A 55,287-nucleotide genomic window follows, 5' to 3' on the forward strand; every position below is an offset into this window, starting at 1 on the left:
TCCGGCTGCGCGGTCATGACGCGGCCCGGGGCGCGGCTGCCCGCTCGCGGAAGGCGCGGACGCGCTCGCGGTGGTCGGCGCCGGCATTGGTCAGCGCCTCGTAGGCGAGACCGGTATCCATCATGCTGTGGGCGAGCTGCTTCAGGGCGATGTTGACGGTGACCTTGGTCCAGCGGATCGCCTTGGTCGCGCCGCCGGCCAGCCGGTCGGCGAAGGCGTCGACCGCCGCGTCCAGCTCGGCGGCCGGTACCGCGCGATTGATCAGGCCGATGTCGCTCGCGCGCTGGGCGCCGATCCGGTCGCCGGTGAACAGCAGTTCCTTGGCCCGGGCGAAGCCGATGAGCTGCGGCCAGATGACGGCGCCGCCGTCGCCGGCGACCATGCCCACCGAGACGTGGGGGTCGGCGAGATAGGCGGTCTCGGCGGCAATGCCGATGTCACAGAACAGGGCGAGCGTCGCGCCCAGTCCGACGGCCGGGCCGTTGATGCGGGCGATCGTCGGCTTCTCGCAGTCGAGCAGCGAGAAGACGATACGCTTGGCCTCGGCGACGGTCGTCTCGAAGTTTTCCGGCCGGTCGATGGCGTCCTGCATCCAGTCGATGTCGCCGCCGGCGCAGAAGGCCCGACCGGCGCCGGTCAGGACGACGATATCGGAATCCGGGTCGTTGCCGGCGTCGGCGAAGACCCGTGCGAGCTCCTCGTGCATCACCGCGTCCACCGCGTTGAGCGCGGCCGGGCGGTCGAGCGTCAGGGTGAGCACCCGGCCGCGCCGCGTGATCTTGATGGTGCGATAGTCGGCCTGCCTCATGGCGCGCTGCTCCCTTGAATCGATTGGATCGCCTGCCGGCGAAGGTCCGCTTTCAGGACCTTGCCCATCGGGCCGCGCGGCAGCGTGTCGGTGAAGGTGAAACGTCGGGGGATCTTGTAGTCGGCAAGCTTGTCGCGGCAGAACGCCTGCAACGCGGCGGCGTCGACGGGCTGGCCGGGCCGGGCGACGACGAAGGCGTGGATGTCTTCGCCGAGCTTGGCATGCGGCACCGCGACCACCGCGGCCTCGACCACCGCGGGATGCGCGAACAGCGCCTCCTCGACCTCCAGCGAGCCGATATTGTGGCCGCCGCGGATGATCATGTCCTTCTTGCGGTCGACATGGAACAGGAAGCCGTCGGCGTCGAGATAGCCGATGTCGCCGGTCATCAGCCAGCCGTCGCGCAAGGTCTTGGCGGTGAGCTCGGGCTCGTCGAAATATTCGCGCATCACGCTCGGTGCGCGGATGGCGATCTCGCCGGCCGCGCCGGTGGGCAGGGGCGCGCCGTCCTCGCCGACGATCCGCACCTCGGTGAGCGGCCAAGGCCGGCCGACCGAGGCGATGCGCGCCGGCCCGTGATCGCCCCGCATCACCGTTCCAGCCGGTCCGCTCTCGGTCATGCCATAGGTCTGGCGCAGCTCGACATGCGGGAACACCTGGGCGAGCCGCCTGATCACCTCGACCGACATCGAGGCGCCGCCATAGTCGAACAGCCTGACCGCGGAGAGGTCGTGCCGCGCCGGGTCGAACGCGTCCAGGAGAAAGATGTAGAAGGCCGGCGCGCCGATATATTTGGTGGCCCGCTCGCGCTGCATCCGCGCGATGATCTCCGGCAGGTCGAAAGCCGGGTCGAGCACGGCATGCGCACCGGCCCACCACGATGGCAGCAGCAGGCAATGCAGGCCTGCCGTGGTGAAGAACGGGAAGAAGCTCTGGTAGACGTCGTCGTCGCCGAGGCTCATCGCCTCGGCGAAGCCATAGGCCGAAGCGACGCTGCGGGCATGGGTCATGACCGCGCCCTTCGGGTGCGCCGTCGTGCCCGATGTGAACAGGATTTCCGAGACGGCGTCGGGTGACACGGCGCATGGGAAGGCGCCAGGATCGCTCGCGGCGTCGAAGACGTCCTGCCAGCGCACCGGCGCGGTGCCGGGCGCGCCGCCGATGACGATCACCTGGCGGAGACCGGCAAGGCGCGGGCGGAGCGTTTCGACGAGCGGCCAGAACCCGTCCATGACGACGAGGCCGGAGCAGCGTGCCTTGTTCAGCACGTAGACGATTTCGTCGGCGGCGAAGCGGGTATTGACCGGCACCATCACGGCGCCGAGCCCGTGCAGGGCGAGCATGGTGACCGCGGCCTCGATGCCCGCCTCGTTGTTGACCATCAGCCCGACATGGTCGCCGGCGGCGATTCCCTGCCCGGCGAGCCCGGCGGCGAGCCGCCGCGCCCGGCTCAGCAGCTCGCCATAGCCCAGGCGCTGCTCGCTGCCGTCCGCGGCGCGCGCCGTCAGGGCCGGCGCGTGCGGGCGCCGGGCGGCCTGAGCCGCCACGAGGTCGATGATCGAACGGCCGGCCACGGCCGCCGGCAGCGCAAGCGCGGCCATGACGGATGTCCTCCTCGCGGGCCCGTGTCGCCTCGTCGGATCGAGGCGGCGATCGGCCGGAGCCGGTCGCCGCGCGGGCTTTCGTTCAAAATCCGATTTTCGATTCGATAGTCATTTTTCTTGACCTGTCCAGCGGGAATTTCTATTCCGGTCACAAGCGGCGATCGGATCAGCCGCGCCGGAAGGGGAGACCGCACATGCGTTTCTGGGCATTGGCGGCGGCCTTGGCTGCTGCCCTCTTCACGACCTCGGGCCAGGCGCAGGAGGCGCAACGACCAGTGAAGATCGGCGTTCTGACCGATCTGAGCGGCATCCTGTCATCGGCGCTGGGACCTGGTTCGGTCGATGCCGCGCGCATGGCCATCGAGGATTTCGGCGGCACCATGTTCGGCCGGCCGATCGAGCTCGTGTCCGGCGACCATCAGAACAAGCCCGATATCGGCGCGAGCCTCGCGCGCCGCTGGTTCGACGAGAATGGCGTCGACACGATTGTCGACATCGGCAATTCGGCGGTGGCGCTGGCGGTGCGCGACCTCGTGCAGAGCAAGGGGCGGATCGCGCTCTATGTCGGCGCCTCGAGTGCCGACCTGACCGGTTCCGCCTGTTCGCCCAACACGGCCCAGTGGAGCCATGACAGTTATCTCTTCGCCAACGCGCTGCCGGCCGAGCTGATGCGCCAGGGCAAGAAGAAGTGGTTCCTGATCGTCCAGGACTGGGCCTTCGGCCATGCCCTGCAGCGCGACGTGACCAAGGTGGTGACCGATGGCGGCGGCCAGGTGGTCGATGCCGTCAGGCATCCGCCGGGCACGCTCGATTTTTCCTCCATGCTGCTGCGCGCCCAGTCGTCGGGGGCCGATGTCATCGCCTTCCTGAGCGCCGGCCAGGACCTTTCCAATATGATCAAGCAGTCGAGCGAGTTCGGTCTTGCCGGCTCGGCGCAACAGCTGGTCGCGCCTGCCTTCCTTCTGTCGGAGGCCCACGGGCTCGGCACCCAGGTGGCGCAAGGCATCGTCTTCTCGACCGTCTGGTATTGGAACCTCAACCCCGAGGCGCGCGCCTGGTCTATGCGCTTCTTCGCCCGCAACAGGTTCATGCCGACGGAAGCCCATGCCGGCACCTACAGCGCGGTCGCCCACTATCTCAAGGCGGTCCGCGATGTCGGCTCGAGCCGCCATGACCTCGTCATGGCCCGCATGCGCGCGCTGCCGGTCAACGACTTCTACACGGTGAATGCGCGGCTGCGCCCCGACGGCCGGCTGATGCGTCCGGCCTATCTGGCGCAGATGAAGTCGCCGGCCCAATCGCGCGAGCCCTGGGACTATTATACGATCCTGTCGGAGGTGCCGCCGGAACGGGCGTTCCGGCCGGAGGGCACCGGCGGCTGCAATCTGGCCACCCGCTGAACCGGCTGCCGCGGCGCCCGGCAATGTTGAAGGTCCGGCCGAATCGGGACAAGTGTCCGGTCTCCGGGCCGGAGAAGACCACGACATGGCTGACACCAACGATCCGCTCGATATCAAGGCCGGGGCCGGGCGGGCCCGGCCGGCACGCAAGCCCAAGCTGACGCGGGCGGAGAAGTCGCAGCGCACGCACCAGGCGATCTGCGATGCGGCCGCCGAGATCATCGGCGAATATGGCTATGCCGAAGCCTCGATCGCCCGGATCATGGAGCGGGCCGGTCTCGGCCACGGCACGTTCTACGCCTATTTCGAGAGCCGGGCGGCGCTGTTCGATCAGCTCCTGCCGATGAAGGGCCGCGAGCTGCTCGACCTCGTGCATGAGCGCGTCAAGGGCGCGTCGAGCTTCGTCGACATGGAGACGCGGGGCTTTCTCGTCTTTCTCGAATATGCCGAGGCCCATCCCTGGTTCTTCCGGCTGCTGCACGAGGCGGAGGTCGCCGCTCCCGCCGGCTACCGGCAGCATATCGACAACATCCTGGTCAGGTTCCGCCGCGCGCTGCGGCGCAGCTGGGACGCCGGCGAACTGCCGGGCTACGAGCTGCACGAGCTCGATACGCTGGCCTATCTGCTGATCTCGGCGCGCGACTACGTCTATTCCCAGCACGTCGCCCGCAGCGCCGACCGCTCCTCGGCCCTCCAGGAGGCGGTCGCGACCTATCGCAAGTTCGTCTCCTTCGGCCTGCGCGGTGCCGCCGTGCCGCCGCCATCGTCGGCGCGCTGAAGGTCCACGCGGCGTCCGGCGGCTACCGCTGCGCGGAGACGAGCAGCATCATTGGGCGCTCGAGTTCCTCCTCGAGGCTTGGCTGGGCCGCGATCTGTTCGGCGCTCGGCGCGAATTCGCCGACGCGGCGCAGCGCGAACCCGGTCTCGATCAGCGTGTTGAGCGTGGTGGCGATGGTCCGATGGTATTTGACCACGCCCTTGGCGAACCAGTCGGTGCGCCTTTCGCCCTCGATCGCGTAGCGGTTCACCGGCCAGGTCTTGCGGCCGTCCTCGTCCGCGGTCCAGTGCGGATGGCTCGCCGCCATGTAGATCGGGTGCTCGATGCTGAAGATGAAGGCTCCTCCCGGCACGAGCGCCTGATGGACGGTGCGCGCGAGGCGGCCGAAATCGGCGAGGTAGTGGAAGGCGAGCGAACTGTAGGCGAGATCGAAGGCGCCGGCTGCAAGCTCCAGCGTGTCGAGATCGGCGATCGCGTAGCGGATCGCCGCGTCGGTCGTCTCCGCACGGGCCCGCGCGATCATCGCTTGCGAGAGATCGAGGCCGAGCACGGCCGCCGCGCCGGCGCTCCGCGCCCAGCGCGCGAACCAGCCGAAACCGCAGCCGAGATCGACGACCCGCTTGCCGGCGAGCTCCGGCAGCATGGCGCGGAGCGCCGGCCATTCAGGCGCGGCGGCAAGGCCTTCCACCTGCCGCGGCAGCTGGCTGTAGCCGGCGAAGAAGTCGGGATTGTCGTAGATGTTCTGGGCCATGTCGGTCGCACCGGTGCATGAGCTGTCTGGGACGCGTCTCACGCGGCGTCCTGCCGCGTTTCATAGCGGATCGGAACCGCCATTGTCTTCTTGGACGACGAGGCCGGCGCGGAGCGTGTCGCCGTGTCACGATCATGGGTCAGGACTTGCGGCTGCCGGCGGGCGGGATCTCCTCGACGCCTTCAGCCATGCAGTACCAGGGCGGCCGTCGCGATGCCCAGAACAGCTTCGCCGGCGCGCCAAGGTCCGCCTCCGCAAGGCAGCCGGCGGAGACCACGACATGGTCGGGCAAGGCCTCCGCCGCCATGTAGACCAGCGTGCCGCAGGTCGGGCAGAACGTCTGCTCCACCCAGCGACCGGCGTCGCTGCCGCGCCGCCAGGCGCGCCGTTCGCCCGTCATGGCGGTGATCGCGTCCTTGCGGAATTTGGCGCGATAGGAAAAGGCCGTGCCGGTCGCCCGCTGGCATTCGTGGCAGGCGCAGGCATAGACGCTGACCGGTTCGCCTGCGAGCGTCAGGTTCAGGCTGCCGCAGGCGCAGCTTGCAAGTCTGGGCATGGTCTTGAACTCCTGGCCGGACGGACGCTCGGCCGACCGTCCGATGGGGCGGGCCGTCTGATAGGGCCGCCGGGCCGCCGGTGTAAATGACGCACCTTGAGGTAAGTGGCCGAGGCCCCCGGCTCAGGCCGCAAGCCGGAACGCGCCGCCGGCGAGCGCGGCGAGGACTGCGGCGAGCGCATCCTCGCGGCTTTCCGTTCCGGTCGCGACGACATGCCGTTCGAGCCCATCGAGCGCGGAGAACTGCCGGTAGAGCGCGGTGATCGGTCCCGGCGCCGTCAGCGTGTCGCCGCCGCGCGCCTGGCAGCGTCTGATGGCGATGTCGAGCGGCGGGCGCAGCACGACATAGTGGACCGGCACGGCAAGCGTTCGGAACGGCGCGAGGAACCAGGGGCCGATAATGCCGTCGAGCACGACGAAATAGCCGCCGCGGGCATAGGTTGCGGCGGCACCGGCCAGCGCCTCGATCACCACGGCATTCTGCCGGTGCGCGGCAGCCTCGTAGGGTGCGATCGCACCGGCCTTGATCACATGCCAGAAGTCGTCGGCGTGAAGATGCACCTTGGGCGCGCCGGGCAAGGCCGCGAGCCTTCCCGCGGTGGTGGTTTTCCCGGAGCCGGGCGGCCCCGTCAGGATCAGCACTTCGCCCGAATGATCGATCATCGCCTGGTCCTAGCCGATGCCGGCGCCGCGACCAAGGCCGGTCGTCAGGACCGGGCCTGACGGCGCAGGGCCTGAGGCGGCATGCCGAAATTGCGCAGGAAGGCCCGGCGCATGCGGCCGGCATCGCCGAAGCCGGTGGTCTCAGCGATCCGCTCGAGCGGTGCGTGGCCGGTCTCGACGGCGAGCCGGGCGGTTTCGAGCCTGAGGCGCTCCACCGCCTTGGCCGGAGTCGTGCCGGTTTCGGAGAGGAAGGCGCGGGCGAAATGGCGCGGGCTCATGGCGGCCCGATCGGCGAGGCGCTCGACGGTCAGCCGCCCGGCAAGCGCGCCGCGCATCCAGACGATCAGCTCCGCGAACCGGCCGGTCCGCCCGCCGAGCTCGACCAGCGCCGAGAACTGCGACTGGCCGCCGGGACGGCGATGATGCACGACGAGCTGCTGCGCCGTGCGCCTGGCGATGTCGGCGCCGAGATCGTCTTCGATCAGCGCCAGCGCAAGGTCGATGCCGGCCGAAATACCCGCCGAGGTCCACACCGCGCCGTCTTGGATGAAGATGCGTTCGGCGTCGAGCCTCACCTTCGGATAGCGCCGGCCGAAATCCTCGCTGCTGGCCCAATGGGTCGTGGCGCGGCGGCCGTCGAGCAGGCCTGCTTCGGCGAGCAGGAAGGCGCCGGAGCAGACGCTTGCGACGCGCCGCGCCCGCGCCCGCTTCAGCCAGGCGACGATTGCGCGGGCGGCCTCCGGTGCGCGAACGATTTCGCCGCCCGACACGACGATCGTGTCGAAGGCCTCCGCGCCGAGCGACGCGGCATCGAGGGTCGGGCCCGCCGAGCTGGCAACCGCGCCGCCGCCGGGGGCGAGCAGCCTGATCGCATAGCTCCCCGGGCGGAGCCGTTCGGCAATCTCGAAGGCGGCCGTCGGCCCGGCGGCGTCGAGCAGCTGGAAGCCCGGATGGACCACGACGGCGATCGTGCGGAGCATGGCAGGTTCTGCCTGATTTAAGTCATTTCAGACAGGGAACCAAAGGACTAGCTTCGCCGTCAAGCCGATGGGAGGTGACAGGATCCGATGACCGCCACGTTGCGTTTGGTTCTCCGGGGCGGCTTCGCAGCCGCGGCATTGCTCGTGGCCGCCGGTGCTGCCTGGCTCTGGTCGCTGCCGTCCGCGCCCGGTTCCACTGACGCGCCGCCGGTCGGCGCTGCCGAGCAGGCGGCAACGCTCGCCGCCCTCAAGCCGCCCAAGCGGACGCGGCCGCTCGTTGCCATCGTCGGGATCAACGATGCCACCGAGACCACCGACTACCTGATGCCCTACGGCATTCTCCGCCGTGCCGACGTGGCTGATGTCAGCCTGCTCGCGACCGGCGCCGGTCCGGTGAGGCTCTATCCCGCGCTTACCGTCGAGCCCGACGCGACGATCGCCGATTTCGACCGCCGGCACCCGGATGGCGCCGACTATGTCGTGGTGCCGGCGATGAGCCGCGACGACGATCCCGCGGTGCTGCAATGGCTCAGGAGCCAGGCGGACAAGGGCGCGATCATTCTCGGCATTTGTGTCGGTGCCAAGGTCGTGGCGGCGGCCGGCCTTCTGGACGGCCGGCGGGGCACGACGCATTGGTATTCGGTCGGCGAGCTGCGCCAGCGCCATCCGGCCATGCGCTACGTCGCCGATCGCCGGCTGGTGGTCGATGGCAAGATCGCGACGACGACCGGGATTACCGCATCCATGCCGATGATGCTGACCCTGATCGAGGCCATTGCCGGCCGCGACCGGGCCGAGGCGACAGCCCGCGATCTCGGCCTTGCCGCCTGGGACGCCCGTCACGCGAGCGGCGCCTTCGCCTTCACGCGGCCCTTCGCGGTGACGGCTATCGCCAACACTCTGGCCTTCTGGCGCTGGGAGCGGCTTCGGCTCGACCTTGCGCCGGACATGGACGAGGTGACGCTGGCCCTGGTCGCCGATGCCTGGTCGCGCACCTACCGGTCCCGGGCGCTGACCGCCGCCCCTTCGGCCGGGCCGGTCACCAGCCGCAGCGGCGCGCGCCTGGTGCCGGACCAGGTGGCTGCGCCACATGACGGCACACCGGACGTCTCGGACCTCGTCCGGCACGCGCCGGCCACGGCGCTGGACCTGACGCTTGCGGCTATCGAAGCACGCTATGGCGCGTCCACCGCCAGTTTCGTGGCGACGCAGCTCGAATATCCGCCCCGGGCAGCGGCACCGTGACCTTGCCCGGCGCGACGACACGCCGGTCATCCGGCGTGTCGTCGTTCCGCCGATCACGAAGCGTCAGCGGCTGCGCGACCTCTGTTCGGCCGCCTCCCGTTCGCGACGCTCCGCAGCTTCGCGTTCCCGCTGTTGCGCGGCCTCGCGTTCGCGCTGCTGTTGGGCCTCGCGTTCGCGCTTTTCGGCGGCCTCACGTTCGCGCTGCTGCTGGGCTTCACGCTCGCGCTGCTGGGCGGCCTCGCGCTCGCGCTGCTGCTGGGCTTCGCGCTCCCGCTTTTCAGCGGCCTCGCGCTCGCGCTGCTGCTGGGCCTCGCGTTCGCGCTTTTCGGCGGCCTCACGTTCGCGCTGCTGCTGGGCTTCACGCTCGCGCTGCTGGGCGGCCTCGCGCTCGCGCTGCTGCTGGGCTTCGCGTTCCCGCTTTTCGGCGGCCTCACGTTCGCGCTGCTGCTGGGCCTCGCGCTCCCGCTTTTCGGCAGCCTCGCGTTCGCGCTGTTGCTGGGCTTCACGCTCGCGCTGCTGGGCGGCCTCGCGTTCGCGCTGCTGTTGGGCCTCGCGTTCCCGCTTTTCGGCGGCCTCACGTTCGCGCTGTTGCTGGGCTTCACGCTCGCGCTGCTGGGCGGCCTCGCGCTCGCGCTGCTGCTGGGCCTCGCGCTCCCGCTTTTCGGCGGCCTCACGTTCGCGCTGTTGCTGGGCTTCACGCTCGCGCTGCTGCGCGGCCTCGCGCTCGCGCTGCTGCTGGGCTTCGCGTTCCCGCTTTTCGGCGGCCTCACGTTCGCGCTGCTGCTGGGCCTCGCGCTCCCGCTTTTCGGCAGCCTCACGTTCGCGCTGCTGCTGGGCCTCGCGCTCCCGCTTTTCGGCAGCCTCGCGTTCGCGCTGTTGTTGGGCTTCACGCTCGCGCTGCTGGGCGGCCTCGCGCTCGCGCTGCTGCTGGGCCTCGCGCTCGCGCTGCTGGGCGGCCTCACGCTCGCGCTGCTGCTGGGCCTCGCGTTCCCGCTTTTCGGCGGCCTCGCGTTCGCGCTGTTGCTGGGCTTCGCGCTCGCGCTGCTGGGCGGCCTCGCGCTCGCGTTGCTGCTGGGCCTCGCGCTCCCGCTTTTCGGCAGCCTCGCGTTCGCGCTGTTGCTGGGCTTCGCGCTCGCGCTTTTCGGCAGCCTCGCGCTCGCGCTGCTGCTGGGTTTCACGTTCCCGCTGTTGAGCGGCCTCGCGTTCGCGCTGCTGCTGGGCTTCGCGCTCGCGCTGCTGGGCGGCCTCGCGTTCGCGCTGTTGCTGGGCCTCGCGTTCCCGCTTTTCGGCAGCCTCGCGCTCGCGCTGCTGCTGGGCTTCACGCTCGCGCTGCTGCTCAGCCGCTTCGCGCCGCTGCCGCTCGGCAATCTCTCGCTCGCGATTCTGCCGTTCTGCCTCGCGCGCGCGTTGCTCGGCGGCCTGCCGGGTCTGGCGTTCGGCAACCTCGCGGTCGTGGGTCCGCTGGGCTTCCTCGCGCGCGCGTTGCTCGGCGGCCTGCCGGGTCTGGCGTTCGGCAACCTCGCGGTCGTGGGTCCGCTGGGCTTCCTCGCGAGCGCGCTGCTCGGCGGCCTGCCGGGTCTGGCGTTCGGCAACCTCGCGGTCGTGGGTCCGCTGGGCTTCCTCGCGAGCGCGCTGCTCGGCGGCCTGCCGGGCCTGGCGTTCGGCAACCTCGCGGTCGTGGGTCCGCTGGGCTTCCTCGCGCGCGCGCTGCTCGGCGGCCTGCTGCCGTTCGCGTTCGGCCGTCTCGCGCAGGTGGTCGCGCTGTGCCTCCTCGCGCGCCTGCCGGTCCGCGGCCTCGCGAGCCCGTTGCCGCGCCGCCTCGCGATCGCGCTCCTGCTGCAATGCGTCGCGGCTGCGCTGTTCCGCGGCCTCGCGCTCGCGCCGCGCTTCGGCTTCACGCGCCCGCTCGGCGGCCTCGCGTGCGCGTTCTGCGGCCTCGCGCTTGTTCCGTTCCACCACCTCGCGCGCCCGCTGCTCGATCGCGTCCCGAGCCTGCTGCAGCTCGAGGATGCGGGCCCTGTCCTCAAGGCTGAGCTGCGGGTTGGTGTACCACTCGTCGCGGGAAGGCTGCTGATGGCGTTCGTTCTGCCGCTGCAACAGGCGCCACGCCAGATCGAGTTGCGCCTGCGGGCCATGGGTTGTCGCAAGGCCCCATTGCCGTTCGATCCGCTCAAGCTGGCGGCGCCGGGCCTCATAGTGGCGCAGCCGTGCGGCCCGATCGCTCGCGTCGACCTGCTCGCGCGCCTCGCGTTCCTCGGCCTCGGCGCGGCGCTCCTCCTCTTCCGCCTCACGCCGGTTCGCGTCGGCGGAGCGCTCGATTTCCGCGATTTCGGCCCGCCGCCGCTCCTCTGCCTCGATGTTCATGGTGCGCTGGCGCGCCTGCTGGTCGCGCAGCCGTGCCGGTGTCGTTTCGCGGCGATTGAGCCGGCTGGCCACACAGCCCGGCCGGCGCTGGTTGGCGCGCGGCTCGCCCGGCCGGCGTGGCTCGACCCGGCACCGCTCGGCCCTGGCGCGTGCCCGTGCGGCTTGCCGGTTTTCGGCCTGCGCGGCTTGACCGGGCCGTGCGGCTCGTCGGGCCGGTGTGGTCTGTGCCGATGGCGGGGACGATGGCGCCAGCTGGAGAGGCGGCGGGGCGGCCTGGCTTTGTGCGGCGGCGCCGGGCGGTGAGCCCTGTTCGGTCTGCTGCGCTTGGCCCGGGCTCAAACCGCACAGGAAACCATATATTACAATAGCGCTCTGAAGAATTCGGCGCCCGATCATCTTGAGTCTCCCAGTCGCGCCTGCGTTTCGGCGGCCATCAACTCTTCGTTAGGCGAGGTGAATGGTGCTTGAACCAAAGGTGACCGAAACCGGGCGGCAATATCGCCGCCCGATGTCGCGGGCTTCGCTGAATGATGGCGGCCGCAGGCGCACGGCGCACTGTCAGGTGCCGGTCGCTACGACACCGTCCAAGAGCCGGCAAATGGATGGCGCGGAGCGGCTCTGGTCGGGCCGTGGCCGGATCTCGCCGCCGGCCGCTTGCGTCCAATATCAGAGTTCTGATATTATGTTCGAAGTCTGATATTATGAGCGGAGGATCCGGCCTTGAGCTTGCGCATTCTCGTTGCTGGCGCCGCCGGTGCCGTCGGGCGGCGCCTGACGCCGCTTCTGCTGCGGGCCGGACACCATGTGGCCGGCACGACCCGGTCGCCGATGCGGGCCGAGGCCCTGCGCGCCGAAGGCGTCAAGCCCCTGGTGGTGGACGTGTTCGACGCGGCGGCGCTTGCCGAGGCCGTCCTGTCGGTCCGCCCCGAGGTGGTCATTCACCAGCTCACCGACCTGCCCGCCGGCCTCGATCCGGCGCGCATGGCCGAGGCGCTCGTCGCCAATGCCCGCATCCGCGAGATCGGGACCCGTCACCTGGTCGCCGCCGCGCAGGCGGTGGGCAGCCGGCGGCTGATCGCCCAGAGCATCGCATGGGTCTACGCCCCCGGCCCGCCGCCGCTGACCGAAGCCGCGCCGCTCGATCTCGGCCGCGACGGCGCGGGCGCCGTCAGCATCCGCGGCGTCGCGGCGCTCGAGGAGGCGGTGCTGAACGCGGCCCCCATGGACGGCGTCGTGCTGCGCTACGGCCGCTTCTACGGGCCGGGCACCGGCGTCGACACGCCGCCCGCGGCGCTGCCTCTGCATGTCGACGCGGCCGCCTACGCCGCGTTCCTCGCCGTCGAGCGCGGAGCGCCCGGCATCTACAACGCGGTCGAGCCGAACGACGAGGTCTCGACGGCCAAGGCGGTCGGCGATCTCGGCTGGAATTCCGCGTTTCGTTTGTCTCTCTAGACAGCGGGAGTGTCACCATGACCACTTGGGATATCGGGCCGCAGCGGCGGACCGGGCGCGCCCTTGCCGTGTTGGTCACCGCCGCCGCCGCGCTGGTGCTGGCGCTGGCCGCGGTCGGGATCTGGAGCGGCGCCGCGCCGGAGCCGCATGGCGGCCACGCGGTCCACGCCAGCGCCGACGCCGTGCCGGCGGGAGCCGCGGTGAGCCGTCCGGCGACCAATGTCACGCCGCTCTCCTGCGAGAAGCTGCCCAATGTGCCGGGCAAGTCGATCACCACCGCGCTCGTCCAGTTTCCGCCGAACGCCCATTCGCCGCGTCACCGCCATCCCGGCTCGGTCATGGCCTTCGTGATCAAGGGCATCGTGCGCTCGCAGCTCGAAGGCGGCCCGGTCGGCACGTTCGGCGCCGGCCAGACCTGGTTCGAGCCGCCGGGCGCGATCCATCTCTTCGCCGAGAACGCGAGCGCGACGGAGCCGGCCGAGATCCTCGCGATCTTCGTCGCCGACGACGATTGCGGACCGCTGGTCATTCGCGACTGAGCATCGGCCGGCGCTGTCTCCTGTGGCATTGCCTTGCGCTGGCGGCATGGGCGCCGGTCGCCGTTTCGCGGGACCTGCACCTTGCCTCGGGCCGCGGCCTTCCCCGACAATGACGCAAACGGGAGAAGGTCATGTCCGCATCGGTCGAGATCATCGAAGTCGCGCCGCGCGACGGCTTGCAGAACGAGAAGGTCGAGGTCTCGACGGCCGACAAGATCGCCCTGATCGACAGGGCCTTCGCCGCCGGCTGCCGCAAGGTGGAGGTGACGAGCTTCGTCAATCCGAAGCTGGTGCCGCGCATGGCCGATGCCGAGGCGGTGATGGCCGGCATCCTGCCGCGCCATGGCGAGAAGACGCTGATCGGCCTCGCCCTCAATGTGCGCGGCGCCGAACGGGCGCTCGCCGCCGGCTGCAACCAGATCAACTATGTCTGCTCGGCGAGCGACGGGTTCGCCCGGCGCAACCAGAATGCCACCGCCGCCGAACTGGTGGCGGGCGCGGCCGACGTCGCCCGTCTCGTCAGGCAGGCGGGCAAGCCCCTCGCCATTTCGATCACCACCTCGTTCGGCTGCCCGTTCGACGGCGAGGTACCGCCCGACCAGGTCATGGCGGTCTTCGAGGCCGTGCTGCGGCTCGATCCTTACGAAATCGGTTTCGCCGATACGATCGGCTGCGGCGTGCCGAGCCAGGTCACCGACCTGCTCGGCCGGGCGCGCGCCCTGTCGAAGACCGTCAAGCTGCGCTGCCACTTCCACGATACGCGCAATACCGGCATCGCCAATGCCGTCGCGGCGGTCGCCGCCGGCGTCGACTATCTCGACGCCTCGATCGGCGGGGTCGGCGGCTGCCCCTTCGCGCCGGCCGCCACCGGCAACGTCGCGACCGAAGACCTCGTCTACGCCTTCGACCGGATGGGCATAAGGACCGGGCTTGCGATCGACCGGCTGATCGACACCGCCCATTGGCTGTCCGGCGTGCTCGGCAAGCCGGTGCCTTCCGCGCTCAACCGCGCCGGCGTGTTCCCGGCGAAGGCCTTGAACGGGTGAGCCGCGCCGTGGCCCTGTTCTCCCGTGCCGAACTCGACGCCGCCCAGCGGCTCGTCCATGCCGTGATGCCGCCGACGCCGGCCTATGCCTGGCCGCTGCTGGAGCGCCGCTATGGCCTCACCGTGGTGGTCAAGCACGAGAACCATACGCCGATCGGCGCCTTCAAGGTGCGTGGCGGCATCGTCTATCTCGACCGGCTGAAGCGGGAGCGTCCGGCGGTGCGCGGCATCGTCTCGGCCACCCGCGGCAATCACGGCCAGAGCCTCGCCTTCGCGGCGGGCCATGCCGGCCTGCCGCTGGCGATCGTCGTGCCGCATGGCAATTCGGTCGAGAAGAACGCGGCGATGCGCGCCTTCGGCGCCGAGCTGATCGAGCATGGCCGCGATTTCGACGAGGCGCGCGAGCGGGCCGCCGAGATCGCGGCCGAGCGCGGCTACGAATTCGTGCCCTCGTTCCACCGCGACCTGGTGCTGGGGGTGGCGACCTATGCGCTGGAGCTGTTCACCGCCCATCCCGATATCGACGTGCTCTACGCGCCGGTCGGGCTCGGCTCGGGCATTTGCGGGCTGATCGCGGCGCGTGACCTGCTCGGTCTCAGGACCCGCATCGTTGGCGTCGTGCCGAAAAACGCCGATGCCTATGCGCTGTCCTTCGCCGCTGGCGAGGTCGTGCCGGTCAACCGTCTCGCGACCTTCGCCGACGGCACGGCGGTGCGCATTCCTTCCGCCGAGGCGCTGGCGATCATTCGCGCCGGTGCCGAGCGGATCGTGACGGTCACCGAGGACGCCATCGCCGAGGCGATCAGGGTCTACTGGTCCGACACCCACAATGCCGCGGAAGGGGCCGGTGCAGTGGCACTGGCGGCCCTTGCCGGCGAGGCCGCGCGCCTTGCGGGCGCCAAGGCGGCCGTGATTCTTTCCGGGCAGAACATCGACCGGCCGCTCATGCACGCGGTGCTCGGCGGCGCGACTCCCGCTCCTGGCTGAGCGCGCCGCCCCGGCGGTCACCGCGGCCCGGCGCGTTGCGCCAGCGCCGGATCCCACCACCAGATGGCGGGGAAGGCGGCGCCGCCATATTCCGGCATGGTTTGCGGCCGGCCGTAGCGGTTCCAGCGGGCGGTGCGGATCTGCCCGGAAAACCAGGTCGGGATCATGTAGCTGTTGGCGAGCAGCACGCGGTCGAGCGCCCGGGTCGCGGCGACCAGCTCGGCACGATCCTTGGCATAGATGACCCGCTGGATCAGCTGGTCGACCGCCGGATCCTTGATCCCCGCGCGGTTGAAGGAGCCCGGGCGGTCGGCGGCTTCCGAGCCGAAGAAGTCGCGCTGCTCGTTGCCGGGCGACAGCGTCTGCGGGTAGGTGCCGACAATGGCATCGAAGCGCCGGTCGTTCAGCCGGTTGATATACTGGGCGGTGTCGACGGTGCGCGGGGTGAGCTCGATGCCGAGCCGTTCGAGCGCGGTCCTGTAGGCGAGCGCATGGCGCTCGAAGGTCGGGCTGTTGAGCAGAAGCTCGATGCGGAAGGGCTCGCCCGTGCGGACATTGACCATGCGCCGGTCGCGCACCTCGTAGCCGGCCTCGCGCATCAGCGCGAGCGCCGCGCGCAGGTTCGCCCGCTGCGCGTCGGGGCTGCCGCCCACCGGATTGGCATAGGGCGTGGTGAAGACCTCCGGGGGCACCTTGTCCCGCACCGTTTCGAGAATGGCGAGCTCCTCGGGGCCGGGCAGGCCGCGCGCGGCGAGCTCGGTATCCTCGAAATAGCTCGCCGTGCGGCGGTAGGCGCCGAACATCAGGTTGGCATTCATGGTTTCGAAGTCGAACATCAGGTTCAGTGCCCGGCGAACCCTGACATCGGCGAATTTCGGCAGCCTGAGATTGAGGATCACCGCCTGCATGCCGGCCGGCGACCGGTCCGTGAAGGCTTCCAGCAGGACGCGCCCGTCGCGGGCGGCCGGAAAGTCGTAAGCCGTCGCCCAGGCGCGCGCGGAACTTTCGACGCGGAAGTCGACTTGGTCCGCCTTGAACGCTTCGAGCTCGACCGTGTCGTCGCGATAGACCTCGAAGCGCAGCTCGTCGAAATTGTGCAGGCCGACATAGATCGGCAGGTCCTTCGCCCACCAGTCGGAGACCCGTTCCAGCACCACGTTGCGCCCGGCCTCGAAGCTCCTGATGCGATAGGGGCCGGAGCCGAGCGGCGGCTCCAGCGTCGTCTGGCCAATGTCGCGCTGGCGCCCCTGCGCGTCGCGGCCTTCCCACCAGTGGCGCGGCAGGATCGGCAGCTGGCCGACGATCTGGGGTTTTTCCCGGTTGCCGGGACCGTCGAAGGTGAAGGTGACCTCGCGTTCGCCCGACTGCTCGACCTTGACGACGTTGCGGTAATAGAAGGCCATGCGCGGGTCGTGCTTCTTGACCTGCTCCATGGTCCAGATCACGTCGTCCGGGGTGATCGGGCGGCCGTCGTGCCAGCGGGCGTTGGGATTGAGCCGATAGGTGACGGACGAGAAGTCGTCCGGGTGGCGCACCGCCTCGGCAACCGCGCCATAGGCGGTCGAGATCTCGTCGAGCGAATCCTCGAACAGCGGCATGTAGAGGAGGCCGGCGATCGGCGCGGTCGCGCCGCGCGGCAGGATCGGGTTGAAGCTGTCGAACGTGCCTTCGATCGACAGCCTGACGAGGCCGCCCTTGGGCGCCTGCGGATTGACATAGGCCGTGTGGCGGAAATCCGGGCCGTAGCGCAGCTGCCCGACCAGCGACAGGCCGTGGCGCCAGCGCGGCGTGTCGGCCGCCGCGGCGGCGCGGGGGCCCGCGCCGGGCCCGGCGGCGAAGAGGATGGCGAAGGCGGCAAGAAGGCGGGCAATGGCGGCCATGGCTATGGCAATCTCCTGTCGGTCCCGGCGGCAGCGGTCGCGATCATCGCATAATCCGGAACGCGTGTGTCGGCTCGGCGGTCCCGACGAACGCGACACTTCCGCTGCCGGCTGGCCTGGATTCCTGCCGCCAGGCGCTCCGGTGCGACGGTACGACGCTTGATTCTGATGGCTCGGCACCACAGCTATGGCCCAGAGGAGTTTTGATGATCCGCTTGCGCTGGCTGGTCCTGGCACTCATTGCCCTGCCCTTCGTCGAATTCGCCGCCTTCTGGTGGGTGGCGGAGCATATCGGCTTTCTGGCTGCGCTGGTCGCGGTGGTCGCCACCTCGTTCCTCGGCGTCGCGATCCTGAAGGGCGGCGCGAAGCTGCTGTTCACGCAGATGGCGGTCGGCCGCGTCGTCCTGCTCAATGCCCAGGCGGCGCGCAGCGGCATGCTGACCGCCTTTGCCGGCCTGCTGCTCGCCATTCCCGGCTTCGTCACCGACATGATCGCGATCCTCCTGCTCCTGCCGGCCTTCCGCGCGCTGCTGTTCGGCCATCGGGCGGAACCGGCCCGGCGCCATGCGCCGGCGCAGCCCGGCGTCGTCGATCTCGACCCGCGCGACTGGCATGACGACACCAATGCCGGCCAGCCGGGCCATCCCGGCCAGCAGCATCCCGGGCCGCGCCGCATCGACGGCCGCTGAAGCCTCTCGCCCTGCCGTTCTTGCGCGGCCGGGGCCGCGCGTGCTAGCGAGCGCGCCCATCACCTCGTGAATCCCCATCCAGATCCTGCCGCCCTCGCGGCCTGAACGGAGACTGAGCCGATGACCCCGAATGGCGGCAACGAAGCGGAAGCCGTGCCCCAGCTCAACGTGCTGGCGCAATACATCAAGGACCTCTCGTTCGAGAATCCGAACGCTCCGCGCTCGCTGATGCCGCAGCAGGAGCAGCCGGCGATCAACATCCAGATCAACGTCAACGCCAATCCGATGAGCGAGACGGAGTTCCAGATCGAGCTGACCATCGACGGCGATGCGCGCACCAAGGACCTGATCCTGTTCAAGTTCGAGCTGGTCTATGGCGGCATCTTCCGCATTGCCGGCGTGCCGGCCGAGGCCGTCCATCCGATCGTGCTGATCGAGTGCCCGCGCCTCCTGTTCCCCTTCGCGCGCCAGATCATCGCCAATTCGACCCGCGACGGCGGCTTCCCGCCGCTCTATCTCGACCCCGTCGATTTCGCCGCGCTCTATCGCCAGCGCATGGCCGAAAATCCGCAGGGCCAGGGCGGACCGGCGCTCACCCAGTAAGATCCGGGCGGCAGCCCGCGAGGAAAAGCCGGGCCGCCGCCCGGCTTTTCTGCTTTGAGGTCAGGCATGATTGCAGATCGCTCCGCCTTCATCCGCGCCAATACCCGCCTCCTCGCCGTGCCGCACGCCCCGGAGATCTCGCTTCATCTCGCCGACGAGGCGACCGAGCTCTGGCAGAAGACCGAGGACGAGCTCGGCGCCATCGGTCTCGATCCGCCGTTCTGGGCCTTTGCCTGGGCCGGCGGGCAGGCGCTGGCGCGCTATGTGCTGGATCAGCCCGGCCTCGTCGCCGGCCGCACCGTTCTCGACGTCGCCACCGGCTCCGGGCTTGTCGCCATCGCCGCCGCCAAGGCCGGCGCCGCGCGGGTCACGGCGGTCGATATCGATGCCTTCGCCGAGGTTGCGGTGAGGCTCAATGCCGCCGCGAACGGCGTTGCGGTCACGGCCGAGACCGCGGATCCGACCGGCACGGATGCGGGCTGGGAGGTGATCCTGGCCGGCGACATCTGCTACCAGCGCGACATGACCGAAGCCATGCTCGGCTGGCTCGGGCCACTCGCCGCGGCCGGCCGGACCGTGCTCCTCGGCGATCCCGGCCGCACCTACCTGCCGCGCGGGCGCCTCGAAAAGCTTGCCGAATATCAGGTTCCGGTGACGCGCGCGCTGGAGGACCTGGAGATCAAGCGTACCGGCGTCTGGCGGGTTGTCGGCTGAGCGCGAGGGCCGGGCGGGCCTGCTTCGTGCCGCCGCGCGGGCCCGTCGGCCGCACCGGCCGCGGCATCCGGCGATCGCGGCTAAGCCCTTGAGTTCGGCCGAAGCTTCGGCTCCGGCATGTGGGCCGGCCGATCTGCAAGGGGGGTCCGGCAGCCGATTTCGGGCAATCTGGTGCGCTCACGTTGTCGAGTTGCCATATTTTCGCGTATTATGAGGTTTGTGCGCCGTCATGGCGCGAAGCAGAGAGGATCGGACCACTGTCCACCACCCACCTGCCGGGACCGGCGAAGACTGCGCCGCTTACCGGGACTCCCGCGGCGAGCCCTGCCGCGGCCGAGGTCCTGAAAATCGTCCTCGACACCCTTGAAGACAACAAGGCCGAGGAAATCCAGACGATCGACCTGAAAGGCAAGACGACCATCGCGGATGCCATGGTGGTGTCGTCGGGCCGTTCGCACCGCCATGTCGGCGCCATCGCCGATTACCTGGTGCAGGCCCTGAAGGATGCGGGCGTCGGCCAGATCCGCGTCGAGGGCGTTCCCGCCTGCGACTGGGTGCTGGTGGATGCCGGCGACGTCATCGTCCACATCTTCCGCCCGGAAGTGCGCGCCTTCTACAACCTGGAAAAGATGTGGTCGGCGGCCCGCCCGCCGGATCGCCTGGCCGGCTGAACCGGCAAGGGCCATGTCCTTCCAAAAGGCCGTGGGGCCGGAATTGCCATGCGGCTGATCCTCCTGGCCGTCGGGCGGATGAAGGCCGGCCCGGAAACCGAGCTTGCCGAGCGCTATCAGGACCGGGCCGTCAAGGCCGGCAGGGCGCTCGGATTTCGCGGCCTCGACCTGATCGTCACCGATGAAAGCCGCGCCGGCGATGCGCGCCAGCGCAAGGCCGAGGAGGCCGCCGCCATCAGGGCGAAGCGCGCCGGCCGCCTGATCCTCCTCGACGAGCGCGGCAAGGCGCTGGCGAGCGAGGCTTTCGCCGGGCGGCTCGGCGCCTGGAAGGATGCGGGCGAGGACGCGGCGACCGTCGTCATCGGCGGGCCGGACGGGCTCGATCCGGAGCTGCGCGCCGAAGCCGATCTCGTCCTGTCCTTCGGCACCATGACCTGGCCGCATCAGCTCGTCCGGGTCATGGCGCTCGAGCAGCTCTACCGGGCGATGACCATCCTCTCAGGTCACCCCTATCACCGCGCCTGAACCGGCAGGCCCGTATCCGAGGCCGGTCCCTTGTCGAGCCGCATGCTCCATCGCAGCGACGTGATCCTCTTGCCGCCGCTCGCCCGCGGCGCGACGCTGGCCGCCTTCTTCCTCGCCGGTTTCGCCATGGCCGCCTGGGCCCCGCTGGTGCCCTATGCCAAGGCGCGCGCGGGCCTCGACGACGGCGCGCTCGGCGTGCTCCTGCTCTGCCTCGGGGCCGGGTCGCTGGTGGCCATGCCGCTGGCCGGCGCGCTCGCCCAGCGCATCGGCTGCCGGACCGTGGTCGTCGCGGCGGCACTTGCCGTCTCGGTGGCGCTGCCGGTGCTGGCGACCGGCAGCGGCTTTGCCGTGCTCGCCATCGCCCTGCTGCTGTTCGGCGCCGGCATCGGCGCCATCGACGTCGCCGTCAACATTCAGGCGGTGATGGTCGAGCGGGCCGGCGGGCGGCCGATGATGTCCGGCTTCCACGGCTTCTTCAGCATCGGTGGCATGGCCGGCGCGGGCGGTGTCAGCACGCTGCTCTGGCTCGGCGCGACGCCGCTCGCGGCCGTCCTCGTCGCCGCGGCGGTCAATGTTCTTCTGCTGGCCGGCTTCGCCCGCGGCCTGATCGCGCGTGGCGGCGGTGCCGGCGCGCCGCTCTTCGCCCTGCCGCACGGGCGGATCGTGCTGATCGCGGTCCTCTGCTTCGCGGTGTTCCTGGCCGAGGGCGCCATGCTCGACTGGAGCGCGGTGTTCCTGACCGGCGCACGGGGTGTCGATCCGAGCCGGGCCGGACTCGGCTATGCCGCCTTCGCGCTCGCCATGACCATCGGTCGGCTCAGCGGCGATCGGGTCGTCGCCCGCCTCGGCGGGCCGGCGGTGATGCTGACAGGCGCTGCCGTCGCCGCCTCAGGGCTTGCGCTCGCCGTCCTCGTCGCGGCGCCCGGTGCCGCCCTCGCCGGCTTTGCCATGGTCGGGCTCGGCGCCGCCAACATCGTGCCGGTGCTCTATTCGGTGCTCGGCCGCCAGACCGCCATGCCGGCGCCGCTGGCGGTCGCCGCGGTGACCACCGTCGGTTATGCCGGCATCCTCGCCGGCCCTGCCCTCATCGGCTTCGTCGCGGCGGCGTCGAGCCTGGCCGCCGCCTTCGCGCTCGTCGCCCTGTCGCTTGTCCTCGTGGGCCTCAGCGCGCGGGTCGCGGCGGCCTGACGCAAGGCTTCCCTTGCAGGGAAGGTGACACCTGCCAGGTCCTTGCTTAATCGGGGAAATCCGCCGCGCCGCCCTTTGCCCTGTCACACAAGCTTCATTAGAGTGTCATCCGTCCGTCGTTCGGCGGACCCAAGAACGGCGCGGGTTGCTGACGCCCGAAGCCGTACCGGCGTCGAACCGCGCCTTTGGGAGGATGATTGATGTTGAATCGCCGTTTCATGCTGGCGGCGGCCGCTGCCGCGGCGCTCGTATCCAGCCCCGCCTCGGCCCAGGTCGAGATCCAGTGGTGGCACGCGATGACCGGCGCCAACAACGAGGTGGTGGTCAAGCTCGCCGAGGAGTTCAACGCTTCGCAGCGCGAATACCGCGTCGTTCCGACCTACAAAGGGTCCTATCCCGACACCATGAACGCCGGCATCGCCGCCTTCCGGGCCGGCAATGCGCCTCACATCCTGCAGGTCTTCGAGGTCGGCACGGCGACCATGATGGCCGCCCGCGGCGCCATCAAGCCGGTCTACCAGATGATGCAGGAGGCGAACGAGCCGTTCGACCCGGCCTCTTACCTGCCTGCCGTCGCCGGCTACTATTCCACCTCGCGCGGCGAGATGTTGTCCTTCCCGTTCAACTCCTCGTCCTCGGTCATGTGGTACAACAAGGACGCGTTCCGCCGCGCCGGCCTCAATCCGGACCAGCCGCCGCGCACCTGGCCGGAGGTTTTCGAGGCGGCGAAGAAGCTGCGTGCCGCCGGCTACGACAAGTGCGGTTTCTCCTCGGCCTGGATCACCTGGCTGAACATCGAGCAGTTCTCGCTGTGGCATAACGTGCCGCTCGCCACCCGCGCCAACGGCATCGACGGTTTCGACACCGAGCTGCGCTTCAACTCGCCGCTGCATGTCCGCCACCTGCAGAACCTGATCGACCTGCAGCGCGACAACACCTTCAGCTATTCCGGCCGCACCAATACGGGCGAGGGCCGGTTCACCTCGGGCGAATGCCCGATCATGCTGACCTCCTCGGGCTTCTACGGCAATGTGCGCGCCAACGCGAAGTTCGAATGGGGCAACGCGCCGATGCCCTATTATCCCGACGTCCAGGGCGCGCCGCAGAACTCGACGCTGGGCGGCGCCTCGCTCTGGGTGATGGGCGGCAAGCCGGCGGCCGAATATCGTGGCGTCGCGCGCTTCTTCACCTTCCTCTCGGACGTCAATCGCCAGGCCAAGCTGCACACCGATTCCGGCTATATCCCGATCACGCGCGCCGCCTATGCCCAGGTCAAGGCGTCCGGCTTCTACACCCAGAACCCCTATTTGGAGACGCCGCTGCTCGAACTGACCAACAAGCCGCCTACCGAGAATTCGCGCGGCATCCGGCTCGGCAACATGGTTCAGCTGCGCGACGTCTGGGCCGAGGAGGTCGAGGCGGCGCTTGCCGGCCAGAAGCCGGCCCAGGCTGCGCTCGACGCGGCGGTCGCCCGCGGCAACACCATGCTGCGCCAGTTCGAGCGCACCGTATCGCGCTGATCGCTCGATGAGCCGGGGCGGGCTTAGCTGCCCGCTCCGGCACCTCCCGGGGGGACCATGGACAAGCGGGTCGTTTTCGACGGCAAGGTGCTGCCCTACATGCTGCTCATGCCGCAGCTCGCGGTCACCTTGATCTTTTTCTATTGGCCCGCCGCCCAGGCCGTCTGGCAGTCCTTCCTGATCCAGGATGCCTTCGGCCTGTCCACCGAGTTCGTCTGGTTCGAGAACTACCGCGACCTGTTCTCGAAGCCGGAATATTACAAGTCGATCGCCACCACGGCCGTCTTCTCGGCGCTGGTGGCCTTTCTCTCGCTGTCCCTGTCGCTCTACCTCGCGATCCAGGCCGACAAGCAGATCCGCGGCACCGGTGCCTACAAGGCGCTGCTGATGTGGCCCTATGCGGTGGCGCCCGCCATTGCCGGCGTCCTCTGGCTGTTCATGTTCCAGCCATCCCTCGGCCTCATCGCGCAGTCGCTGCGCTCGCTCGGCTTCGACTGGAACCCGCTGCTCAATCAGAGCCACGCCATGACGCTCGTGGTGATGGCGGCGACCTGGAAGCAGATCAGCTACAACTTCCTGTTCTTCCTCGCCGGCCTGCAGTCGATCCCGAAAAGCGTCATCGAAGCGGCGGCGATCGACGGCGCCCGGCCGATGCGCCGGTTCTGGACCATCATCTTCCCGCTGCTGTCGCCGACCACCTTCTTCCTGCTGGTGGTCAATGTCGTCTACGTCTTCTTCGACACCTTCGGCATCATTGACGCCACCACCGGCGGCGGGCCGGCCAAGGGCACCGAGACCCTCGTCTACAAGGTCTATTCCGACGGGCGTCTCGGCGGCGACCTCGGCGGCTCGGCCGCCCAGTCGGTGATCCTGATGATCATCGTCATCGGCCTGACCGCCATCCAGTTCCGCTACATCGAGCGCAAGGTCCAGTACTGATGGTCGAGCGCAGGAGCATTTTCGACTTTCTGCCGCACCTGATCCTCATCGTCGGGATCATGATCGTCGCCTTCCCGGTCTATCTCGCCTTCGTCGCCTCGACCTGGGACGCCTCCACCATCGCCAACGGCCAGATGCCGCTCAGGCCCGGCCCGCATTTCCTCGAGAACTACTACCGGACGATCTTCGTCGGCACCGCCTCGTCGACCCGCGCGCCGGTCGGCGGCATGATGCTGAACAGCCTTGCCATGGCGCTGATCATCGCCGTCGGCAAGATCATGATCTCGATCATCTCGGCCTTTGCGGTCGTCTATTTCCGCTTCCCGTTCCGCAAGACCGCCTTCTGGGTGATCTTCATGACGCTGATGCTGCCGGTCGAGGTGCGCATCTATCCGACCTACAAGATCGTCGCCGATCTCGGCCTGCTCGACACCTATGCCGGCCTCACCATTCCGCTGATCGCCTCGGCGACCGCGACGCTCCTGTTCCGCCAGTTCTTCATGACCGTGCCGGACGAGCTGGTCGAGGCATCCAAGATCGACGGCGCCAGCGCCATGCAGTTCTTCAAGGACACGCTGCTGCCGCTGTCGGTCACCTCGATCGCGGCCATGTTCGTGATCCAGTTCATCTATGGCTGGAACCAGTATCTCTGGCCGCTGCTGATCACCACGCGCGACGACATGCAGACCATCGTGATCGGCATCAAGAAGATGATCGTCACGCAGGACGCGCTGACCGAGTGGCAGCTCGCGATGGCGACCGCGGTGCTCGCCATGCTGCCGCCGGTGCTGGTCGTGATCGTCATGCAGAAGCTCTTCGTGAAGGGCCTCGTCGAGACTGAGAAATAGGGGATGGCGAATAGCGGATGCCGAATGGCGAGTGGGGAGCGGCCGATGCCCGCCTGTGCGCAGCACACCCTATTGCCGTCCGCCATTCGCTACTCGCTCAAACAGGGATGAGGCCATGAGCGAGGTTGTTCTCGACAAGGTCCGCAAGGTCTATGCCGGTGGCGTCGAGGCCGTGAAGGGGGTCGACATCAAGGTGCCGACCGGCGCCTTCTGCGTGCTGGTCGGGCCGTCGGGCTGCGGCAAGTCGACCCTGCTGCGCATGATTGCCGGGCTGGAGACCATTACCGGCGGCACGATCGCCATCGGCGGCGCGGTCTGCAACGACCTGGAGCCGGCCGAGCGCGACATCGCCATGGTGTTCCAGAACTATGCGCTCTATCCGCATATGAGCGTCTACGACAACATGGCCTATGGCCTGCGCAACCGCGGCACGCCCAGGGACGAGATCGACAAGCGGGTGCGCGAGGCTGCCCGCATCCTGGAGATCACGCCCTTCCTGGAGCGCAAGCCGCGGGCGCTTTCCGGCGGCCAGCGCCAGCGCGTCGCCATGGGCCGGGCCATCGTGCGCAAGCCCAAGGCCTTCTTGTTCGACGAGCCGCTGTCCAACCTCGACGCCAAGCTGCGCATGCAGATGCGCGTCGAGATCAAGAAGCTGCAGCGCGCGCTGGGGGTCACCTCGGTCTATGTGACGCATGACCAGCTGGAGGCGATGACGCTCGCCGACATTCTCGTCGTGATGAACCGCGGCGAGGTCGAGCAGGCCGGCAGCCCGCTCGAGCTCTACGAGCGGCCGGCGACCACCTTCGTGGCAAGCTTCATCGGCGCGCCGCCGATGAACCTCATCAAGGTCGGCCGCGGCGCCGAAGGGCCGGAGCTTGCGGGCTTGACCGGCGGCAAGGGGCTTGCCGTGCCGGTCGGCGGCGCGCTGCTCGGCATTCGCCCGGAACATCTGGCGGTCACCGCGGGGCTGCCGGCGGAAGGCGCGGTCGGGCTGAGCTTCCCGGTGGCGGCGGTCGAGGCCGTCGGCGCCGAGACCTTCGTTTACGGCCCGCTCGGCGGCGATGGCCCCGAAGTCATCGCCCGCCTGCCCGGCAAGGCCCTGCTGAGCCCGGGCACGCAGGTGTCGGTATCGGCGACGCCGGACCACGTCCATCTGTTCGACGTCGAGAGCGGCCGGCGGCTGGGATAGCGGGTGGCGAATAGCGAGCGGGGATGCACACGTTGCCGGGTGCACTGCAGGTGTGCCCGCTCCAAGCGACGAGCCGACATGCCCTACGCGCCACTCGCGCTCAGCCTTGAACCGGCATGGCCCACCCTCCATATTCGGGAGGTCGCGGAGTGTTCCGCGGCGCTGGGCGCCTTCGGGGCCCGGCCGATGTCGCTCAGTCGAGGACCTCGACCATGTCGCGTGTGCCGTCCCTTTCGTCGCCGTTCCTGCTCGGCTTCGACCAGCTCGAGCGGGTGCTCGATCGGGTCACCAAGGCCGCCGACGGCTATCCGCCCTACAATATCGAGCGGATCGCCGGTGAGAACGGCGCGCCGGACCGCCTGCGCATCACGCTGGCGGTCGCCGGGTTCACCCGGGAGCAGCTCGACGTCACGGTGGAAGAAAGCCAGCTGACCATTCGCGGTCGTCAGCAGGACGACGGCGAGGGCCGCACCTTCATCCATCGCGGGATCGCGGCACGCCAGTTCCAGCGCGTCTTCGTGCTGGCCGATGGCATGGAAGTCATGGGAGCAGATCTGAAGAACGGGTTGCTCTCGATCGATCTTGCCCGCCCGGAGCCGGAACGGATCGTGCGGCGCATCGATATCGCGGCTCACGACTGAGCCTTGAACCTGCCTATGGAGGAGGTTTGACGATGAATACCTTCATTTCCCCCGAAGTCCTGGCCCGGCTCGGCCTTGCCAAGGTCGCCTATGTCAAGGCGATCAGCTCCGACGACATCGCCCGGGTGTTCCCCGAGGCGCCGCCGCTGCCGCCCGGTCTCGATCTCTTCGCCCTGATCTCGGCCGACGGTTCGCCGATCCTGGTCACCGACCGCCGCGAAGAGGCGGTTGCCGGGGCCCTGCAGAACGAGCTGGAGACCGTCAGTCTGCACTGACGGCCGCACCGCGCCGCCAGGCGTGCCGGCGGCTCATTGCCGGTGATCCGTCGGTTTTCCCGCGACCCGTGCCGTTCCGCTCCGCCCCGACGCACCGGCCTCCGGGCCGCTGCCGTCAGCTGCCGGCGGTCTGGCCGCGCACCTGCCAGAAGCGCAGCACGCGCTGGGCAGTGCTGGCGGTCAGCTTGTCGTAGCTTTCCCGGGCCTGTTCGGCCGCCGCCGGCGCCATCGGGCCGTTGAGGCGCAGTTTCAGCATCGGCTGAAGCGTCGCCCAGGACAGGGCCGCCGCGCGCGCCAGGATCAGCACCGGATCCGGCCGCTCGCCGAGAAACAGGCGCTCGACCATGTCGGGCGGCACCCGGCAGAGCACCGAGAGCGCGCAGATCGTTTCCTCGAAACGGCCCGTCTCGGCATAGGTTCTCATCTCGGCTTCGCCCAGCGCGCGTCGGCGGTGCAGCGCCGTCACCTCGGCCAGAACCTTGTCGCGATCGGCCCGTTCGGTGCCGGTGGCGGTGGCGATGCGGCCGGCAATGCCGGCGAGCGCTGTGCGCACCTCGGCGCGGTGGCGCGCCGCGATCGAGGACAGGAGCCGCTTCTGCACCGCGTCGGTGGCGCTGTCGAGAATGCTCCGGAACAGGTGCGCCGGCACATCCTTGCGCAGCCCGACACATTCGGCCAGCACGTCGTCGTCGCGCGCGCGGGCGACCAGCCTGTCATAGCCCGACGAGGAAAAGGCCGCGCCATCATTGGCGGCGACGACCAGCGCGACGCGGTCGTTGCCGCGCCGCACCAGCACGTCCGTCACGGTTTCGGAAATCCGGCTCCGCGAGGCGATCGCCTCCATATGCGCCTGGCTGGCGGTCTCCGCGACATCGGCGAGGAAGGCGTCGTCGAGCCGCGCGGATTGGCGCAGCACGGGCCGGGCGACGTCGATCGCCTCGTCACGCGCAAGGCTGCGCAGGACGCTGGGCGGGGCATTGTCGATCGGTGCGAGCCGCTCGGCGAGCTCGCGCCTCACCGCGGTTTCCATCGCCTGCGACAGGCGCAGGATGACATTGTCGAACAGCGAGACCTGCGTCTCGGTGTAGCGCGCGGCGTCGGCCAGAAACAGCTCGGTCACCTTGCGCAGGGTTTCGGCCTGCCGGCCGCTCGGGCCGCGGCCCATGGCCTGTTCGAGCTCGTCGATGATTGTCCCGGCGGCTGCCATCGACACTCCGATCCGTGATCAGCGCGATATTGCAGGAAGCCGGCCGAGCTTAAGAACCGGCCATTAAGAAGAGGTTTCCCCAGCTGATGACACCCGCCGGAATCATGCGCCGCGCCGCTTTTCGGGCCGCCGGGCGGGCTTTCGGGAACGGCCGGCGCGGCAATTCCGGTGGACATGTCACAGGCCCGTAAAATAACCGCTCAAGGCGCTTGATGCCGGGGAGGAAATGTGCGAGACACGCGCTCCGCAACGCGAGCCGCACCGGCAAGCGCTGCCGGATCCTCCCGAAAAGGAGGGTCTGACGGATGGATACCCCAAGATCCATCTTACCGCCCGCAAGGTCGGCGTGGGGCCATAGCTCAGCTGGGAGAGCGCTTGAATGGCATTCAAGAGGTCGGCGGTTCGATCCCGCCTGGCTCCACCAAATCTCCACACCGCATACTGACCGGCAGTGCGATCGTTCGGCTTTTGCCGCAGGCGACGCTGTTGCCTCGCCGCGGCCTTGCCGGCCGCGATCGTGACTGGTGAATCCTTCCGGCGGAGCGCACGGCGACCGCCGCGCAGGGCGCGGCGATCTCTTCGCCCATCGGCGTGGCAGCGCCGCGCTCTCCGCGCGCCGCGCGGTGTCCTCAGATCCGCTCGAGACCGGCCTTGTCAACGACGCTCTGCCAGCGCGCGATCTCGCCGGCGACGAAGGTCTTCATGCCGTCCGGCGTCGACGCTTCCGGTTTCACGCCGAGGAAGCCGAGCTGTTCCTTCACCTGATCGGACTGGAGGCTCTTGCCGATGGCCGCGTTGAGCCTGGCGACGACGGGGCCGGGCGTTGCCGCCGGCGCGGCGATGCCGATCCAGGACGGCACCTGGAAGCCGGGAAGCACATTGGCGATCGGCGGCACGTCGGGCAGGGCCGGCCAGGCCTGCGGGCTGGTGATGCCGAGGCCGCGGATCGTGCCGGCCCGAATGGCCGCGCCGGTCACGGTGATCGTGTCGACGACGAGATCGATCCGTCCCGAGATCAGGTCGGAGAGCGGCTGCATGCCGCCGCGATAGGGGACATGGGTCAGCTTGATGCCCGCCGTGCCGGCGAAGAGCTCGCCCGTGAGATGCTGGGTCGAACCGAAGCCGACCGAGGAGAAGGTGAGCTTGCCGGGATCCTTGCGGGCGGCCTCGATGACGTCGGCGACCGACTTCAGCGGGCTCTCGGCGCGCGTCGCGATGACGAAGGGAAAGGTCGCGACCAGCGAGGCGAAGGCGAAATCGTCGACGGGCTTGAAGCGGAGGCTCTTGTAGAGCGCCGCCGAAACGGCATGCCCGCCGGTCAGGAGGATGATGGTATGGCCGTCCGGCTGGGCCCGCGCCACGTGCTCCGACGCCAGATTGCCGCCCGCGCCCGGCTTGGCCTCGACCACGACCTGCTGACCGAGCTCGCCCGAGAGCGCATTGGCCATCACGCGGGAAATGGAATCGGCATTGCCGCCTGCGCCGAAGCCGTGGACGAGGATGACGGGGCGGCTCGGCCAGTCCTGCGCCAGGGCGGACCTGGCGAGGAAGCCTGATGAGAGAATGGCGGCGACGGCCAGGCGGCGGGTCGGCATGAGGGCTCCTTGGATGTCTTCTGTTGTCGCGGATGCTCTTCGGCATCCCTAGCTTCGGTGCGGTCGGCGCGCCGTGGATTCTGGCCCGCTCTGCCGGCCGGGTCAGGCCGGCGCGAACTGCCGGTCGATCGTATCCCAGCAGTCCGGATAGCTGCCGTCCATCAGGTCGAGGCTGGACGCGTAGGCAGTCGGGCTGAGCGGAAATCGCGTTTCGAACATGAAGGCCATGGTGCCGGAGAGCTTTTCGGGATGCAGCGGCTTGTTGGAAGCCTTCTCGAAGGCTTCGGCGTCGGGCCCATGGGCGAGCAGCGCATTGTGCAGGCTCATGCCGCCGGGCACGAAACCGCCGGGCTTGGCGTCATAGACGCCGTAGATCAGGCCCATGAATTCGCTCATCACGTTCATGTGGTACCAGGGCGGCCGGAACGAGTTCTCCATCACGATCCAGCGTTCGGGGAAGATGACGAAATCGACATTGGCTGTCCCGGGCGTGTCCGAGGCCGAGGTCAGCACCGTGTAGATCGACGGATCGGGATGGTCGAACAGGATCGAGCCGACCGGCGAGAAGCGTCTGAGATCGTATTTCACCGGAGCGAAATTGCCGTGCCAGGCGACCACGTCGAGCGGCGATTGCGGCAGATCGGTCACGTAGAGCTTGCCGAGCGATTTCACGAACAGCCGGCAGGGCGTCTCCTTCTCCTCGTAGGCTGCGACGGGACTGAGGAAATCGCGCGGATTGGCGAGGCAGTTGGCGCCGATCGGCCCGCGCTCGGGCAGCGTCAGGTAGGAGCCGTAGTTTTCGCAGACATAGCCGCGGGCCGGGCCGTTTGGCAGGTCGACCTTGAACTTCATGCCTTTCGGCACGATCACGACCTCACCCGGCGCCGCGTCGAGAATGCCGCATTCGGTGAAGACGCGGATCATGTTCTCCTGCGGCACCAGCAGCATCTCGCCATCGGCATTGTAGAGATAGTCGTCGCCCATGGAGCGGTTGGCGACATAGACATGGCTCGCCATGCCGGCCTGCATGTGGACGTCGCCGCCCGTGCAGATCGTCCTGAGGCCCGAGAGGAAGGTCGAGGGCTCCGATGGGATCGGCACGGGATGCCAGCGCATCTGCGCGATCGGCAGCGTGCTTTCGTCGCGACAGGGCGCCGTCCTGATCAGGCCGTGGTCGACCTGCCGAAAGCCGCGGCCGTGCTTCACCGAGGGTCTGATCCGGTAGAACCAGGTCCGCTTGTTCGCATGCCGCGGGGCCGTGAAGGCCGAGCCGGAAAGCTGCTCCGCATAAAGCCCCTGCGGCGCCTTCTGCGGCGAGTTGCGCATGATCGGCAGGGCCCCGGCAACGGCCTCGGTCGCAAACGAGTTCTCGAAGCCGGTCATATAGGCGATCGATCCGTCGCGCGGCGACAGCACGGCCTCGCTGCAGGCGGTCGTGGCGTGGGTGTTCATGGGCAGCCTCCCGAGCCGCTATGGCGCTTTCGAGCGAAGCGGGTACCGGTTCGCGGGCAGAAAACGCATCGAGACAAGGACCTGGAATTCACAGATGCCGGCCGCCGTCGACGACGATCGCGCTGCCGGTGGTCAGCCGCAGGTGCGAAACGGCCGAGACGATGGCGAGGGCGACGTCGTCGGGCTCGGCTACCGTCCTGAGCGGCGTGGACGCCGCCTGTTTCTCGATGCCCTCACGGCCGCGGCCGGGGACGAAATCGGTGGCGACCGCTGCCGGCGCCACGGAGATGACGCGCGTCTCGGGCGCCAGCACGCGTGCGAGCGACAGGCTCATCGTGTCGAGCGCTCCCTTCGAGGCGCAATAGGCGATCGAGCTGCCGAGGCCGGTCGAGCCGGAGAGCGAGGAAACGTTCACGACGACGGAATCGCCGCTTGCGCGCAGCAGCGGCGCGAAGGCCCGGATGGTCGCGAACGGCCCGCGTACGTTGGTCAGGAGGATCCGGTCGAAGGTCGCATCGTCAAGACCGTCGAGATCGGCATGGGGCACGGCGCGCGTGACGCCGGCCGAATTGACCAGCACATCGGCCTTGCCGAAGGCGCACCTGACCGCCTCGGCGGCGGCGGCGATCGCCACGCTGTCCTCCATCGGGATGTTGAGCGCGAGGTGGCCCTCGCCCGGAAGACCGGCGATCAGCGCCTTGGCGCGGTCCGCTCCGCTATTGTAGCCGACAACGAGGGTCGCGCCGGCTTCTGCCAGCCGCTGGACGGTCGCGGCGCCGATGCCGCTGCTGCCACCGGTGACGATCGCCACGCGCCCGGCCAGAGCATATTCGCCCAGTCCGCCCTGCCGCACATTGCTCATTGCATCCGCTCCCGTGAAGTCCGGGAGCCGGCATGGCCGGCGCCCTCGTCGTGGTCATCCTAGCGCTCCCGGCACCGATCCGTCTGTCCCAAGCAACGGCGACAGGAGCGGCGTCCTTCCCGCTCAGCCGGCGGGAGCCGGCAGGACCGTGCCGCGGCAGGCGCCAAAGCCGATCGGGACGAAGCCGGGCCGGTCGCAGCGGGCGGTCATCGACAGTTCGTCGCCGTCCTCGAGAAAGGTGCGGCTGGTTCCATCGGGCAGGGCGAACGGGGCGCTGCCGCCGCGGGTGATCTCCAGGAGGCTGCCGAGCGCCGTGGCGCCGTCGCCGGAAATGGTTCCGGTTCCGTAGAGGTCGCCGGCTTCCAGATTGCAACCGTTGCTGGTCTGATGCGCGACCATCTGCGCCGGGGTCCAGTAGAGGCCGGCCGACGAGGCGGTGCCGAGCCGGAGAGCCGGCATTCCGGCCGCCGTCATAGCGGCTGTCCGCAACCAGGCGGAAACCGCGATGTCCACGCCGCCGGCCCGCTGGTCGCGGGGATCGGCGAGATAGGGGAGCGGGGCGGGATCGCCGTCGGACCGCGCGCAGGCGGCCGTCCGGAATGGCGCCAGCGCCTCCGCCGTCACGATCCAGGGCGAGATCGTCGTCGCGAAGCTCTTGCCGAGGAACGGCCCGAGCGGCTGATATTCCCATGCCTGGATATCGCGGGCCGACCAGTCGTTCAGCAGGCAGAAGCCGAAAACGTGGCGCCAGGCACCGCCAATGGGCACCGGTTCTCCGGTCGCGCTGGCGCCGCCGAGAAAGATGCCGAGCTCCATTTCGTAGTCGAGGCGCAGGCTCGGGCCAAAGGCCGGCTCGCTCCCGCCCGGCAGCAGGCGCTGGCCATTGGGACGGCGGATCTCGGCGCCGTCGATCCCGATCGTCGAGGCCCGGCCGTTATAGCCGATGGGAACATATTTGTAGTTCGGCAGGAGGGGCGCCGTCGGCCGGAACAGGCGGCCGGCATTGGTGGCGTGCTGGAGGGAGGCGAAGAAGTCGACGAAGCCGCCGGGGCGCACCGGCAGCAGCATGTCCGCCTCGCTCATGGCGACGAGATGTGGCTCAACGGCGCCTTGCTGCGGCGAGCCCGCTTCCAGCGCTCGCACCAGAGCCTTGCGCAGGGCGCGCCAGAGCCGCGGCTCCCGGCCCATCAGCGGGGCGAGCGAGGGCGCTGCCAGCAGCGCCGCGTCGGCCTCGCCCGCCAGCCGGTCGGCCAGTCCGGCAAGGTCGAGGATGCGGTCGCCGATCGCCACCCCGATGCGGCCGGAGGCGCCGCTGCCTCTCCGGCGAAACACGCCGAAGGGCAGGTTCTGGATCGGAAAGTCGGTGAGCGGGTCGTTCGCCGAGCCGATCCAGCTGCGACGGTCGGGTGCGTGTGTTTCGTCGATCTGGCTGTCGGACACCGAAGACCCCGGGCATGCGAAGGAAGGCGACAAGCGGCGCCGGCCCGAATGTGGCACGCCGCCGGTCCGGCGACTGTCACAGCCTCCGGGGACAGACTCTCCCGCATCGCCGTGGCAGCGTTGGATCCGCTATCCGCCGTCGCGCCGCCGGAGAGGCCATCGAGGAGCGGGGGAAGGACGATTGCGGGGAAGGGACGGCCATGAACGATCGCGGCAGGCCGAGGCATTCTCGCGACGGCCCGACGTGCCGCGTGACGATTTCCCGGTGAGGCGCGCTGACCCCGGCGGCCGAGGCCCTCACCGCATGTCCCTCGGGCGCGCGCCGGCGGTGCCGCGTGCCGAGCTGCGGCGACATCGTCGGCTCGGCCGGCCCGGATGGCTAGCTCAGCAGCCGTCGCATGAGCTCGTTCTGCGAGCTGATGCCGAGCCGCGCATAGGCGCGCTTGCGATAGGTCAGCACCGTGTTCAGGCCGATGTCGAGACGCAGGCCGATGCCTTCCGAGGTCACGCCGAGGCCGATCAGCGCGCAGACCTGCCGTTCGCGTTCGCTCAAGGCCGGCTCCAGCCTCGCGAGGCGCGCATTGAAGCGCGCCTCGACATCGTCGGTCGGATGAACGGCCATCGCCTCATCGTGGCGCCACAGCATGGCCAGCAGCATGTCCGCCATGCCGCCGAGGCAGCCGATGTCCTCGTCACGGAAATCCGCGCCGCGTCCCCTATAGAAGTTGAGACGCATCGTGCGGCCATCGCGGCTCTCCGCGACGGAAAGCCTGTGGTCGAGGTGGATGGCCGCATAGCATTCGCGGCGATAGTCGCCTTGCTCGACATCGTCGGCATGGATGTCGACGATGATCCTGCGATCCCGATCGGCGCGGGCGGACAACAGGCGCGCCACGGGATCGCCGCGCCAGTGGTGCTGCACATAGCGGCCGGCGACCGTACGGGCGACATTTCGCGGGCCGCCGTTCTCGGCGACGATCGTCCGAAGGCCGCCGCCGGCCGTCGTTGCGAAGGCCGTCACATGATCCGCCCCAACGGCGCTTCGCGAGAGGTCGAGCAGGCCGGGCCCGAATTCGTCGCGCCCGATCCGACCGATGAGCTGCGCGAGGAGGGCCTGCGGCGCGCGGCTGCCTGTGCCGAACCGGCCGACATCGTGGATCTGCATCGGCATCCTCCCGCCCCGCAGGTGCCGGCGCCGCGCCGGCTCCGATCGCATTCTTATTTGCATGCAAACTCGCATGCGTGTTAGGTGGCTGTCAATCGACGGGGAGTTTCATGCGCTTGCAACGGACAGAGCCCGCCGCAGGCGGCCCCTTTCCCCCGCAACGGCGCTCGCAGGAGGTCTTCGCCCGGCTGCGGCAGGCGATCGTGACAGGCGAGCTGCGGCCGAATGAACCCCTGATCGAGGCGGATATCGCCGAGCGCCTGCAGGTGAGCCGGACGCCGGTGCGCGAGAGCATGCAGAAACTGTCCGCCGCCGGCCTGATCGTGCCGCGCAAGCGCGGCTGGTCGGTGCGGGAATTCTCTCTCGAGGACGTCACGATGAATGCGGAGGTCAGGTCGGCGCTGGAGGGCCGCGCCGCCGGGCTCGCCGCGCTCAGGGCGACGCCTGAGGACATTGCCCTGCTCGCCGCCATTCATGCCGAGCGGCTGACGCTTGATCCCGAGGACGAGAAGGCGCGCGTGCGCACGAACCGCGCGTTCCATGACGCTGTCATCACGGCCGCCCGCAACCCGAAACTCACCGATGCGATCGACGCGACCGGCCTGTTCTATTTCAACGGCGACGTCGTCCGGATGTCGTCGGCCGAGCAGATGGCGCAGGGCAATGCCGATCATGCCCTGGTCCTCGAAGCTCTGGCCGCGAAGGACCCCGCCGCCGCCGAGGCGCGAATGCGGGCCCACATCGAACGGACGACCCGCATCATCCGCCGCCGCTGAGACCGGCCGGGCCGGCGCGGCGGAGGTCGGTCAGGTGCGCTCGACGATCGACAGGCCCGCGACGCGATCGATCAGATAGACCAGTCCCCGTTCGTCCATGAACACATCGTTGCTGGAGACGCGGCTCTCGCCAGCGGCTGGATCCGGAATGTAGTGCGCCGTCTCACAGGGGCGCATGGGATCTGAAAAATCCACGAATCGGAGACCTTGCGCGAACCAGGCCACGGGCACCTCGGTGCCGCGGATGATTTCGACGGGCTGATGGCAGCCGGTCATCTCCGGATTGCGCCTGCCGTGGACTCCCTCGACCTGGAAGGTCGCCACCGGCACCGGGCGCGTCTCGTCGGTGGCGTCGAGAATCCAGATGAACGCGGCAAGTTCCGGAGCCATGTCGGCATCGAGCGGGTTCACGTCCTCGTCCGCGGCCAGCAGGTAGCGCCGGCCGTTGATGGCGAAGGGCACCGGCACGATGGAATGCGTCGGCCAGGGAAAGGGCGGGCTCCAGTCGAACCCGGCAATCTGGCGCGGGCGGCTCATGTCGCTGATGTCGAGGATGACGCCGCCGCCATGCCAGTAGCTGACATAGAGCCGGTCGCCGCTGCGGATCGCGTGATGGCAGCGGTGCTGGCGGCCCGGCCATGACGGCACTTCGCCGCCGGCGGTCCATTGGCCCGGCATCCACCAGCGGCCGACCTCGCGCGGCCGCGCCGGATCGGCGAGGTCGAGGATCATGACGATATTGCCGACATAACCTTCGATCTCAGGTGAGATGAAGGCGTAGCGCCCGTCGAAGGTGAAGCGGTGCACGCCGGTGCCGTCGCACTGCCAGCGCGTGATCTCCTTCGGATGCTGCGGCTTGCTGACATCGTAGATGCCGAGGCCGCCGCGCAGTCCCTCGGCCGCCGCAGTCTCGCGCGAGACGATCTCGTGATTGACCAGCATGATGCCGTTGGCCGCCTGCACCTTGTGCGAATGCAGCCCCTTCGGCACCGTCAGATGGCCGATCTTCCGCGGACGGGCCGGGTCGCTCAGATCGATGATCGAGGTGCCGCTCGGCGCGCGCATATGACCGATATAGCCGATGGATCCGTCGACGACGATCTGGCCGCCGCCGGGGCAGTCGAGATGCGCGATCTCGCGCACGCCTTTGCAGATGGCCAATGTTTTGCTCCGCTGGCAGATGGTGGGTGGCGAGTGGTGAACGGGCCGTGGTCGAGGCTTGCGAAAGCGTCCACTTGCTACTCGCCGCTCGCCGCGAACACATCCCGGCAGGCGGCGACGCCGTTGATGGCGGCGGCGACGCCGACATAGGGGACGAGCTGCATCATGATTTCGACCAGCTCGTCGCGCGTGACGCCGCAGCGCAAGGCGCCGCCGATATGGGTGCGCAGCTGCGGGCCTGCCGTGCCGAGCGTCGCCAGCGCCGCGACGGTGACGATTTGCCGGGTCCGCGAATCGAGAACGGGCGATTGATAGATCTCGCCGTAGATCGTCTCGAGCACATAGGTCGCGAGCTGGGGGGCAAGATCGCCCAGCGAGCGCTCGACCTGCTCCGGGCTCTGCCCGAGGATCTCGCCGATCTTCCGTGCGCCGCGCTCGCGGCGATGCGTGTCGGTTTCCATGGGGTTCATCCTGCGCGCGAGGAGCTGACACGACGTCTATAGGTTGGCCTCGATGGGGTGAATGTCACAGCCTCTTGGGACAGACGCGAGGCGGCGGCCGGACAAGGATGGCATGGCGTGGCGAACCGCGTCGGGACCATCGCCTATCTTCCGGACAGGATCGGTCGCCGCGCAGGAGCGCTCAATCGAGGACATGCCCATGGCACCTGCCAAGCATATCGGCAGCCTTTCCCGCCTGAGGGCGCTCGCCCTGCTGGGCCTTCTTTTCTGCTGGTGCCCTTCGAATGCTTCCGCCCAGGCGTTCCCGAACGGGCCGATCCGCATGATCGTCGGTTTCGGGCCGGGCTCGACCGCCGATATCCTGGCGCGGCTGGTGGCCGCGCATATGGCGACCCAGCTCGGCGCGGCTGTGGTCGTGGAGAACCGGCCGGGCAACAGCAGCATGCTGGCGGCCGAAGCGGTGGCCCGCGCGCCGAAGGATGGCCAGACCCTGTTCATGGGGACCGTCGCCAATGTCCTCAATCCCCTGCGCATGCGCTCGCCGTTCGATCTGGTGAAGGATATGGAGCCGGTCGCGCTGCTGGGGGTGAGCCCCAACGTGCTGGTCGTCCATCCTTCGGTGCCGGCCAGAACGGTCCAGGAGCTGATGGCGCTCGCGCGGGCAAAACCGGACACGCTGATCTTCGGGACGTCGGGCATCGGCACCGCGAGCGACCTCGCCGCACAGCTGTTCAACACCCGGGCCGGCACGAAGATCGTCACCGTGCAGTATCAGGGCGGCGCCAGCCAAGGGGTCACCGACCTCATCACCGGCCGGATCACCGCGATGTTCAATGTCGCGGTGGTGCTGGCACCCTATGCCAATGCCGGGCGGCTCGTGCCCCTGGCGGTGGGGCAGCCGCGCCGCACCGAAGTCATGCCCACCGTGCCGACGATGGACGAGCAGGGCGTCCCGGGCTTCGATGTCGGCGTCTGGGTCGGCCTGCTGGCCCCGGCGGGAACGGCGCCGGCCGTGGTGGAGCGGCTTTCGCGGCTTGCGAACGAAGCGCTTCAGACCGAAGCTGTGAAGACCGCGATGGCAACGCAGGGAATGGATGCGGTCGGCGCTGGCCCGGCCGAGTTTCGCGCCTTCATTGCCTCCGACACCGAAAAGTGGCGGTCGATCATCGAGGCCGCGGATCAGAGGTGAGACGTCACATGCCGAACGAAACCCTTTGGTGCAGAACGATCGGAAACGGGCCCGATCATGTCATGGCGCTGCATGGCTGGTTCGCCGATCACCGTGCCTACGCGTCCATGTTCGATATTCTCGACACGGAACGGTTCACCTACGCATTCCCGGACTTTCGCGGCTACGGCCGGTCGCGCGACATGGCCGGCGACTATACGATCGGCGAGGTTGCGCGCGATGCCCTGGCGCTGGCGGATCATCTCGGCTGGGACGCCTTCCACGTCATCGGCCATTCGATGGGTGGAAAGGCGGCCCAGAAAATCGCCATCGACGGCGGCGGGCGGATCAGATCGGCCGTGGCGCTGACGCCGGTTCCGGCGCCCGCCATGCCAGTCGATGATGCGACCTACGACTTTTTCGCGGGCGTCTGCGCAAGCGACGACACGGCCCTCGCCTTGATCGGGGATTCCGTCGGGCAGCGCCTTTCCACGACATGGATGAAGCGCATTCTTGCCAGAGCGCGCGAAACGGCTCGGCCCGAAGCCTTCCGCGCCTATATGAACTCGTTCATCCGCGACGATCTCTCGGCGGGATCGGCAACCGTGACCTGTCCCGTCCTGGCCCTCGCCGGCGAGCACGACAACGGCGTGCGCAAGGAGATGGTCGCGGAGGTCTTCCCGCAGTTGTTCCCGAAGGCGCGCCTCACGGTCGAGGTCCTGGCCAATGCCGGCCATTATCCGATGGACGAGATACCGGTCTATCTGGTCACGCGGATCGAGGCGTTCCTCAGGGCTGCGAGCGCCTAGGGTATCGGAGGCCAATCGAGATCCGGGCAATCGCGCTTCTCTCGGCAAAGGCGAGTTCCCGTCGCGCGTGGCCGCATCAGCCCCTTGTCGCCAGGCTTTTTCCGAGGAAACGAAGGCGAAACACGGGAGGGTTTCATTGCCGCCGGACTGGCCGGCCTGTCGCGTGCATCCTGCGCATGACGCGCGAGGCCGGTCGTCATGACCACGAGGATCCTCACTTGCGCGGCATACCCGGCGAACGCCTTGTCTTGGGACTGCTTCTGGCGGCCAGCGGCCCGCCGGCGCTGATTGCGCTGTTCATGGTCGCGACGCTGCTGATGGACCCGAAGAACCTGGAGGCGATGGCCATTTTCGGCTCCTTCGCGGTGATCCTCTACGGCACCGTCATCGGCGCCCTGCACGTGCTGATCGTCGGCCTGCCGCTCTATGCGCTGCTGCTGCGCTGGCTGCCGCACAGCTGGTGGCTGGCAACCCTCAACGGCTTCGTCGCCGGCGCCACGCCCTGGGCGATCCTGCACCTTTCGACCATGCGGGACCGGGGCCAATTCGAGATTTCGCTGGCGCTCGGAGCCTTCGGCGCGATCGGTGGCTTTCTGTTCTGGTTCGTGACCCGCCCGAAGGCCGCCGCGGAGGTTCCGCCGGAGCTGGAGTCGTGAGCCCGTGCCGGCCGGGCCGGATCAGGACATGAGCGGAAAACCGGCGCCGTCGCTGCCGGCGCTCACCGCAAACCAGAAATGAAGGAAGGTTGCGCGCGGGTCGCGCGCCAGCCGCTCGAGATCGGCCACGGCCGTCTCGGCGAGCGTCTTCAGGGACGGGTCGAGATATGCGTTGAGCGAGGGGAGCAGCTCGCGCACCATGAAGGCAATGTCCCGGCCGTCGCCGACGATCGGCTGAACCTCGATCCGGACATCGCAATAGCCCGCTTCCTTGATGAGAGGCCCGAGCCGCCGCCCGACATTGGGATCGCCGCCATGCCGGCGCTGGCCGGCCTGGATATGGCGCCAATATGCCGCGAAGCTGTCCGGTGCCGGCTCGAAAAACATGCAGTCGCGATCGGCGTCCTCGATGAGGATCCGGCCGCCGGGCCGCAGCAGCCGGCGCAACATCTGCAGGACCGGGCGGGCATCCGGCAGGTTGATGAGGACGAGCCGCGCATAGATGAAATCGAACGACCGCTCGGCGAACGGCAAGGCGTGCAGATCGGCGTGAAGGAAGGCGAGATTCTGCAGCCCGGCGGCGCGCGCGTCCTGCCGGGCCGCTTCGATGAAAGCGCTGTCGCGGTCGATGCCGACGACGGCGGCGTCCGGCGCCCATTCGGCCATCAGCCGCGCGCGCAGGCCTTGTCCGCAGCCGATTTCCAGGAGCCGCCCCTGGATCGGGAAACCGTGGCGGCCGAGAAGGTCCCGGAAGCCATCCAGCCTCAACCGCGAACGCGCCGCAAGGCGTTCCACCTCGGTCGCAGCGTCGGCAAAGTGCTCGCGCTGATATGATCCCTGCACGGGCTGCTGCTGATCCATCGGGGTTCCCCCGGCGCCGAAAGCCTGGAGGCAACCATGCCGATGATCGGCGTCGGGCGCGTGACGGCAATCGGTCTCGCGCGGCCTCCCATCATTTCCGCGCCGACTGGGCGAGCAGGTGGGTCATCTCCAGCACCTTCTTGCGCAGCTCTTCGTCGTCGATCCCGAAATAGAGCTCGACGAGCTGATGGGCCTCGCGGCGTGCCATGAGCTGGCTGAGGCTGGTTTCCTCGGGACCGGCGGCCGCACGCGCGGCCGGGCGGCGCTGATCGTGTGCCGGCAATTCCTCGAAGAACCAAGTGATGGGCACGGCAAGCTGGGCGGCGAGATCATGCAGGCGCGAGGCGCTCATGCGGGTCGCGCCCGCTTCGTATTTCTGGATCTGCTGGGCGGTCAGGTCGAGGCGCTTGCCGAGCTCCTCCTGGCTGAGCCCGAGCAGGATCCGCCGCAGCCGCAGGCGGCTGGCGAGATGAAGGTCGACATGGTTCGGCTTTTTGGGCGAGGACCGGCCATCCGGCGCGGAAGAAGCCGGCCTCGCGGCCGTGCGCGGCCGGCCCGGGGGGCGTTTGCTGTGCGAATCCCTAGCCATGACACATCCAACAACCAGAATTAGGGCATATCAACTCCTGTTTGTGTCGTACAGATGAAAAGTGTGCGCTTTAGCCTGCAACTGCCCGATGATTTCTGCTGGAGAGCGCCCGATGGAGTTTTGCAGCCCGACGTCGGGCCGTTTGCCGGCTCACATCGATCTCCGCCATGGCTCGCGCGCGCTTCTGGGACGCTTCTTTCTGGCGGCCGACGCGGCCGCGCGCCAGCGCGGGGTGACCCTGCATTTCGTCGGGCTCGGAGATCTTCTTGCGGCGAACGAGCGTCATAGGGCCACGTGGCGGCCAATCATGCCGCTGTTCGATCCTGCGTTCAGCGCGGTGGATGCCCGGACGGCTTTCGTATTGCTGGGTTACGACGACGAGGGAGAGGTCGTCGCGGCGCAGGCGGCACGCTTCTACGACTGGCCGGACACCATGTTGCAGGACGAGGCGAGCTCGCTGCGGATGTTCTATCGTGATCCGCAGGCCGCTCTTGCCGACGGCAACCACTGCATGTTGGCAACCCCGTCGGCGGCGCGGATTTCCGGACGCGTCGCCTTCTCGGGGGCCGGCTGGTACCGGCCGGATTTCCGCGGCAAGGGCCTTGCGGGGCTGCTGCCGCGGATCTCTCGGGCGCTGGCGCACGCTCAGTGGGACACCGCCTATACATTCAGCATGATGGCGGACGCGGTGATCTCCCGGGGCTTTGCGGAGCGTACCGGCTATACCCGGATCGAGCACGGCGTCGTCGACTTCACGCTGGCGCCGATCGGCGCTTTTCGCGGCGCCTTCGTCTGGATGGAGACGCCGGAGCTGGTCGCCGACCTGGAACGGGCGCTTGCGGCGCTCACCGTGGCCGCTGCGGAGCCGGGGCTTCTGCATACCGGCAGCGGCTGATGCAGACCGGCGCGCCAGGCTTGCCTGATGCCGGGGTGTGCACGGCCGCTTCCGGCCATCGCGGCGGGCGCTCTGCCGATGGTGGTCGCAATGATCTTCGATCCCAACATCATCAGGTAAGCCAATGACCATGCTTGAGACAGTGCGGCTCGAACGGCAGCCGGCATTCGCGATTGCTCAAAGAACCGGCGCGATCAGCATCACCGACATCGTGGCGGTGCTGAAGGGCGAGGTGACCGGCCTGCATGTGAAGGAAGGCTTCAACCCGCAGGTCGCCGCGGCGCTGACGGACAATTTCTTCGGTAATCCCGGTTTGAAGGAGCGTCGCGACGGCGTGCCCGGCCAATATATCGGGGCCTCGCATTACCGGATGAACGCGGCGCGCTATTTCCGCGAATGCGCGGATGCCCGGCCTGCCATCGAGGCGCTGCTCGGCACCATGGTCGATCCGGTGCGGGCCCTGTTCGATGCCCTGAAACGCGAACTCGCGCGTGACGGGATCGCGCTGCGCCTGGCCCGGTCGGAACACGGCGAGGCCAATGTCTGTCGGGCAACCTGCTGGTCCGGGGCCGGCACCTATGTCCTCGAGCCGCATGACGACGTCGCCCAGGTGCTGTTCGCTGGCGACGACTTCGAACTCACGGAGGTCGCGCAGAACACCGTCGTTGCTCTGAACTTCTATCCCAACACGGCCGAAGAGGGCGGCAACCTACGTGTCTGGGACTGCAAGCCGACGGCCGATGACAGACGGCGCTATGACGTGGAAACGACCGGCTATCCCTACCCGCAGGCCGCCCTGGCGGGCGCGTGCTATCACGACTTCATGCTGCAGGCCGGCGATATCGTTCTGATCGACGGCGGCTACGTGCACGGCGTGACCAAGCAGTCCGGCAACGGCAAGCCGCGCCTGCTCGTGCATGCCTTTCTCGGCTTTGCGCGGCCGGATCTCGTGCTCTGGTGGACCTGATCCGCAACGCCGTCATCGCGCGGGGGGCCGGCGCGGCAGGCCCTAACCGACCGCGCGCGCGTCCACTACGGTCGATGCGCTGAGCAGGGATGGCGGGCCGAGCGGGTCGTCCCAGAATGGCAGGACGAGGCGGCGATAGTGCACCCGCACCCGGTCGTCGTGATGGGGGCGGCGGATCACCGCGTCGATGTCGTCGAGCCGCGGCTCCCTGTCCCTGGTCGCCATTTCGAAGAACTGCCGTGTCCACAGGCCGAACGAATAATCCGGCTGTTCCTCCACCGGCCGCCCGGCGGCCTGTGCGCACCAGCGCGCGCCGAAGGACAGATAGCCCGAGCCGACTTCGGCGATCACGAGGCGGCCATCGACGGGGCGCATGAGCATGAAGCGCCCGGCCAGCAGCCTGTTGAGCGGTTCGCGCGAAGCAAACTGCGCACCGCGTCCGGAACTGGCGAGCCAATGCTGCCACAGCGCGAAGAGCGGCCCGCCGGTCGCCGCAAGCACGTCGATCGCCAGGCGCTGATTGTGGAAAGTCGAATCGCTGCTGCCGTCTTGCGCGGCGACGAGCTGCGCGATCCGCCGTGTGGCCGGGCCGACGCCGGCGATCAGCTCATCGGTGCAACCCTCGCCCGGACAGGACAGCACGATGCGTTCAGGGCCTGAATCGGCGAGGTCGAAGAGCATGGCGCCGAGGGCGATGGGCGAGACCGCCGCCGGCGCCAGCCGGATCCGCGTCGCTCCATTGGGCAGCGGCTGGACCAGGATGAAGCCGAGCGTGTCGACGAGATAGGCGAGGAAGTCGAAATCCGCGGTCGGACAGCCGAGTTCCACCCTCAAGGTTCGCGACTGGGCCGGCCAGGCCTCGCCCCGATCATCATATACCAACGTGCGCATCGCTCAGGTCCCTCACGCCTGCGCCACCGTCCCCATGTCAGTTCCATGACATGTCGATTCAGTGACACGGTCGGAGGTCGTGCGTCCAGAGCCAATTTGGATTGTCGATCACGGTTCCGGGCGAGTGTTTGCCGAGATGAAAAACAACTAGAATTAGATATTGACATCATGATTGGTATCATGCCAACCATACGTTGACATTGCCTGAGATCGCCATTTGCGAACCGTGAGGCTTCTCCAATGCACACTGCGATGACATGGCCCTCGTCCGGGGGAACGATCCGTCACGACATCGGCAAGACCACTCCCCGCCTGCGCGATCTGATCCGTGTCGGACAGGAGCCATCCTTCCTCATGGAGGCGCATGACGCCCTGTCCGCGGCCATTGCCGAGCGGTCGGGCTTCCAGGGCCTGTGGGCATCCGGCCTGTCGATCTCTTCGACGCTCGGCTATCGCGACGCCAACGAAGCGTCCTGGACCGAGCTCGTCGACGCGGTGGAGCGGATCGCCGGCGCGGCCAATGTGCCGGTGCTTGTCGATGCCGACAGCGGCTTCGGCAACTTCAACAATGCGCGGCTCGTCGCCCGCAAGCTCGCCGCCCGCGGCGCTGCCGGACTCTGCCTGGAAGACAAAGGCTTTCCCAAGATGAACTCCTTCGTCGGCGACCGGCACCCGCTGGCCGAGGTGCAGGAGTTCTGCGGGCGGCTGAAGGCGGTCAAGGATACGGTGACGCATCCGGACTTCGTCCTGGTCGCGCGCATCGAGGCGTTGATCGCCGGGCACGGCCACGACGAGGCGTTGTCGCGGGCGCATGCCTATGCCGATGCCGGTGCCGATGCGGTTCTCATCCATTCGCGCAAGTCCGCCGCGGATGAGATCTTCGCCTTCACCCGGGCCTGGCAGAACCGCCTGCCGGTGGTGATCGTTCCGACCAAATATTATCGCACGCCCGTTGCCGAATATCGCGCCGCCGGCATCTCCACGGTGATCTGGGCCAATCACAACATGCGGGCAGCAATGTCGGCCATGCGGCTGATTTGCGACCGGATCCTGCGCGAGGAAGGCATCGCCGGCATCGAGGGCGAAGTCGCGACGCTGGAAGAGCTGTTCCAACTGATGAATTACGGCGAGCTCGCAGTGGCCGAGGACCGGTATCTGCCGCGCGAGGCGAACGGCCGCGGCTGAGGCGTCGGGCCCGCTTCATCGAACCCATCCAAGCCATGGAGGCGCCCATGCTGGCGCAACGGACGAGCCTGTTCAAATCCTCGGGCACGGCGGCGGCCCGCGCGGCCGCCAAGGCCGCCGCCGATGCCGGCCGCGAGATCGTCGATCTCACCGCCGGCGAAATCTGGGCCGATCTCGCGCCGACGGTGCGCGACGGCGCGCTCGCCGCCATCCATCACGGCGTCAATCGCTACACCGACACGCTGGGGCTCGCCGACCTGCGCGAGGTGCTGGCGCGCAAGGTCTCGCGCGAGACCAACCAGCTCTGGCAGGCCGCCGAAATCGCAGTGACCGGCGGCGCCAAGCAGGCGCTGTTCAATGCCGCGATGGTGCTGATCGACCCGGGCGACGAGGTCATCATCCCGGCGCCCTATTGGACCACCTTTCCGGCGCAGGTTCTGGTCGCCGGCGGCGTGCCTGTGCATGTCGACACGCGCGACAACGGCCATGTCCCGACAATCGAGGCCATCGAACGGGCGCTGACGCCGCGCACCCGCGCGATCGTCATCAACACACCCGCCAATCCGAGCGGCGCTGTCTATGGCCGCGACATCTTGGGCGCCATTGCCGGGATCGCCCAGGCGCGAAATCTCTGGGTGATCTTCGACGAGTGCTACGGCGCGTTTGTCCATCCGCCGCACGCGCATCATGCCATCGTTTCGGTCGCACCCGAGGTCAGGTCGCGCACTGTCATCGTCAACGCCTTTTCGAAGACGCTCGCGCTCACCGGCTGGCGCATCGGCTACATGGCTGCGCCGAAGCCGGTGATCGAGGCGGTGAAGGCGCTGCAGTCGCACACCACGTCCAATCCGAACGTGATCGCGCAGCACGCTGTGCTGAACCACCTGCGATACGGCGACGGTGCCTACGAGGCGCGCCTCCGGCAGCAGCTGGCAACGGCGCGCCGGCAGGGCTTGAACATCCTCTCCGGGCTGACGGCGCTGCCGCAGCCCGACGCCCAGGGCGGGTTCTATTTCTATCTCGACCTGTCGGCGCTGCTGCAAGGCGGATCGGAGACCGCCGACGACGTGGTCAATGCGCTGCTGGCCGAGGCGGGCGTCGCGACGGTGTCCGGAACGGCCTTCGGCGATCCGACGGGCCTGCGCCTTTCCTACGGCCTGCCGGCGGACATGCTGGACAAGGGTCTGACACGCCTTGTCGAAACATTGAGCCGCTGGGGCACGCGTCCAGTGCGCACGGCCCGCATCGCTTGAAGGGGGAAAAGATGAGCAAGCCCGATATTCCGGCCGAAGCCGTCATCCTTGCTGCGGGAATGGGATCGCGTCTGAAGCCGCTCACCGATACCCGCCCGAAACCGCTCGTGGAGGTCAACGGCATCCCGATCATTCACAACGCACTCGAGCAGCTTGGCGCCGCCGGCGTGCGTCGTGCGACCATTGTGGTCGGCTATCGCAAGGACGCGATCGAATATGCCTGCGGCTCCACCTTTGCGGGGGTCGCTATTGACTACGTCGCTTCGACGGTCTTCGACCGCACAGGCAGCGCCTATTCGCTGTGGCTGGCGCGCAATGCGCTTCTGAGAGGCGATGTCCTCCTGCTGGAAGGCGACGTCTTTTTCGAAAGCGAGGTGCTGCAGAAAATGCTGCGCTCCGAGGCGGTGAACAGCGCTGCAGTCGCGCCGTTCACGGCCGAGATGGAGGGCTCGGCCGTCACCCTCGCCGATACCGGCCTCATCGTCGAGGTCCGAACGAGCCAGACGGCGGTCAGCCTCGCCACCAGCACAAGCCCGCTGTTCAAGACGATGAATCTGTTCCGGTTCGGTGCGGAGGCGCTCACCGGCCAGATCGTGCCGGCGCTGGATGAACTGGCGAGCGAGGGAGCCACCAAGGTCTATACCGAGCAATTGCTCGGTCAACTGATCGCCGACAGGGGACTGAAGGTCGCAGCCGTCAGGTGCGATGATTGCCGTTGGTACGAGATCGACAGTCAGGACGATTTGAGGATCGCCGAGGCGGTGTTTTCGTCGGGCCGGAAAGAGCCGCGGCGCGAACTCGTCGGTCCGTAATGGGCCAGGGGAACGAAAATGCTCCGCGAACTTATAGACCCAGCCAACATGGTGACCGCAGCAGGATTGCTTTTGTCGGTTGCCGCTATCCAGATCGCGACGCTAGGCCACCCCGAGATGGCGGTAGCGCTTGCTCTGTGGGCGCTTCTTGCGGACCATCTGGATGGCGTCGTCGCCAAGCGAACGCTTGGCCGCAGGCCGTTGACCGGCCAAGTAGGCAAGAGCTTGGACTCGCTCGCTGATCTGGTCAGCGCGGGGATTTTTCCCGGCGTGCTGCTGGTGAGCGTCAGTGCGGGTGCGTCTTGGGCAATTGCAGTTGCAATTGTTCTCGCCATCGCCAGTGCTCTGCGTCTGAGCTACTTCAATTCGGTGGGGCTGGAGGACGGCTATTTCGTCGGCGTCCCGACGACGTACGCGCTGCCGCTGGTCGCCGCTATATTCCTGCTGCGGCCGCTAGCTTCGACCCAGGCATTCGCAGCACTGCTTGCAATAGCGCTTCTTGGTGTTGCCGCGCTTCATGTCAGTGCACTTCGCGTTCCGGCAACGCGAGGCGCGATGTACGCCGTGGTCACATCCTACTGTGCCTTGGCGTCGGCCTTGCTCCTTTTGCGTTCGATGCAGGCATAGGATCTGGCTGACACTGCCACGACAACGGCGAACCGCCAGACGCTTTCTGTGATAGCCGATCCGGCTTCCGCGGGCGCCATGTCCCAGGCTCTTCTGTCGGCCTTGCTCTTCCAGAGATGTGGGGAGAACCATGACGGCGATTTTTGGCTCAATCGGTTTGTCGCCTAGTTCGCATCGCGAAATGGCAGAGCTTCTGAACCATCGCGGCCTTCACGTCGCGCTGGAGGCCGATGGCGGTGTTGAATTCGGCGGGCGGTACACCGAGAGATCCAATATTGCGCGAGGCGAAAACTGCCTCGTCGCGATCGGAGGAAACCCCTTCGAAGTCGCCGAAAGGAGCGAGCGGATATCGATCGAGGCGCAAGACCTGGCGGTGCGTTATAGAGCCGCCGGCGCGGGCGCTTTGCGTGAACTTAATGGCCATTTTGCCGTGGCCATTTGGGACCTGCGTCGAGAGCGACTTTTCCTCGGGCGCGATCCCTTCGGCGTCTGCCCGCTTTACGTAGCGCGCGGGCCCAACTGGCTCGCTTTTTCCACAGAATACAAGGCGCTTCTCTTGCTCGACGGTATAGATCTCACAATCGACAGAGATGCCGTCCAACGCTTCATGGCTTCAGGGTGGGCTCCACACGGGCGAACATTCTTTTCCGCGATTTCGCAGGTCCCCCCGGGCGGAGTGCTTGTTTCCACAGACGACGATGCGCGGATTGCTCGCATCGATGTCCGGCGTTCGTCTTACCAGATCCCTCGCGCGGACGTTCCGGTATCGGACGTTCGTGATCATGTCCTCCACGCGATCGAAGGCTATTCCCCTGATTGCGGCCGTCGATACGGCGTCATGCTGAGTAGCGGCATCGATTCCGCCATCATCACCGCAGCATTACGTCGGCGCGTCGTCGGAGATCTAAACACCTTCACCGTGGGCTACGGGCAAGATGATCCGGAAATCCTAGGCGCACGGCAAACCGCCATCGCGACGGGTACCAATCATCATGAGCTGATCGTCCGTCCGCACCAACTCTCGTCTCTTCTGCCGGAAACCATTCGGACAATGGAAGACCCCGGCGGATATGACGAGTTTCCATGCCTGTTCGCCCTGCATCGAAAGGCGAGAAATTTCGTCGACGTAATATTTTCGGGAAATGTATCGGACACGCTATTCGCGAGCATGTCCTGGCACCGCCGAATTTGGAATGAAAAGCATTGGCCCGGCGCCTATCTGCTATATCGGGAGTTCGATCAGGCTGAGGCTGAGGGGCGGCTTCCGCACGGTGCTATCGCTCGCCTTATTTGGCGTGCAACGCGAGGCGCCGCGTGGCCAGCCCCATGCTCTGTCATCGACGCCGCCCCTTTGCCCAGGAAGACCAGGTCTCGTCACAGCCCGTCGCCTTTGCTCGATGAGTTGAGATCGGTGTTGGAGCGTTTCGACGGGCGGATGGGCGCGCAAGAAATGCTAGCAGCGCGCTGGGGGCTTGATTTTCGCATGCCTTATGCGGAACGCGGGCTCATTGATCTCGCATTGCGCATTCCAGATCGGCAAAAAATGAACTCTCGTTCCGGCAAGTTGATTTTTCGGGAGGCGGCCAGGCAATTTCTCCCCCCGCATTTTTCCAGACGACCTAAGCGCATTCAGCATTTGAAATACGATGCGGAAATGGCCGATTGGATTCATTCTTGTCGTGAGACCGTCCTGTCGCAGGAGGTCGTGAGGTCGCGAAACCTCATCTCCTACGACAGCCTCGCGAGAGCCTTGGACGCACTTCGGACAACGCCGAATGAAGTCGCGTTCAAACGCGTTTGGAACGCCATCGCCCTGGAACACTGGGCCAGGATCTTTCTCGATTCGAAGCCCGGCTCGCAGCCTGCCTCGATCGGCCATGACATCGTTGTCTCGTGCCAGCAGGAAAGCACGTCATGATCAATAACTATTTTAAATATCTGGGGTCGTCGCCCGATCCTGCGGCGATCAAAAAGCGTCTTGGCTCCGAGCTCGACAAGTTGATGACGCTCGATGTCAATCTGGCCGGTCGGGCCGAACATCTCTATGCGCTTGCCGCAAGAGGCGCGTCTGGACCGCTGTCGACCGGGCTTGGTGAAAGGCTGCTGGATGTCGTTCGCCCGGCGGACGTGATTTGTTTGGTCACCGGCTGCTCTGTACGACCTCAGATCGACGTCGCGATCGGGGAACCGGACGGCCCGGCTGGGGTCGCGGCGCTTGCGCGGGCGCTTTATCTGACGCGCCAAGCTTTGAGCGTGGTTGTGACGTCTGAATGTCTACTTCCACAAGCTGCCGCAGCGCTGCGCGCCGCGGGAGCGACCTTGATTGGGCGCGACCGCATTGCCGACATGAGAAAGCGGCGTCCAAATCTGTTTGGCGCCGTGCTTGTGGGATATCCGGTCGATCAGGATGTCGATGGGGAGTTCGAAACACTTTTGAATGCGACCGACCCACGGGCTGTCATCGCTGTTGAACACTTTGGCTATGCGGCGGACGGCAAGGCGTATTTGACGGCAGGCCGAACAGTCGAAGGCGGACTTCTGCGCAGCGCTCCCCTGTTCGCCATGGCTGCTGAACGCTCGCTGTTGCGCGCTTGCTGTGTCGACAATCCGAATGAAGCCGGAACGGCTCGGTTGCACAGCTCGGCAGCGCGCCATCCCGCGATGGCCGATGACTTCGAACATGTCGTCGTTGCAGCCTCGGCGAATGCTGCGGCCTATGCGGTCGCCGCAGCCATTGCTGGCCTGGCGGGCGCACCAGACGCCGCATTCACGCGGGAGCTCGATGAGATGGTGGTCGCAGCCGTGCTTCGGAATGGAGCGATTGATCCGTTCAGCGGACTTTCCGATCCGGCGCTCGGCACGGATACAATGGAACGGCCCTATCACGGCTATGTCACCGATCTGATGGCGAGAACCGCAAGAGGCTATTGTATCGCAGCAGCGATGGTTCAGGAGAAAATTTGATATCTCAGTCTAGCCGTTGTAAGGTCTGCATCGAGTATTTTATAGCAATTTTGAAATCGTCGATGTCGCCTAAGAGTTTCTTTTGCCCGTAAATAACGTGAGTATTGTACTCACTCATTTTCAAAGTATGCAGAAACTCGCTCTGAACAGAAGCGCGCTAAAGTATAGTCGAGAGCAACTCCGAGGGCGCTGACTTTAACGCTACGCACCTCGAGGATCGGGCTGGTCCTCGACTGTTCGAGGTGGCGTGCCTCCTCAGGGGAGGGCAAGGCGGCCGAAATCTCGCAGCGAGCCCGCCGCACAGCGGTGAAACCGAATCGTGCGTACACCTCCGAAATGCAAGAAAAGCCACGAATTAATTGCGCCGCATCAGGAAAAAGATCGGCTCTGAGATGATGGTTCGTAACTGAGACGGCCATGCCGCTCGCTCTGCCGACAGTCTGAAATACGACCACCGGCGCGCCCGGCGCGATCTCAAGTTTGTCGGCGACGTCTGGCGACGCGGGGATCTCGACGCACTCCAGAATCGTGCTGCTGGCGAACAGATCATTGTCGCGCAAGTTCTCCCTGAACGTCGAGCGCTGGCCCAAGCCATAGAACACTTTGCGTTCAATGAATGCGCCTCGACCGTGCTCGATGCGCACGAGGCCCTTCAGCGCCAGCTCCGCCAAGGCGCGCCGTACGGTATTGCGCGTGACACCGAAGGTCGGCGCCAGGACATTCTCGCCGGGCAGCCGTTCGCCGATCTTGAGATCGCCTCGTTCGATCCGGCTCAGAAGCGCAAGCTCGATCTGCCGCCACAGAGGGATGGCGGGTGGGCGGTCGAGGGAAGAATAGCCGGCCATCTATTTTGCCTCCAAATCCGTCATGCGCACGACATGCAGCCATGACACTCGTAGCGCCGCTGACTTGTTTAAACAAGTAGCGTCGCCGACCCCCCGGTTTCCTGTTCGAGGAAGGCTCTGACATGCGGCCATCACGGCGAGATTGCATTCGCGCGCTCGGGTCCTTAGCCGGAGTGATGGCGACAGCTTACCCCGGGGCTGGGCAGGCTGCGGCAGGCACATTGACGGTTGCCGTGCAGGACAACCCGCCGCTGCTTGATCCCTTGCGGTTGACGACAAATGTCGCCTTCAGGGTGGCGGAGAATATTTACGACAACCTCATTCGCGTCGACCACAGCACGGGCCGGTTGAGCCCGGCACTGGCGACAGCGTGGCGGCAGATAGGTCCCACCGTTTGGGAGATCAATCTGCGCTCCGGCGTCCGGTTTCATGATGGTGGGGAGATGACGGCAGAGGATGTTGCCTTTTCGTTTGGGCCCCAGCGCATGCGAACTGCGGGCCTGCCCAGTCAAGGAGTTTCGCATCAATTTTTCAGCACCATCGAAGCTGCAGAGCCGATCTCGCGACATACTCTGCGCATCATATTGACAGCAGCGGATCCACTTTTCGAGCATCGGCTAGCGGGTTGGGGCGCGCAGATCATCTCCAAGGCGGCGTTCCAGCGCAGCGGAGATTGGGATCGCTGGGGGCTGATGCCCGTTGCGACCGGGCCTTATCGTGTGGAGGCTGTGAGGACCGGCGAATTCATTCGTCTTGTCGCCCATGACGATTATTGGGGAGGACGTCCGCCGTACAGATCGATCACCTTTCGCGTCCTGCCGGAGGGGGCAGCCCGGCTGAGCGCTCTCGCGGCCGGCGACATTGATATCATGACAGAAGTTGCGCCCGATCAGATCGCTGAGATTCGATCGGTAGCCGGCCTCGATGTGGTCGGTGGCGCCATCAACAATATCAGGGTTCTGAACTTTGGCACTCTCGCCGGCCCGCTGGTCGATGTCCGATTACGACGGGCTCTGAGTCTTGCGATTGACCGTGATTTATTGGTGCAGTCCTTGCTCGGAGGACTCGTTCAGATACCAGGGGGCTATCAGTGGCCAGCCTATGGCGACATGTTCGTTGCCGACTTTCCTCGGCCGCGGCACGATCCGGCGATGGCCCGGCAGCTGCTTCAGCAGCTCGGATATGATGGCGGACCTATCGAATATAGAGTTATGCCGGCTTATTACACTGCCGAGCTGTCGACAGCCCTAGTGCTTCAGCAAATGTGGGCTGACGTCGGCCTCAACGTGAATTTGAAGGTCGTCGAGAACTGGCAGAACGTATTTTCTCAACCCAACAATGCGATATTCAACGGATCGATCAATATGGTCTATCCGGACGCGATGGGCTCTCTGTTTCTTCTCTATGGCAAACACGGCTTCATCCGTCATCAGGCCAGAAGCTGGAAGAGTGATCGGTTCGACGCCATCTGTGATGCGCTGCTGCGGACCACAGTGCTCGCTGAGCGATCCGCACTTCACCGCCAAATACTCCAGCTCTTTGCGGAGGAAGATCCTCCGGGAATGGTCCTGCATGAGACGGGCATGTTCTACGGTGTGCGCAAGGATAGCGGCTGGCAGCCGCAGCGTTCCCCAGCAATGAACTTCGGACCATTCAATCCAGGCCTGCGCAACATTTGAGCGTGCCGGACCGGGCGCGATTCATAGCAATACTCACATGGAAGCCTGAACATGATCATCGCCCACCTCAGTGATCTCCACATTCGCCCGCAGGATGCGCCGCGGGCGTTCGGACGTATCGACACGAACGAGCATGCGCGGCGCGCCTTCAGAAAGGTGATGAGCCACGACCCTCGGCCCGACATGCTGATTATCACAGGCGATCTGACTGACTGCGGCCGGATCGAAGAATATGAAATCCTGCGCGAGATGCTGAAGGAAATTGCGGTTCCCGTTCATCTGATTGTCGGAAACCACGACATTAGGGAGAATTTTCGTCAGGTTTTTCCGCAGCATTCCTGTTCGGCGGACATAGGTCCCTTTGTCCAGTTTGCGCATGAGCATGCCCCCCTTCGCGTGATCGGGCTGGACACGGTCATTGCCGGAGAAGGCCGGGGCGGTCTCTGTTCGCAACGGCTGCATTGGCTGCGAGCGCAGCTGCAGCGGTCTCCGAAAATGCCGACGCTTCTGGCCATGCACCATGGCCCTTTCCAGGTCGGCAATGCGTTTCTCGACAGTGTCCGGCTTGTCGAAGGCGCGCGTGAGCTCAAGGCAATCGTTAAGGCCAATCCGCAAATCGTACGGGTCCTCTGCGGCCATCACCACCGCAGCATCGATTGCGTTTGGAGTGGCGTGCTCACCTCGGTCGGGCCGGCAATCGCCAATGCCCTGCATTTCGAGCTCGGTCCAAGCCGTTCAGTTCGAGCCATTGCCGAGCCGCCGGCTTTCAAAATGCACGTTTGGTTGCCGGACGAGGGGCTGGTTTCGCATACCGTTTTTCTCGGTGATTTCGGCGGGCCGTTCGAGGCTGTTCCAGACCCTGCTTATCCGGCTATGCAATCGTTCATGCAGCTCATCCAGTAGGTACGGCGCCGGCGCATTTGGCCAGCGATAAGTTGCCCTGCACTCGTCCAATGAGGCGACACGACAGGTGAAACATACGATGGGGCGGCGGCTGAAGTCGGCGCCCCGCTAAGGGCGCGCGGCTTGGGATGGCCCCCGACGATGCACCGCGTTCAACCAAAGCCGGGACGCCAGAACATGACCGCAAAGGCGATCACATTGTGGGCGGGACTTCTCGCCATCATTTCCGCGAGGCAGTCGCTTGCGGTCGAGCTTCCAGGTGCGCTGACGCCAGCACGGTATCTGCGTATCTGCGACGGTTATGGGGCCGGGTTCTTGGCCATCCCCGGGGCGGATAGCTGCCTGCGCATAGGCGGTTTTGCGCGAACAGACTTCATCATCAATTCAAGCCCCGGAAATCGGGCTAACAACAATCCTGCAATTCCGGGCAATCAGATCCTTGGCAATTCCTACTACGACCAGTTTTCGTCAACCTCGGCACGGCTGACGCTTAATGTCGATGTTCGCTCCAACGCCGAATACGGTCTCTTGCGCGCCTTCGCGCAATTTTCAGCCTATCGCGGCGCCTGGTCCGGCAGCGTCCATTCCCAGGCTATGACCAATTCAGGTGCCGGGCAGTCACCGCGCGCTTCCGCTATCAATATCGAGCGCGCTTTGATCCAGCTCGGCGGCCTGACAGCCGGCTTTTCCGCATCATTCTTCAATTTCTATCAAGGCGACCTGCAGTTCTCCGGGAACTTCGCCGCCACTGCTCGCTCGACAACGGTGCTTGCCTATACCGCGTCGCTGGGTTCCGGCCTGTCCGCCGCAGTCGCGCTGGAAGATAGCATGTATCGTCGCTATACCAACGGCGATACTTGGTATGGCACGGCCACGCCAGTCGGCTCCTTGATGACCTCGACATTACAGCGCCCCCTGTCCGGGCTGGGCGGCCTGACATATGCGGGCCAGTTGCTCCCGGACATTGTCGCCAGTTTGCGCATCGACCAGAACTGGGGGAGCAGTCAGGTTATGGGAGCGCTGCACCAGCTTCGGGACTTTGGCTATGCCGGTATCGTCAATGTCCCAACTGCTCGGGCGGCGGATCGGATCGGCTGGGCCATCGGAGTCGGGTTGCGGCTGAATCTCGATATGATCGGCAGGGGAGACGTGCTCTGGATACAGGGTACTTACGCTGACGGCGCGCTCGACTATGCCTTCGGTGTTGCCA

Annotated in this window: 54 protein-coding genes and 1 tRNA gene (1 of these 55 only partly in view); 36 read left to right on the top strand and 19 right to left on the bottom strand. The window is 67.3% G+C overall.

Annotated features, from left to right (window positions below; all coding sequences use genetic code 11):
* Positions 1–13: 13 nt before the first annotated feature.
* Both OZ671_RS21595 and OZ671_RS21600 read right to left on the bottom strand, forming a co-directional pair.
* Positions 14–808, bottom strand: coding sequence for an enoyl-CoA hydratase/isomerase family protein (locus tag OZ671_RS21595; RefSeq protein WP_268862632.1), 795 nt, complete (start codon positions 806–808; stop codon positions 14–16).
* Positions 805–2,409 (bottom strand): class I adenylate-forming enzyme family protein, encoded by a 1,605-nt coding sequence (locus OZ671_RS21600; RefSeq protein WP_268862633.1) that lies wholly within the window; start codon positions 2,407–2,409, stop codon positions 805–807. Before OZ671_RS21600 ends, OZ671_RS21595 begins: the two co-directional genes overlap by 4 nt.
* Before the next feature lie 224 nt (positions 2,410–2,633).
* Here OZ671_RS21600 and OZ671_RS21605 point away from each other — a divergent pair, with 224 nt between their 5' ends.
* Both OZ671_RS21605 and OZ671_RS21610 read left to right on the top strand, forming a co-directional pair.
* Entirely contained in the window at positions 2,634–3,812 is a 1,179-nt protein-coding gene (locus OZ671_RS21605; protein WP_268862634.1) for an ABC transporter substrate-binding protein, read from the top strand.
* Positions 3,813–3,897: 85 nt separating this feature from the next.
* Positions 3,898–4,590 (top strand): TetR/AcrR family transcriptional regulator, encoded by a 693-nt coding sequence (locus OZ671_RS21610; RefSeq protein ID WP_268862635.1) that lies wholly within the window; start codon positions 3,898–3,900, stop codon positions 4,588–4,590.
* A gap of 22 nt (positions 4,591–4,612) precedes the next feature.
* Here the strand turns inward: OZ671_RS21610 and OZ671_RS21615 are convergent, their stop codons facing one another.
* From OZ671_RS21615 to OZ671_RS21630, 4 genes are all read right to left on the bottom strand, one after another.
* Complete coding sequence (locus OZ671_RS21615; protein ID WP_268862636.1) at positions 4,613–5,341, bottom strand: class I SAM-dependent methyltransferase; 729 nt, start codon at positions 5,339–5,341, stop codon at positions 4,613–4,615.
* Positions 5,342–5,480: 139 nt separating this feature from the next.
* Positions 5,481–5,897, bottom strand: coding sequence for a GFA family protein (locus OZ671_RS21620; protein ID WP_268862637.1), 417 nt, complete (start codon positions 5,895–5,897; stop codon positions 5,481–5,483).
* Positions 5,898–6,020: 123 nt separating this feature from the next.
* A complete protein-coding gene (locus tag OZ671_RS21625) occupies positions 6,021–6,557 on the bottom strand; it encodes an AAA family ATPase (protein ID WP_268862690.1) in 537 nt (178 codons plus the stop codon).
* Positions 6,558–6,604: 47 nt separating this feature from the next.
* Positions 6,605–7,540, bottom strand: coding sequence for a GlxA family transcriptional regulator (locus OZ671_RS21630; RefSeq protein WP_268862638.1), 936 nt, complete (start codon positions 7,538–7,540; stop codon positions 6,605–6,607).
* Positions 7,541–7,627: 87 nt separating this feature from the next.
* Between OZ671_RS21630 and OZ671_RS21635 the strand changes: the two genes are divergently transcribed.
* From OZ671_RS21635 to OZ671_RS21660, 6 genes are all read left to right on the top strand, one after another.
* Positions 7,628–8,785: a DJ-1/PfpI family protein gene (locus tag OZ671_RS21635; protein ID WP_268862639.1), complete on the top strand. Its 1,158-nt coding sequence runs from the start codon at positions 7,628–7,630 to the stop codon at positions 8,783–8,785.
* 132 nt (positions 8,786–8,917) lie between these two features.
* Positions 8,918–11,452, top strand: coding sequence for a hypothetical protein (locus OZ671_RS21640; protein WP_268862640.1), 2,535 nt, complete (start codon positions 8,918–8,920; stop codon positions 11,450–11,452).
* A 417-nt stretch (positions 11,453–11,869) separates the two neighbouring features.
* A complete protein-coding gene (locus OZ671_RS21645; protein ID WP_268862641.1) occupies positions 11,870–12,601 on the top strand; it encodes an NAD-dependent epimerase/dehydratase family protein in 732 nt (243 codons plus the stop codon).
* A 17-nt stretch (positions 12,602–12,618) separates the two neighbouring features.
* A complete protein-coding gene (locus OZ671_RS21650) occupies positions 12,619–13,140 on the top strand; it encodes a cupin domain-containing protein (RefSeq protein WP_268862642.1) in 522 nt (173 codons plus the stop codon).
* Between the two features lie 131 nt (positions 13,141–13,271).
* Positions 13,272–14,186, top strand: coding sequence for a hydroxymethylglutaryl-CoA lyase (locus tag OZ671_RS21655; RefSeq protein WP_268862643.1), 915 nt, complete (start codon positions 13,272–13,274; stop codon positions 14,184–14,186).
* A gap of 14 nt (positions 14,187–14,200) precedes the next feature.
* Positions 14,201–15,172: a threonine dehydratase gene (locus OZ671_RS21660; RefSeq protein WP_268862691.1), complete on the top strand. Its 972-nt coding sequence runs from the start codon at positions 14,201–14,203 to the stop codon at positions 15,170–15,172.
* Between the two features lie 17 nt (positions 15,173–15,189).
* On the opposite strand, the gene OZ671_RS21665 is transcribed toward OZ671_RS21660, so the two are convergent.
* Positions 15,190–17,052 (bottom strand): extracellular solute-binding protein, encoded by a 1,863-nt coding sequence (locus OZ671_RS21665; RefSeq protein WP_268862644.1) that lies wholly within the window; start codon positions 17,050–17,052, stop codon positions 15,190–15,192.
* Positions 17,053–17,258: 206 nt separating this feature from the next.
* Here OZ671_RS21665 and OZ671_RS21670 point away from each other — a divergent pair, with 206 nt between their 5' ends.
* The 12 genes from OZ671_RS21670 to OZ671_RS21725 all read left to right on the top strand — a co-directional run bounded on the left by OZ671_RS21670 (position 17,259) and on the right by OZ671_RS21725 (position 26,854).
* A complete protein-coding gene (locus tag OZ671_RS21670) occupies positions 17,259–17,741 on the top strand; it encodes an FxsA family protein (protein WP_268862645.1) in 483 nt (160 codons plus the stop codon).
* 120 nt (positions 17,742–17,861) lie between these two features.
* Positions 17,862–18,344 (top strand): protein-export chaperone SecB, encoded by a 483-nt coding sequence (gene secB, locus OZ671_RS21675; protein ID WP_038305318.1) that lies wholly within the window; start codon positions 17,862–17,864, stop codon positions 18,342–18,344.
* Between the two features lie 66 nt (positions 18,345–18,410).
* Positions 18,411–19,058: a class I SAM-dependent methyltransferase gene (locus OZ671_RS21680; RefSeq protein WP_268862646.1), complete on the top strand. Its 648-nt coding sequence runs from the start codon at positions 18,411–18,413 to the stop codon at positions 19,056–19,058.
* 119 nt (positions 19,059–19,177) lie between these two features.
* Positions 19,178–19,729, top strand: coding sequence for a ribosome silencing factor (rsfS, locus tag OZ671_RS32100; RefSeq protein WP_442957114.1), 552 nt, complete (start codon positions 19,178–19,180; stop codon positions 19,727–19,729).
* A gap of 48 nt (positions 19,730–19,777) precedes the next feature.
* The gene (rlmH, locus tag OZ671_RS21690; protein ID WP_268862647.1) at positions 19,778–20,254 is read left to right on the top strand and encodes a 23S rRNA (pseudouridine(1915)-N(3))-methyltransferase RlmH; all 477 of its coding nucleotides are present in this window, start codon (positions 19,778–19,780) and stop codon (positions 20,252–20,254) included.
* A 42-nt stretch (positions 20,255–20,296) separates the two neighbouring features.
* The gene (locus OZ671_RS21695) at positions 20,297–21,442 is read left to right on the top strand and encodes an MFS transporter (protein ID WP_268862648.1); all 1,146 of its coding nucleotides are present in this window, start codon (positions 20,297–20,299) and stop codon (positions 21,440–21,442) included.
* Positions 21,443–21,642: 200 nt separating this feature from the next.
* On the top strand, positions 21,643–22,962 hold the full coding sequence (gene ugpB / locus OZ671_RS21700) for a sn-glycerol-3-phosphate ABC transporter substrate-binding protein UgpB (RefSeq protein WP_038305312.1): 1,320 nt from the start codon (positions 21,643–21,645) through the stop codon (positions 22,960–22,962).
* Between the two features lie 57 nt (positions 22,963–23,019).
* Entirely contained in the window at positions 23,020–23,901 is an 882-nt protein-coding gene (ugpA, locus tag OZ671_RS21705; protein WP_268862649.1) for a sn-glycerol-3-phosphate ABC transporter permease UgpA, read from the top strand.
* On the top strand, positions 23,901–24,749 hold the full coding sequence (ugpE, locus tag OZ671_RS21710) for a sn-glycerol-3-phosphate ABC transporter permease UgpE (RefSeq protein ID WP_268862650.1): 849 nt from the start codon (positions 23,901–23,903) through the stop codon (positions 24,747–24,749). The genes ugpA and ugpE overlap by 1 nt, the downstream gene beginning before the upstream one ends.
* A gap of 115 nt (positions 24,750–24,864) precedes the next feature.
* Complete coding sequence (locus OZ671_RS21715; RefSeq protein ID WP_268862651.1) at positions 24,865–25,938, top strand: sn-glycerol-3-phosphate import ATP-binding protein UgpC; 1,074 nt, start codon at positions 24,865–24,867, stop codon at positions 25,936–25,938.
* Positions 25,939–26,150: 212 nt separating this feature from the next.
* A complete protein-coding gene (locus OZ671_RS21720; protein WP_038305307.1) occupies positions 26,151–26,579 on the top strand; it encodes an Hsp20 family protein in 429 nt (142 codons plus the stop codon).
* 32 nt (positions 26,580–26,611) lie between these two features.
* On the top strand, positions 26,612–26,854 hold the full coding sequence (locus tag OZ671_RS21725) for a DUF1150 family protein (RefSeq protein ID WP_038305306.1): 243 nt from the start codon (positions 26,612–26,614) through the stop codon (positions 26,852–26,854).
* A gap of 115 nt (positions 26,855–26,969) precedes the next feature.
* Here the strand turns inward: OZ671_RS21725 and OZ671_RS21730 are convergent, their stop codons facing one another.
* Positions 26,970–28,061 (bottom strand): DUF2336 domain-containing protein, encoded by a 1,092-nt coding sequence (locus OZ671_RS21730; RefSeq protein WP_268862652.1) that lies wholly within the window; start codon positions 28,059–28,061, stop codon positions 26,970–26,972.
* A gap of 348 nt (positions 28,062–28,409) precedes the next feature.
* Between OZ671_RS21730 and OZ671_RS21735 the strand changes: the two genes are divergently transcribed.
* Positions 28,410–28,485: transfer RNA gene (locus OZ671_RS21735), tRNA-Ala, on the top strand.
* 205 nt (positions 28,486–28,690) lie between these two features.
* Here the strand turns inward: OZ671_RS21735 and OZ671_RS21740 are convergent.
* From OZ671_RS21740 to OZ671_RS21760, 5 genes are all read right to left on the bottom strand, one after another.
* Positions 28,691–29,656, bottom strand: coding sequence for a Bug family tripartite tricarboxylate transporter substrate binding protein (locus OZ671_RS21740; RefSeq protein WP_268862653.1), 966 nt, complete (start codon positions 29,654–29,656; stop codon positions 28,691–28,693).
* A gap of 102 nt (positions 29,657–29,758) precedes the next feature.
* Positions 29,759–31,108: a homogentisate 1,2-dioxygenase gene (gene hmgA / locus OZ671_RS21745; protein ID WP_268862654.1), complete on the bottom strand. Its 1,350-nt coding sequence runs from the start codon at positions 31,106–31,108 to the stop codon at positions 29,759–29,761.
* Between the two features lie 88 nt (positions 31,109–31,196).
* Positions 31,197–31,970, bottom strand: coding sequence for an SDR family NAD(P)-dependent oxidoreductase (locus OZ671_RS21750; RefSeq protein WP_268862655.1), 774 nt, complete (start codon positions 31,968–31,970; stop codon positions 31,197–31,199).
* A 123-nt stretch (positions 31,971–32,093) separates the two neighbouring features.
* Entirely contained in the window at positions 32,094–33,410 is a 1,317-nt protein-coding gene (gene fahA / locus OZ671_RS21755) for a fumarylacetoacetase (protein WP_268862656.1), read from the bottom strand.
* 379 nt (positions 33,411–33,789) lie between these two features.
* The gene (locus OZ671_RS21760) at positions 33,790–34,575 is read right to left on the bottom strand and encodes a helix-turn-helix transcriptional regulator (protein ID WP_268862657.1); all 786 of its coding nucleotides are present in this window, start codon (positions 34,573–34,575) and stop codon (positions 33,790–33,792) included.
* Between the two features lie 110 nt (positions 34,576–34,685).
* On the opposite strand from OZ671_RS21760, the gene OZ671_RS21765 reads away from it, so the two are divergent.
* Positions 34,686–35,351, top strand: a complete 666-nt coding sequence (locus OZ671_RS21765; protein ID WP_268862658.1) for a GntR family transcriptional regulator — start codon at positions 34,686–34,688, stop codon at positions 35,349–35,351.
* A 30-nt stretch (positions 35,352–35,381) separates the two neighbouring features.
* On the opposite strand, the gene OZ671_RS21770 is transcribed toward OZ671_RS21765, so the two are convergent.
* Together OZ671_RS21770 and OZ671_RS21775 are read right to left on the bottom strand one after the other, a co-directional pair.
* Positions 35,382–36,512 (bottom strand): LVIVD repeat-containing protein, encoded by a 1,131-nt coding sequence (locus OZ671_RS21770; RefSeq protein WP_268862659.1) that lies wholly within the window; start codon positions 36,510–36,512, stop codon positions 35,382–35,384.
* Between the two features lie 77 nt (positions 36,513–36,589).
* Positions 36,590–36,973: a carboxymuconolactone decarboxylase family protein gene (locus OZ671_RS21775; RefSeq protein ID WP_268862660.1), complete on the bottom strand. Its 384-nt coding sequence runs from the start codon at positions 36,971–36,973 to the stop codon at positions 36,590–36,592.
* Between the two features lie 322 nt (positions 36,974–37,295).
* Here OZ671_RS21775 and OZ671_RS21780 point away from each other — a divergent pair, with 322 nt between their 5' ends.
* The 3 genes from OZ671_RS21780 to OZ671_RS21790 all read left to right on the top strand — a co-directional run bounded on the left by OZ671_RS21780 (position 37,296) and on the right by OZ671_RS21790 (position 39,606).
* The gene (locus OZ671_RS21780; RefSeq protein ID WP_268862693.1) at positions 37,296–38,162 is read left to right on the top strand and encodes a Bug family tripartite tricarboxylate transporter substrate binding protein; all 867 of its coding nucleotides are present in this window, start codon (positions 37,296–37,298) and stop codon (positions 38,160–38,162) included.
* 62 nt (positions 38,163–38,224) lie between these two features.
* Entirely contained in the window at positions 38,225–38,950 is a 726-nt protein-coding gene (locus OZ671_RS21785) for an alpha/beta fold hydrolase (protein WP_268862661.1), read from the top strand.
* A 176-nt stretch (positions 38,951–39,126) separates the two neighbouring features.
* Entirely contained in the window at positions 39,127–39,606 is a 480-nt protein-coding gene (locus OZ671_RS21790) for a hypothetical protein (protein WP_268862662.1), read from the top strand.
* Between the two features lie 21 nt (positions 39,607–39,627).
* On the opposite strand, the gene OZ671_RS21795 is transcribed toward OZ671_RS21790, so the two are convergent.
* Positions 39,628–40,467, bottom strand: a complete 840-nt coding sequence (locus OZ671_RS21795) for a class I SAM-dependent methyltransferase (RefSeq protein WP_268862663.1) — start codon at positions 40,465–40,467, stop codon at positions 39,628–39,630.
* A gap of 91 nt (positions 40,468–40,558) precedes the next feature.
* Positions 40,559–41,056 carry a helix-turn-helix domain-containing protein gene (locus tag OZ671_RS21800; RefSeq protein ID WP_268862664.1) on the bottom strand — a complete coding sequence of 166 codons (498 nt, stop codon included), beginning with the start codon at positions 41,054–41,056 and terminating at the stop codon, positions 40,559–40,561.
* 112 nt (positions 41,057–41,168) lie between these two features.
* On the opposite strand from OZ671_RS21800, the gene OZ671_RS21805 reads away from it, so the two are divergent.
* Complete coding sequence (locus OZ671_RS21805; protein ID WP_268862665.1) at positions 41,169–41,951, top strand: hypothetical protein; 783 nt, start codon at positions 41,169–41,171, stop codon at positions 41,949–41,951.
* 124 nt (positions 41,952–42,075) lie between these two features.
* A complete protein-coding gene (locus OZ671_RS21810; RefSeq protein ID WP_268862666.1) occupies positions 42,076–42,918 on the top strand; it encodes a hypothetical protein in 843 nt (280 codons plus the stop codon).
* Between the two features lie 42 nt (positions 42,919–42,960).
* Here OZ671_RS21810 and OZ671_RS21815 read toward each other — a convergent pair whose 3' ends face one another.
* Positions 42,961–43,809, bottom strand: coding sequence for a hypothetical protein (locus OZ671_RS21815; RefSeq protein WP_268862667.1), 849 nt, complete (start codon positions 43,807–43,809; stop codon positions 42,961–42,963).
* A 252-nt stretch (positions 43,810–44,061) separates the two neighbouring features.
* Between OZ671_RS21815 and aepX the strand changes: the two genes are divergently transcribed.
* The 6 genes from aepX (at position 44,062) to OZ671_RS21845 (ending at position 50,650) form a co-directional block, all read left to right on the top strand.
* Positions 44,062–44,994 (top strand): phosphoenolpyruvate mutase, encoded by a 933-nt coding sequence (gene aepX, locus OZ671_RS21820; protein ID WP_268862668.1) that lies wholly within the window; start codon positions 44,062–44,064, stop codon positions 44,992–44,994.
* A 47-nt stretch (positions 44,995–45,041) separates the two neighbouring features.
* Positions 45,042–46,247 (top strand): aminotransferase class I/II-fold pyridoxal phosphate-dependent enzyme, encoded by a 1,206-nt coding sequence (locus OZ671_RS21825; protein ID WP_268862669.1) that lies wholly within the window; start codon positions 45,042–45,044, stop codon positions 46,245–46,247.
* 11 nt (positions 46,248–46,258) lie between these two features.
* Positions 46,259–47,059, top strand: a complete 801-nt coding sequence (locus tag OZ671_RS21830) for a phosphocholine cytidylyltransferase family protein (protein ID WP_268862670.1) — start codon at positions 46,259–46,261, stop codon at positions 47,057–47,059.
* An 18-nt stretch (positions 47,060–47,077) separates the two neighbouring features.
* Positions 47,078–47,686: a CDP-alcohol phosphatidyltransferase family protein gene (locus tag OZ671_RS21835; RefSeq protein ID WP_268862671.1), complete on the top strand. Its 609-nt coding sequence runs from the start codon at positions 47,078–47,080 to the stop codon at positions 47,684–47,686.
* A gap of 130 nt (positions 47,687–47,816) precedes the next feature.
* Positions 47,817–49,604 (top strand): asparagine synthase, encoded by a 1,788-nt coding sequence (locus OZ671_RS21840; protein WP_268862672.1) that lies wholly within the window; start codon positions 47,817–47,819, stop codon positions 49,602–49,604.
* Positions 49,601–50,650, top strand: coding sequence for a glutamate cyclase domain-containing protein (locus OZ671_RS21845; RefSeq protein ID WP_268862673.1), 1,050 nt, complete (start codon positions 49,601–49,603; stop codon positions 50,648–50,650). Before OZ671_RS21840 ends, OZ671_RS21845 begins: the two co-directional genes overlap by 4 nt.
* A 110-nt stretch (positions 50,651–50,760) precedes the next feature.
* Here OZ671_RS21845 and phnF read toward each other — a convergent pair whose 3' ends face one another.
* Positions 50,761–51,495 (bottom strand): phosphonate metabolism transcriptional regulator PhnF, encoded by a 735-nt coding sequence (gene phnF / locus OZ671_RS21850; RefSeq protein ID WP_268862674.1) that lies wholly within the window; start codon positions 51,493–51,495, stop codon positions 50,761–50,763.
* A 176-nt stretch (positions 51,496–51,671) separates the two neighbouring features.
* Here phnF and OZ671_RS21855 point away from each other — a divergent pair, with 176 nt between their 5' ends.
* From OZ671_RS21855 to OZ671_RS21865, 3 genes are all read left to right on the top strand, one after another.
* Positions 51,672–53,174 (top strand): ABC transporter substrate-binding protein, encoded by a 1,503-nt coding sequence (locus tag OZ671_RS21855; RefSeq protein ID WP_268862675.1) that lies wholly within the window; start codon positions 51,672–51,674, stop codon positions 53,172–53,174.
* 51 nt (positions 53,175–53,225) lie between these two features.
* The gene (locus tag OZ671_RS21860; protein ID WP_268862676.1) at positions 53,226–54,077 is read left to right on the top strand and encodes a phosphodiesterase; all 852 of its coding nucleotides are present in this window, start codon (positions 53,226–53,228) and stop codon (positions 54,075–54,077) included.
* Positions 54,078–54,254: 177 nt separating this feature from the next.
* Positions 54,255–55,287, top strand: the 5' portion of a protein-coding gene (locus OZ671_RS21865; protein ID WP_268862677.1) for a porin. The gene runs 437 nt beyond the window's last position; only the first 1,033 of its 1,470 coding nucleotides appear in the window; its start codon is at positions 54,255–54,257; its stop codon lies beyond the right edge, outside the window.

It is taken from the genome of Phreatobacter sp. AB_2022a (assembly GCF_026847585.1).
Lineage (GTDB): Bacteria > Pseudomonadota > Alphaproteobacteria > Rhizobiales > Phreatobacteraceae > Phreatobacter.

Bases quoted from the DNA above. Each gene is read 5' to 3' on its own strand.
- OZ671_RS21695 (WP_268862648.1), top strand. From the start codon at position 20,297: ATGCTCCATCGCAGCGACGTGATCCTCTTGCCGCCGCTCGCCCGCGGC.
- OZ671_RS21765 (WP_268862658.1), top strand. From the start codon at position 34,686: ATGCGCTTGCAACGGACAGAGCCCGCCGCAGGCGGCCCCTTTCCCCCG.
- OZ671_RS21630 (WP_268862638.1), bottom strand. From the start codon at position 7,540: ATGCTCCGCACGATCGCCGTCGTGGTCCATCCGGGCTTCCAGCTGCTC.
- OZ671_RS21795 (WP_268862663.1), bottom strand. From the start codon at position 40,467: ATGGATCAGCAGCAGCCCGTGCAGGGATCATATCAGCGCGAGCACTTT.
- OZ671_RS21840 (WP_268862672.1), top strand. From the start codon at position 47,817: ATGACGGCGATTTTTGGCTCAATCGGTTTGTCGCCTAGTTCGCATCGC.
- aepX (WP_268862668.1), top strand. From the start codon at position 44,062: ATGACATGGCCCTCGTCCGGGGGAACGATCCGTCACGACATCGGCAAG.
- OZ671_RS21620 (WP_268862637.1), bottom strand. From the start codon at position 5,897: ATGCCCAGACTTGCAAGCTGCGCCTGCGGCAGCCTGAACCTGACGCTC.
- OZ671_RS21595 (WP_268862632.1), bottom strand. From the start codon at position 808: ATGAGGCAGGCCGACTATCGCACCATCAAGATCACGCGGCGCGGCCGG.
- OZ671_RS21730 (WP_268862652.1), bottom strand. From the start codon at position 28,061: ATGGCAGCCGCCGGGACAATCATCGACGAGCTCGAACAGGCCATGGGC.
- OZ671_RS21725 (WP_038305306.1), top strand. From the start codon at position 26,612: ATGAATACCTTCATTTCCCCCGAAGTCCTGGCCCGGCTCGGCCTTGCC.
- OZ671_RS21860 (WP_268862676.1), top strand. From the start codon at position 53,226: ATGATCATCGCCCACCTCAGTGATCTCCACATTCGCCCGCAGGATGCG.
- OZ671_RS21635 (WP_268862639.1), top strand. From the start codon at position 7,628: ATGACCGCCACGTTGCGTTTGGTTCTCCGGGGCGGCTTCGCAGCCGCG.
- OZ671_RS21835 (WP_268862671.1), top strand. From the start codon at position 47,078: ATGCTCCGCGAACTTATAGACCCAGCCAACATGGTGACCGCAGCAGGA.
- OZ671_RS21670 (WP_268862645.1), top strand. From the start codon at position 17,259: ATGATCCGCTTGCGCTGGCTGGTCCTGGCACTCATTGCCCTGCCCTTC.
- phnF (WP_268862674.1), bottom strand. From the start codon at position 51,495: ATGGCCGGCTATTCTTCCCTCGACCGCCCACCCGCCATCCCTCTGTGG.
- OZ671_RS21785 (WP_268862661.1), top strand. From the start codon at position 38,225: ATGGCGCTGCATGGCTGGTTCGCCGATCACCGTGCCTACGCGTCCATG.
- OZ671_RS21805 (WP_268862665.1), top strand. From the start codon at position 41,169: ATGGAGTTTTGCAGCCCGACGTCGGGCCGTTTGCCGGCTCACATCGAT.
- OZ671_RS21655 (WP_268862643.1), top strand. From the start codon at position 13,272: ATGTCCGCATCGGTCGAGATCATCGAAGTCGCGCCGCGCGACGGCTTG.
- ugpA (WP_268862649.1), top strand. From the start codon at position 23,020: ATGGACAAGCGGGTCGTTTTCGACGGCAAGGTGCTGCCCTACATGCTG.
- OZ671_RS21715 (WP_268862651.1), top strand. From the start codon at position 24,865: ATGAGCGAGGTTGTTCTCGACAAGGTCCGCAAGGTCTATGCCGGTGGC.
- OZ671_RS21650 (WP_268862642.1), top strand. From the start codon at position 12,619: ATGACCACTTGGGATATCGGGCCGCAGCGGCGGACCGGGCGCGCCCTT.
- OZ671_RS21615 (WP_268862636.1), bottom strand. From the start codon at position 5,341: ATGGCCCAGAACATCTACGACAATCCCGACTTCTTCGCCGGCTACAGC.
- OZ671_RS21740 (WP_268862653.1), bottom strand. From the start codon at position 29,656: ATGCCGACCCGCCGCCTGGCCGTCGCCGCCATTCTCTCATCAGGCTTC.
- OZ671_RS21720 (WP_038305307.1), top strand. From the start codon at position 26,151: ATGTCGCGTGTGCCGTCCCTTTCGTCGCCGTTCCTGCTCGGCTTCGAC.
- ugpB (WP_038305312.1), top strand. From the start codon at position 21,643: ATGTTGAATCGCCGTTTCATGCTGGCGGCGGCCGCTGCCGCGGCGCTC.
- OZ671_RS21760 (WP_268862657.1), bottom strand. From the start codon at position 34,575: ATGCAGATCCACGATGTCGGCCGGTTCGGCACAGGCAGCCGCGCGCCG.
- OZ671_RS21815 (WP_268862667.1), bottom strand. From the start codon at position 43,809: ATGCGCACGTTGGTATATGATGATCGGGGCGAGGCCTGGCCGGCCCAG.
- OZ671_RS21600 (WP_268862633.1), bottom strand. From the start codon at position 2,409: ATGGCCGCGCTTGCGCTGCCGGCGGCCGTGGCCGGCCGTTCGATCATC.
- ugpE (WP_268862650.1), top strand. From the start codon at position 23,901: ATGGTCGAGCGCAGGAGCATTTTCGACTTTCTGCCGCACCTGATCCTC.
- OZ671_RS21750 (WP_268862655.1), bottom strand. From the start codon at position 31,970: ATGAGCAATGTGCGGCAGGGCGGACTGGGCGAATATGCTCTGGCCGGG.
- OZ671_RS21825 (WP_268862669.1), top strand. From the start codon at position 45,042: ATGCTGGCGCAACGGACGAGCCTGTTCAAATCCTCGGGCACGGCGGCG.
- OZ671_RS21680 (WP_268862646.1), top strand. From the start codon at position 18,411: ATGATTGCAGATCGCTCCGCCTTCATCCGCGCCAATACCCGCCTCCTC.
- OZ671_RS21790 (WP_268862662.1), top strand. From the start codon at position 39,127: ATGACGCGCGAGGCCGGTCGTCATGACCACGAGGATCCTCACTTGCGC.
- OZ671_RS21810 (WP_268862666.1), top strand. From the start codon at position 42,076: ATGACCATGCTTGAGACAGTGCGGCTCGAACGGCAGCCGGCATTCGCG.
- hmgA (WP_268862654.1), bottom strand. From the start codon at position 31,108: ATGAACACCCACGCCACGACCGCCTGCAGCGAGGCCGTGCTGTCGCCG.
- OZ671_RS21780 (WP_268862693.1), top strand. From the start codon at position 37,296: ATGATCGTCGGTTTCGGGCCGGGCTCGACCGCCGATATCCTGGCGCGG.
- OZ671_RS21800 (WP_268862664.1), bottom strand. From the start codon at position 41,056: ATGGCTAGGGATTCGCACAGCAAACGCCCCCCGGGCCGGCCGCGCACG.
- secB (WP_038305318.1), top strand. From the start codon at position 17,862: ATGACCCCGAATGGCGGCAACGAAGCGGAAGCCGTGCCCCAGCTCAAC.
- OZ671_RS21775 (WP_268862660.1), bottom strand. From the start codon at position 36,973: ATGGAAACCGACACGCATCGCCGCGAGCGCGGCGCACGGAAGATCGGC.
- OZ671_RS21665 (WP_268862644.1), bottom strand. From the start codon at position 17,052: ATGGCCGCCATTGCCCGCCTTCTTGCCGCCTTCGCCATCCTCTTCGCC.
- OZ671_RS21830 (WP_268862670.1), top strand. From the start codon at position 46,259: ATGAGCAAGCCCGATATTCCGGCCGAAGCCGTCATCCTTGCTGCGGGA.
- OZ671_RS21845 (WP_268862673.1), top strand. From the start codon at position 49,601: ATGATCAATAACTATTTTAAATATCTGGGGTCGTCGCCCGATCCTGCG.
- OZ671_RS21855 (WP_268862675.1), top strand. From the start codon at position 51,672: ATGGCGACAGCTTACCCCGGGGCTGGGCAGGCTGCGGCAGGCACATTG.
- rlmH (WP_268862647.1), top strand. From the start codon at position 19,778: ATGCGGCTGATCCTCCTGGCCGTCGGGCGGATGAAGGCCGGCCCGGAA.
- OZ671_RS21610 (WP_268862635.1), top strand. From the start codon at position 3,898: ATGGCTGACACCAACGATCCGCTCGATATCAAGGCCGGGGCCGGGCGG.